This is a genomic window from Sphingobium cloacae, from assembly GCF_002355855.1.
Classification (GTDB): domain Bacteria; phylum Pseudomonadota; class Alphaproteobacteria; order Sphingomonadales; family Sphingomonadaceae; genus Sphingobium; species Sphingobium cloacae.
Window position 1 is genome coordinate 1987806 of the sequence record NZ_AP017655.1, and the last position, 55186, is coordinate 2042991.

At 64.6% G+C, this 55186-nt stretch carries 59 protein-coding genes, 1 tRNA gene and 1 pseudogene (2 of these 61 only partly in view); 27 read left to right on the top strand and 34 right to left on the bottom strand.

What is annotated here, in order from left to right:
• The 17 genes from SCLO_RS23335 to SCLO_RS09950 form a co-directional block, all read right to left on the bottom strand.
• Positions 1-15, bottom strand: partial view of a hypothetical protein gene (locus SCLO_RS23335; protein WP_157080313.1) — the beginning only. Its footprint begins 144 nt before the window's first position; 15 of the gene's 159 nt are visible here — the first part of the coding sequence; it begins with the start codon at positions 13-15; its stop codon lies off the left edge, out of view.
• Positions 12-728, bottom strand: a complete 717-nt coding sequence (locus tag SCLO_RS09880; RefSeq protein ID WP_066517669.1) for a gp16 family protein — start codon at positions 726-728, stop codon at positions 12-14. Before SCLO_RS09880 ends, SCLO_RS23335 begins: the two co-directional genes overlap by 4 nt.
• A gap of 1 nt (position 729) precedes the next feature.
• On the bottom strand, positions 730-1122 hold the full coding sequence (locus SCLO_RS09885; protein ID WP_066517666.1) for a helix-turn-helix domain-containing protein: 393 nt from the start codon (positions 1120-1122) through the stop codon (positions 730-732).
• Positions 1119-1274: a hypothetical protein gene (locus tag SCLO_RS23340; protein ID WP_169800558.1), complete on the bottom strand. Its 156-nt coding sequence runs from the start codon at positions 1272-1274 to the stop codon at positions 1119-1121. The genes SCLO_RS09885 and SCLO_RS23340 overlap by 4 nt, the downstream gene beginning before the upstream one ends.
• 8 nt (positions 1275-1282) lie before the next feature.
• Complete coding sequence (locus tag SCLO_RS09890; protein ID WP_066517664.1) at positions 1283-2245, bottom strand: AAA family ATPase; 963 nt, start codon at positions 2243-2245, stop codon at positions 1283-1285.
• Positions 2246-2260: 15 nt separating this feature from the next.
• A complete protein-coding gene (locus SCLO_RS09895; RefSeq protein ID WP_066517662.1) occupies positions 2261-4249 on the bottom strand; it encodes a transposase domain-containing protein in 1989 nt (662 codons plus the stop codon).
• Complete coding sequence (locus SCLO_RS09900; RefSeq protein WP_066517659.1) at positions 4246-4707, bottom strand: hypothetical protein; 462 nt, start codon at positions 4705-4707, stop codon at positions 4246-4248. Before SCLO_RS09900 ends, SCLO_RS09895 begins: the two co-directional genes overlap by 4 nt.
• On the bottom strand, positions 4700-4927 hold the full coding sequence (locus tag SCLO_RS09905; protein WP_066517657.1) for a hypothetical protein: 228 nt from the start codon (positions 4925-4927) through the stop codon (positions 4700-4702). The genes SCLO_RS09900 and SCLO_RS09905 overlap by 8 nt, the downstream gene beginning before the upstream one ends.
• On the bottom strand, positions 4927-5166 hold the full coding sequence (locus SCLO_RS09910; protein ID WP_066517656.1) for a hypothetical protein: 240 nt from the start codon (positions 5164-5166) through the stop codon (positions 4927-4929). Before SCLO_RS09910 ends, SCLO_RS09905 begins: the two co-directional genes overlap by 1 nt.
• Entirely contained in the window at positions 5163-5762 is a 600-nt protein-coding gene (locus SCLO_RS09915) for a hypothetical protein (RefSeq protein WP_083949087.1), read from the bottom strand. The genes SCLO_RS09910 and SCLO_RS09915 overlap by 4 nt, the downstream gene beginning before the upstream one ends.
• A complete protein-coding gene (locus SCLO_RS09920; protein ID WP_123905474.1) occupies positions 5759-6478 on the bottom strand; it encodes a TRM11 family methyltransferase in 720 nt (239 codons plus the stop codon). Before SCLO_RS09920 ends, SCLO_RS09915 begins: the two co-directional genes overlap by 4 nt.
• Positions 6479-6671: 193 nt before the next feature.
• A complete protein-coding gene (locus SCLO_RS09925; RefSeq protein WP_066517648.1) occupies positions 6672-7097 on the bottom strand; it encodes a hypothetical protein in 426 nt (141 codons plus the stop codon).
• Entirely contained in the window at positions 7094-7741 is a 648-nt protein-coding gene (locus tag SCLO_RS09930) for an HNH endonuclease signature motif containing protein (RefSeq protein WP_066517646.1), read from the bottom strand. Before SCLO_RS09930 ends, SCLO_RS09925 begins: the two co-directional genes overlap by 4 nt.
• Entirely contained in the window at positions 7738-7977 is a 240-nt protein-coding gene (locus SCLO_RS09935) for a hypothetical protein (protein ID WP_066517643.1), read from the bottom strand. Before SCLO_RS09935 ends, SCLO_RS09930 begins: the two co-directional genes overlap by 4 nt.
• Complete coding sequence (locus tag SCLO_RS09940; protein ID WP_066517633.1) at positions 7974-8306, bottom strand: hypothetical protein; 333 nt, start codon at positions 8304-8306, stop codon at positions 7974-7976. The genes SCLO_RS09935 and SCLO_RS09940 overlap by 4 nt, the downstream gene beginning before the upstream one ends.
• Positions 8303-8623, bottom strand: coding sequence for a hypothetical protein (locus tag SCLO_RS09945; protein WP_066517630.1), 321 nt, complete (start codon positions 8621-8623; stop codon positions 8303-8305). Before SCLO_RS09945 ends, SCLO_RS09940 begins: the two co-directional genes overlap by 4 nt.
• A 422-nt stretch (positions 8624-9045) precedes the next feature.
• The gene (locus SCLO_RS09950; protein WP_066517627.1) at positions 9046-10044 is read right to left on the bottom strand and encodes a ParB N-terminal domain-containing protein; all 999 of its coding nucleotides are present in this window, start codon (positions 10042-10044) and stop codon (positions 9046-9048) included.
• 89 nt (positions 10045-10133) lie between these two features.
• Here SCLO_RS09950 and SCLO_RS09955 point away from each other — a divergent pair, with 89 nt between their 5' ends.
• The gene (locus SCLO_RS09955) at positions 10134-10355 is read left to right on the top strand and encodes a hypothetical protein (RefSeq protein WP_123905475.1); all 222 of its coding nucleotides are present in this window, start codon (positions 10134-10136) and stop codon (positions 10353-10355) included.
• A gap of 23 nt (positions 10356-10378) precedes the next feature.
• Here the strand turns inward: SCLO_RS09955 and SCLO_RS09960 are convergent, their stop codons facing one another.
• A complete protein-coding gene (locus tag SCLO_RS09960; protein ID WP_066517624.1) occupies positions 10379-10831 on the bottom strand; it encodes a hypothetical protein in 453 nt (150 codons plus the stop codon).
• Positions 10831-11667: a BRO family protein gene (locus SCLO_RS09965; RefSeq protein WP_066517623.1), complete on the bottom strand. Its 837-nt coding sequence runs from the start codon at positions 11665-11667 to the stop codon at positions 10831-10833. Before SCLO_RS09965 ends, SCLO_RS09960 begins: the two co-directional genes overlap by 1 nt.
• Positions 11668-11996: 329 nt before the next feature.
• Here SCLO_RS09965 and SCLO_RS09975 point away from each other — a divergent pair, with 329 nt between their 5' ends.
• Positions 11997-12656, top strand: a complete 660-nt coding sequence (locus SCLO_RS09975; RefSeq protein WP_123905476.1) for a helix-turn-helix domain-containing protein — start codon at positions 11997-11999, stop codon at positions 12654-12656.
• 535 nt (positions 12657-13191) lie between these two features.
• On the opposite strand, the gene SCLO_RS09980 is transcribed toward SCLO_RS09975, so the two are convergent.
• The 6 genes from SCLO_RS09980 to SCLO_RS10005 form a co-directional block, all read right to left on the bottom strand.
• Entirely contained in the window at positions 13192-14928 is a 1737-nt protein-coding gene (locus tag SCLO_RS09980) for a sensor domain-containing diguanylate cyclase (RefSeq protein ID WP_066517615.1), read from the bottom strand.
• Between the two features lie 82 nt (positions 14929-15010).
• Positions 15011-16474, bottom strand: coding sequence for a glycerol kinase GlpK (gene glpK / locus SCLO_RS09985; RefSeq protein WP_066517607.1), 1464 nt, complete (start codon positions 16472-16474; stop codon positions 15011-15013).
• A complete protein-coding gene (locus SCLO_RS09990; RefSeq protein WP_066517599.1) occupies positions 16471-17979 on the bottom strand; it encodes a glycerol-3-phosphate dehydrogenase in 1509 nt (502 codons plus the stop codon). The genes glpK and SCLO_RS09990 overlap by 4 nt, the downstream gene beginning before the upstream one ends.
• A gap of 206 nt (positions 17980-18185) precedes the next feature.
• Positions 18186-18566 carry an ATP-dependent Clp protease adapter ClpS gene (gene clpS, locus SCLO_RS09995; protein WP_066517598.1) on the bottom strand — a complete coding sequence of 127 codons (381 nt, stop codon included), beginning with the start codon at positions 18564-18566 and terminating at the stop codon, positions 18186-18188.
• Between the two features lie 259 nt (positions 18567-18825).
• Positions 18826-19677: a phasin family protein gene (locus SCLO_RS10000; RefSeq protein WP_066517596.1), complete on the bottom strand. Its 852-nt coding sequence runs from the start codon at positions 19675-19677 to the stop codon at positions 18826-18828.
• Between the two features lie 121 nt (positions 19678-19798).
• Complete coding sequence (locus tag SCLO_RS10005) at positions 19799-21538, bottom strand: PHA/PHB synthase family protein (protein WP_066517594.1); 1740 nt, start codon at positions 21536-21538, stop codon at positions 19799-19801.
• 140 nt (positions 21539-21678) lie between these two features.
• Between SCLO_RS10005 and SCLO_RS10010 the strand changes: the two genes are divergently transcribed.
• From SCLO_RS10010 to SCLO_RS10035, 6 genes are all read left to right on the top strand, one after another.
• Entirely contained in the window at positions 21679-22887 is a 1209-nt protein-coding gene (locus SCLO_RS10010; protein ID WP_066517592.1) for an LL-diaminopimelate aminotransferase, read from the top strand.
• 129 nt (positions 22888-23016) lie between these two features.
• Complete coding sequence (locus SCLO_RS10015; RefSeq protein ID WP_066517590.1) at positions 23017-23292, top strand: DUF2061 domain-containing protein; 276 nt, start codon at positions 23017-23019, stop codon at positions 23290-23292.
• Positions 23289-23774 (top strand): DUF2721 domain-containing protein, encoded by a 486-nt coding sequence (locus SCLO_RS10020; protein WP_066517588.1) that lies wholly within the window; start codon positions 23289-23291, stop codon positions 23772-23774. Before SCLO_RS10015 ends, SCLO_RS10020 begins: the two co-directional genes overlap by 4 nt.
• A complete protein-coding gene (locus SCLO_RS10025; RefSeq protein WP_066517585.1) occupies positions 23771-24307 on the top strand; it encodes a (2Fe-2S)-binding protein in 537 nt (178 codons plus the stop codon). The genes SCLO_RS10020 and SCLO_RS10025 overlap by 4 nt, the downstream gene beginning before the upstream one ends.
• Before the next feature lie 324 nt (positions 24308-24631).
• Positions 24632-25450, top strand: a complete 819-nt coding sequence (locus SCLO_RS10030) for a class I SAM-dependent methyltransferase (RefSeq protein ID WP_066517582.1) — start codon at positions 24632-24634, stop codon at positions 25448-25450.
• Positions 25451-25516: 66 nt separating this feature from the next.
• The gene (locus SCLO_RS10035) at positions 25517-26449 is read left to right on the top strand and encodes a DMT family transporter (RefSeq protein ID WP_066517580.1); all 933 of its coding nucleotides are present in this window, start codon (positions 25517-25519) and stop codon (positions 26447-26449) included.
• Here the strand turns inward: SCLO_RS10035 and SCLO_RS10040 are convergent.
• Positions 26421-26852 (bottom strand): OsmC family protein, encoded by a 432-nt coding sequence (locus tag SCLO_RS10040; protein WP_066517579.1) that lies wholly within the window; start codon positions 26850-26852, stop codon positions 26421-26423. The two genes, SCLO_RS10035 and SCLO_RS10040, sit on opposite strands and share 29 nt — an antisense overlap.
• Positions 26853-26941: 89 nt before the next feature.
• Here SCLO_RS10040 and SCLO_RS10045 point away from each other — a divergent pair, with 89 nt between their 5' ends.
• The 11 genes from SCLO_RS10045 to SCLO_RS10095 all read left to right on the top strand — a co-directional run bounded on the left by SCLO_RS10045 (position 26942) and on the right by SCLO_RS10095 (position 37477).
• Positions 26942-27307 (top strand): PRC-barrel domain-containing protein, encoded by a 366-nt coding sequence (locus tag SCLO_RS10045; RefSeq protein ID WP_066517771.1) that lies wholly within the window; start codon positions 26942-26944, stop codon positions 27305-27307.
• Positions 27308-27464: 157 nt separating this feature from the next.
• Complete coding sequence (locus SCLO_RS10050; protein WP_066517578.1) at positions 27465-28133, top strand: RBBP9/YdeN family alpha/beta hydrolase; 669 nt, start codon at positions 27465-27467, stop codon at positions 28131-28133.
• 103 nt (positions 28134-28236) lie between these two features.
• Complete coding sequence (locus tag SCLO_RS10055) at positions 28237-28410, top strand: YezD family protein (RefSeq protein WP_231923211.1); 174 nt, start codon at positions 28237-28239, stop codon at positions 28408-28410.
• A 160-nt stretch (positions 28411-28570) separates the two neighbouring features.
• On the top strand, positions 28571-31045 hold the full coding sequence (locus tag SCLO_RS10060; RefSeq protein ID WP_066517574.1) for a TonB-dependent receptor: 2475 nt from the start codon (positions 28571-28573) through the stop codon (positions 31043-31045).
• 91 nt (positions 31046-31136) lie between these two features.
• Positions 31137-32009: a 3-methyl-2-oxobutanoate hydroxymethyltransferase gene (gene panB, locus SCLO_RS10065; RefSeq protein WP_066517573.1), complete on the top strand. Its 873-nt coding sequence runs from the start codon at positions 31137-31139 to the stop codon at positions 32007-32009.
• A gap of 74 nt (positions 32010-32083) precedes the next feature.
• Positions 32084-32782 (top strand): tetratricopeptide repeat protein, encoded by a 699-nt coding sequence (locus SCLO_RS10070; RefSeq protein WP_066517572.1) that lies wholly within the window; start codon positions 32084-32086, stop codon positions 32780-32782.
• A 14-nt stretch (positions 32783-32796) separates the two neighbouring features.
• Positions 32797-34146, top strand: coding sequence for an outer membrane protein assembly factor BamB family protein (locus SCLO_RS10075; protein ID WP_231923410.1), 1350 nt, complete (start codon positions 32797-32799; stop codon positions 34144-34146).
• 148 nt (positions 34147-34294) lie between these two features.
• Positions 34295-35662, top strand: coding sequence for a ribosome biogenesis GTPase Der (der, locus tag SCLO_RS10080; RefSeq protein WP_066517568.1), 1368 nt, complete (start codon positions 34295-34297; stop codon positions 35660-35662).
• Entirely contained in the window at positions 35649-35870 is a 222-nt protein-coding gene (locus SCLO_RS10085; RefSeq protein ID WP_066517567.1) for a sulfurtransferase TusA family protein, read from the top strand. Before der ends, SCLO_RS10085 begins: the two co-directional genes overlap by 14 nt.
• A gap of 72 nt (positions 35871-35942) precedes the next feature.
• Entirely contained in the window at positions 35943-36416 is a 474-nt protein-coding gene (locus SCLO_RS10090) for an Hpt domain-containing protein (RefSeq protein ID WP_407695304.1), read from the top strand.
• Between the two features lie 53 nt (positions 36417-36469).
• Positions 36470-37477 carry an LLM class flavin-dependent oxidoreductase gene (locus SCLO_RS10095; RefSeq protein WP_066517767.1) on the top strand — a complete coding sequence of 336 codons (1008 nt, stop codon included), beginning with the start codon at positions 36470-36472 and terminating at the stop codon, positions 37475-37477.
• Between the two features lie 4 nt (positions 37478-37481).
• On the opposite strand, the gene SCLO_RS10100 is transcribed toward SCLO_RS10095, so the two are convergent.
• The gene (locus SCLO_RS10100; RefSeq protein WP_066517566.1) at positions 37482-38546 is read right to left on the bottom strand and encodes an acyltransferase family protein; all 1065 of its coding nucleotides are present in this window, start codon (positions 38544-38546) and stop codon (positions 37482-37484) included.
• A gap of 243 nt (positions 38547-38789) precedes the next feature.
• Here SCLO_RS10100 and SCLO_RS10105 point away from each other — a divergent pair, with 243 nt between their 5' ends.
• Positions 38790-40448: an ATP-binding protein gene (locus SCLO_RS10105; protein ID WP_066517565.1), complete on the top strand. Its 1659-nt coding sequence runs from the start codon at positions 38790-38792 to the stop codon at positions 40446-40448.
• A gap of 6 nt (positions 40449-40454) precedes the next feature.
• Here the strand turns inward: SCLO_RS10105 and SCLO_RS10110 are convergent, their stop codons facing one another.
• From SCLO_RS10110 to SCLO_RS10120, 3 genes are all read right to left on the bottom strand, one after another.
• Complete coding sequence (locus SCLO_RS10110; protein WP_066517563.1) at positions 40455-41909, bottom strand: MATE family efflux transporter; 1455 nt, start codon at positions 41907-41909, stop codon at positions 40455-40457.
• Positions 41910-42030: 121 nt separating this feature from the next.
• Positions 42031-44730 carry a valine--tRNA ligase gene (locus tag SCLO_RS10115; protein WP_066517562.1) on the bottom strand — a complete coding sequence of 900 codons (2700 nt, stop codon included), beginning with the start codon at positions 44728-44730 and terminating at the stop codon, positions 42031-42033.
• A gap of 43 nt (positions 44731-44773) precedes the next feature.
• Entirely contained in the window at positions 44774-46801 is a 2028-nt protein-coding gene (locus SCLO_RS10120; protein WP_066517560.1) for an alpha/beta hydrolase family protein, read from the bottom strand.
• Between the two features lie 476 nt (positions 46802-47277).
• On the opposite strand from SCLO_RS10120, the gene SCLO_RS23860 reads away from it, so the two are divergent.
• The gene (locus SCLO_RS23860; RefSeq protein ID WP_123905477.1) at positions 47278-47478 is read left to right on the top strand and encodes a hypothetical protein; all 201 of its coding nucleotides are present in this window, start codon (positions 47278-47280) and stop codon (positions 47476-47478) included.
• 105 nt (positions 47479-47583) lie between these two features.
• Here the strand turns inward: SCLO_RS23860 and SCLO_RS10130 are convergent, their stop codons facing one another.
• The gene (locus tag SCLO_RS10130; RefSeq protein ID WP_066517558.1) at positions 47584-47946 is read right to left on the bottom strand and encodes a MerC domain-containing protein; all 363 of its coding nucleotides are present in this window, start codon (positions 47944-47946) and stop codon (positions 47584-47586) included.
• A gap of 187 nt (positions 47947-48133) precedes the next feature.
• On the opposite strand from SCLO_RS10130, the gene SCLO_RS23865 reads away from it, so the two are divergent.
• From SCLO_RS23865 to SCLO_RS10140, 3 genes and pseudogenes are all read left to right on the top strand, one after another.
• Positions 48134-48859 (top strand): TonB-dependent receptor plug domain-containing protein, encoded by a 726-nt coding sequence (locus SCLO_RS23865; RefSeq protein ID WP_407695331.1) that lies wholly within the window; start codon positions 48134-48136, stop codon positions 48857-48859.
• A pseudogene (locus tag SCLO_RS10135) lies at positions 48748-50000 on the top strand (TonB-dependent receptor domain-containing protein); the annotation flags it as partial. The gene SCLO_RS23865 and the pseudogene SCLO_RS10135, both read left to right, overlap by 112 nt.
• A gap of 199 nt (positions 50001-50199) precedes the next feature.
• Positions 50200-50421, top strand: a complete 222-nt coding sequence (locus tag SCLO_RS10140; RefSeq protein WP_123905478.1) for a hypothetical protein — start codon at positions 50200-50202, stop codon at positions 50419-50421.
• A gap of 103 nt (positions 50422-50524) precedes the next feature.
• Here the strand turns inward: SCLO_RS10140 and SCLO_RS10145 are convergent, their stop codons facing one another.
• Positions 50525-51391 (bottom strand): energy transducer TonB family protein, encoded by an 867-nt coding sequence (locus SCLO_RS10145; protein ID WP_231923213.1) that lies wholly within the window; start codon positions 51389-51391, stop codon positions 50525-50527.
• Between the two features lie 172 nt (positions 51392-51563).
• Here SCLO_RS10145 and SCLO_RS10150 point away from each other — a divergent pair, with 172 nt between their 5' ends.
• Positions 51564-52523, top strand: coding sequence for an IS481 family transposase (locus SCLO_RS10150; protein ID WP_096362068.1), 960 nt, complete (start codon positions 51564-51566; stop codon positions 52521-52523).
• On the opposite strand, the gene SCLO_RS10155 is transcribed toward SCLO_RS10150, so the two are convergent.
• Together SCLO_RS10155 and SCLO_RS10160 are read right to left on the bottom strand one after the other, a co-directional pair.
• Positions 52486-53451: a tyrosine-type recombinase/integrase gene (locus SCLO_RS10155; RefSeq protein ID WP_231923214.1), complete on the bottom strand. Its 966-nt coding sequence runs from the start codon at positions 53449-53451 to the stop codon at positions 52486-52488. The two genes, SCLO_RS10150 and SCLO_RS10155, sit on opposite strands and share 38 nt — an antisense overlap.
• 167 nt (positions 53452-53618) lie before the next feature.
• Positions 53619-53692 (bottom strand) — tRNA-Cys (locus tag SCLO_RS10160).
• 287 nt (positions 53693-53979) lie between these two features.
• Between SCLO_RS10160 and SCLO_RS10165 the strand changes: the two genes are divergently transcribed.
• Positions 53980-54612 carry a protein-L-isoaspartate O-methyltransferase family protein gene (locus tag SCLO_RS10165; RefSeq protein ID WP_066517235.1) on the top strand — a complete coding sequence of 211 codons (633 nt, stop codon included), beginning with the start codon at positions 53980-53982 and terminating at the stop codon, positions 54610-54612.
• 14 nt (positions 54613-54626) lie between these two features.
• Positions 54627-55186 carry the start of a TolC family outer membrane protein gene (locus tag SCLO_RS10170; RefSeq protein WP_066517237.1) on the top strand. It continues 904 nt past the right edge of the window, so 560 of the gene's 1464 nt are visible here — the first part of the coding sequence; it begins with the start codon at positions 54627-54629; the stop codon falls past the right edge of the window.

Below are 55186 nucleotides of genomic sequence, written 5' to 3' on the forward strand. Positions count from 1 at the left end.
GACGCGGGCGGTCACGACTTCACCTCTTCGAACGCGGCGTCGCCACCCTTGACGCGCAGGACGCGGCCAAGCCCATGGGCGATCCGGTCATAGTCCTCCGTCGCGAAAAGATGCTGGTCGGGATCGGACAGCTTGCAAAGCTCCCACGCCGCCTTCCCCAGGCCCCAATGCGATGGCACGATGCAGGCGCGCACGAGCTTGGCCAATATGGCTTCGCACAGACGACCCTTGAGCGCATGGACATGATGGATTTTGGCGAGGCCCGGCAATGCCTGCGTCCATCCATGCCGCTGCGCCATCGCCTTCAGCGCTTCGATCAGCCGGTCGCTTTGCGACTGGTTGACCCATTGGAACCGTTCGCATCCCGTCTGTCGGCGGGCGAAGGCTTCAAGGGCGGGCTCGCCGCCGTCGCGAATCGCGCAGAGCAGGCCCAGCGAAATCCACATCGCGCGCGCCTTGCGCGCCATGGGATGATCCGCGCGGCGCGGTGCGCCCTTGCCGTTCGGCGTGGACGCTTTCGCGGTAAAGCCGCGCCGGGCGAACTCTTCCACAAGCGCCTGCAATTGCGGGATCGTGCAATCGCGCGCGCTCATCTGTCCGGTGACGCGGTGCATGACCGCGCGATAATCATCGTCGGTCATCCCGATTTGCTTGGGCGCGATGTGCACCTTCGCGATCAGCGCGCGGCGCTGAGGATCGGTCGCTGCTTTACGGGCGGCGGTCGCCATGTCAGTTCTCCTGAAAGTCACGAAAATGATTGACCAGACGATCGGTCAGGCGGCGGAACGCGGGATCGCGGTGGCGTAATGCGCGCGCGCGGCGGACGGCATGGTGAACCGTCGTGTGATCTCGTCCGCCCAGCGCGTGGCCGATCACGGTCGTTGACCCCAGTCCCAATTCACAGGCGATCCAGCACACGGCGGCCCGAGGCCGGAAATAGACCGGTTTGCGCGTCCGGCCGACGATCTCGCCCGCGTCGACGCTTGTGAACCAGGCGACGGTATCGATCAGGTCCGCAACGCGCACCTTGCCGCCGAAGCGGCGCTGCGGAGCGGGACCGGCGATCCGCGCGACCAACATGGTCAGCGCCAGGCTGACCGCCGTGTCAGCCGCGCTCGTCACTGCCCGGCTCCCATGCCCAGCGACATCACCAGCATGGCGAGGATGACCAGCACCGCCACGCACAGGCCCATGGCGAGCGAGATGCAATCCATCGGATCGAGCGGGTCGCCTGTAACCGGGTCGGTGAGCAGCGCGCGCAGCGCCTTTTCCATGATCGGTTTCATTGGCGGACGATCCGGATGGCGCGGCGTTCGATCGCCCAGCGCACATGAGCCAGTTGCAGCCTGCCGCCGTCTTCGGAGGCGATCCGGCTGGCGTTGACGATGATCTGGCGGCACTCCCGCAGCGCGCCCGATCCCGGCCGGAGCGCGACGTCGATCAGCGTCTGGCGAATGCCCGGATCAAAGAGCTTCCACGCATCGCAAAAAGCGAGGACGTCCCCTTCCTGCGGCTGGGCTTGCACGACGCGCTGGGCAATCCGGCTGTTGAGCCGGGCGAAGGCGTCGCGTTGCCGGCCGCGCTCGATCCGGGCAATCAGTTCTTCATTGCCCAGCAGGCAGATGCCAAGTCCCGTCTGGTCATGCCATGCCCGCAGCTGCTCCAGAGCCTTGAAGGTCAGGTGATTGGCTTCATCGACGATCAGCGTGGCCTTGCGGCGGCGCAGGAACGTGATGAGCTCCGCGCTGATCGCGGCGGGCCAGCTTCTGACGCAATTGAGCCCGATCGCCTTTTCGACAAGGCGGATCATCGCGTTCGTGTCCTTGGAGACATCGTCAATGGTCGCCATGAAACAGGGAGACACACGGCCAAGGAAATCCTCGGCCGTTTTCGTCTTTCCCATGCCCGGCCCGAACGCGCCGACCGTGATTTCGCCGCTGGACGCGATGGCGAGCAGTTCGCGGATCAGCAGCGATGTCGGCGTGTCGAAATAGCCCGGTTCCACGGGGATGCCGTCCATCTGCTCGCGGCGGTTCTGGACGCCCTGGCGGAACTTGAAGATTTCGCGGGCGATGCGGTCATTGTTGCCCGCATAATTGCCCTTGCAGAAAGGCTGGATCGTCCCGCCCGGAATGCCGATGGCGTTGCCAAGGTCGTTCCAGCTCAGATTTTCCATGGCCTTGTAGCCATTGGCCCACTCGCGCATCTCCTCGATGTCGACGGGCATTTCATCAACATGGATCACGGGTCTTTTCTCCTTTTACTGCTCGATCAGTCGGAGCGCCGCCTTGCGGTGCAGCCGGTCGAAATCGGGGTTCGTCACGGGGTTCTGAGAAGGCTCTGAGACGGCTTTGAGAGCAGCGACGATGTTGCCGCGCTGGCGCACGATCCGGCTGGCTGCCGGTCGGACGCTCGGTTCAACATCTTCGTCATAGGTGGGCAGCCGTGCCGCGAGATCGGCGGCGGACAGCAGGTTGAGCGCGTCGGCCGCTTCCTTCGCTGCGCGCTGATGACGCTTCTCCAGCCGCTGGCGCTCTTTTGCGGCGGCCATGTCCAGGAAGCCGGTGGCCTGCCACAGCGGCGCGGTGACAAGGAACTTGCCCGCACGGTCATAGACATGGACAGGTCGCGTCAAATCGTCGGGGTCGAACCGGATCGTCACTTTCTGACCGGCGATCTGGGCCATTTCCGGCTTCCAGTAGCTGTTGCCCGCGAGCCTGACCGCGCCTGTGGTGCGATCGGTGCTGATCTGATCGGCGGCGAACAGGGCAAGCCGCAGTTGCTCCTCGGTTGCCTTGCCGATCGTGGCGCGGGCATAGCTATCGTCGAAGACCTGATCGAAACTGTACTGGCCCGCGCCCATTTCCGTGCGTCGGCCGAGGCGCGCGTTGTGGGCTGCCACGCCCGCGTCGAAGACCCGGCAGAATGTTTCCAGATCGACCGCCGCATTGCCGTAATTCTCCGGCTTCGCCAGCGGCGTGTTGCCGGTATAGGCGCCCTCGAAAGCGGGATGGCGCGCGATATGATCGCAAAAATCACGGAAACCGCGCTCGATCGGTTTCGACTGTCCGCGATAGGGCTTGGCCCAGTGGATCGCGATGCCCAGGTTCACGAGGACGCCGACGGGGTCCTCATCCCTGATCTTGAACCGGAACCGGGTGCGCGCGCCGCCCGTCAGCCACTTGGATGCAAAAGCCCGGCCATTATCTGCCAGCAGCCCCTTGGGAATGCCCCATTTCTTGAAGAGGTCCGCAAAGACCAGGCGCGCCGTCACGGTGTCTTCCGTTTCGGCGATGCGCCATGCGAGGAATTTGCGGCTGTAAACGTCCTGGATCGCAACGATGGTGGGGCGGCCGATCCGGCCATCGGGCCAGCGGACGAACACGTCGGCCTTGTGGCCGTCGATATTGACCAGTTCCATCGCATGAAGATCGGCGACCGAACGGATTTGCGCGGGCAGCATCCGGCGCAGCGCTTCCTTGCCCTTGCGCCGCAGGGTGATGACCTGTGGCGGAACTTCGGCTTCCAGGCGGCGTTGCAGGGTTTTGGCGTGGGGGAGCGTCATCCCCATTTCGTCTGCCAGCGCCTTCGTCCGCAGATAGCAGGACATGAAGGTCGGCTTGGAGAGGCGGAGATAATCCGACAGCAGCGTTTGCCACAGTTCCGGGTCGATCTCCGCTTCCTTTCCTCCGCCCTTCCGGCGGGGGGCAAGATGCGGCAGGCGATCCGGCGCGGGAACGCCATCGACCAGCCCCAGCCAGTTCCATACGGTGGAGGGAGAGACCTTTGCTGCCCGCGCCGCGTGGTTGACCGCAGTCGTCGCGGGCAGGCCTGCCGCCTTATAGGCGTCCACGTCGACGAGGATGAGCGCGCGCCGCTCGGCCTCCGCCTTCACTTTGTCCGACTGGCCATCGAACCACGCCCATATCTGGTTGCGGCAACCGTCATTGGCGGCCAGCGGCCGGTCCGCTTCTGCGGGGCTGTATGTTTGTGGAGAAACAAACGCGATTCCCCGGCTGACGAGTTCCGCCTGCGCCGACGTGGGCAACTGCGAGATATGGAACTCCAGCCCGCCGCCCCGGCCGCGACGGCTCCGGGCCAGCGGCACACCGTCGCGACCGGCCGCGACCTTCCAGCCTTCCCGATCAGCCCGTTCGTTCACTTTCCGCTTGGTGCGGGGCAGGCCCGGCAACCCAAGGTCGGCGATCTCGGCGGCGGTAAACCAGGACTTTCCCCCCGATGCGATCATTTGCGGCGATTCCTCTGGATGGTGGGGTTCATGCGTTGCAGGGACTTCAGCTGCTGCTGGAGCCGCGAAATCTCGCTGCTGATGTGGCCGACCTGCGCGGTGTAGATTTCGTCGCCGACCAGCACGGCCGCGCCGATCGCGCGCAACTCGCGGTCCAGAAGGTCGAAGCGGTTCGTCACCGCGATCAGGGCGCACATGCGCGCAAAGCTGATATTGTGGCCGTCCCGCGCCTGGCTGGCATAGGCATCCAGCATCAGCTTGGTGACTTCCTCGTCCAGCAACACGCTCATTTCGGCGGCGATGACCTTCCGGTCCCGATCGTCATGCTTCAGGGCTTCCGCCACCGTGCGAGCGATACGCGCATCCATCCCCGCCAGCGCGGCCGGAAGCGTCGCGGGCTGCGGCGCTTCGAACGTGAAGGCGAACTGGTTGGGATGGGAATCGCGGTTCTTAGCCAAGGCGCGGCCCCCGCTGCGCCCAGGCTGCATCGTCGCAGAGACCGCAGGGATGCGGCCACCGCACACCATGCTGACAAACATGGCCGCGCGCGATCTGGACAAGATCAGCCGCGTTCATCACGGGAACCCTGCGACGCGCATCCATCCAGTCGAGCAGCTGCTCGACCTTCACGGGCGTCAGCGCATCCGGCGCGGACTTGATGTTCGACCCACCCGCCATCAGTCCCTCATCATCCAGTGGGCGTCCCAGCGGCCGAAATCGGCGGCTTCGTCGATCACGACAAAGCCCTGCCTGCCGTTGATCGCGCTTACCGCATCCTGCGCCCGCTGGCGCAGCGCGGCCCTTTCCTCCGCCTTGCGTTTGCGCAGTTCGGGAATCGTGCAGCCGCGCTGCATCGCCTCGGCAAATTCCTGCCGGGCACGGGCGAAGCGTTCGGCTTGGGCGGACGGGGCGGTCACAGTGTCTCCCCGCCTTGTGATGACCGCTGCGGGAGAGGCATGGCTCTGATGGCTGCGGCCAAGTCTTCCATGGCACCTGCGCCTTCTGGATCGCCGTCAGCATATCGTTGCTTGCTATGCTCATCTGCTATCTTCGCCGCCGCTTCCCGCACGTCCCCCCCTGAGGGCTGGGGAGCCGCTTCGTAAGCTTCCGGTGCATTGCCGCACCATCCGCATACGCCATCCTCGGACAGAATGTTGCCATCGCCAGGACAGACCTTCTCCCCCGCCTCTGGCTGCACAGGCTGGGCCGGGAGGGTGGACAATGCTGCACTCGCCTCATCTGCAAGGGCGCGGGCGGTATCTCGATGCTGGTCAGCAATAAGCCGAAATTCGAGTACGTTTTCCCAGCCCTCTTTGGACCGCTCCAACGCCTCGCGCAGCCGCGTTTCGGTGGGATGGGGGGTGGAGAGAGCGAGTAATTCGTCAACCGCGTCCCGATTAAAACCGGGCATCGTTGGCAGCGGTAAATCAGACGGAACCGCATCTCTCCACGCCAGTACCTCTTCCAACGCCTCTCGCAGCGCCGCCATCAGCGCATCGGTGTTCTTCATCATGCGGCCAACTCCAGCTGGGGGAGCGCACCGACCCGCCGCAGATCGTGGTCGCGGTCGGCGATCTTCTGGGCGCGGGTGCGGGGCGGGATAAGGCGGCTGCGGGTATCGGGGCGCGGACGGTGCCGGTCCCAGACATACCAGGCGTAATCGGTCTTTCCGCGCTTCCACGCGATCAGCTGTCCGGTCTTTTCGTCGCGATCGTGCAGCGCGGTTCCGGGGGGCATCGACGGACGGTCGCAGAACTCAAGGATTTCGAGCGGAGGAAATTCCTCCTGAAGGAAGCCGAAACGCTTCTCGCTCGCCCGCCAACGGATCGGCAGCAGCGCGCACACCATGCCGCTCGCGACCTTCAGCGCCTGCCGGACGCACCGTTCGGCAATATCGTCCTCATAGCTGTAAGGCGGATTGAAGATGACGCTGAGCAGCGGCCAGAACTCGACCATGTGCCGCTGCGCGCCAAGGAAATCATGTTCGCCCAGGAACAGATGGGGCAGGCCCAGCGTCTGCGCCGACCAGCGGTCCGTCAGGTCCGTGCCCGCGACTGTAAAGCCAGCCGCCGCCAGCGCGCAGGGGATGGTGCCCAGCCCACAGCATGGGTCCCAGATCGTATAGTCGCGGTCGAGCGCGATCATCTGCATCAGCGCGCGGACGGTCCATGTCGGCTCGACATACCAGTCTTGCGGATGACGGTCGGGGCGCGGGGTGGCGAGTGTCACGGGCGCGCCTCCCCGGAATGGGACCGGCGACCATGCTTCGCGGTGATACAACAGAGGGAATGGGTGTTCCCCCCGGCCTCGGACCGCGTTGACGCGTGATGCGCAGCATAGCCTTGTTTGCGAGCGGCTGCCGGTATGTCCGCCCCGAAATTCCGAGGCCTGTTGACGGTGGATGATGTCGGAAGGCGGCTCATCACGCGCACCTTTCCGGGTGATGGCGGCGAATCGCGGCGAGCAGCATGGCGCTGGCATGGGCGATGGCTTTCGCGCCGGTCGCCTGATCGGACCGGCCGATCCGCATATAGCCGATGATCTTGTCCGCGCTTTCGCGGCGGATATTCAGCCGCGCCGCGATCTGGTCGCGCGTCAGGCCCGCCTCATAGAGGTCCATGATCTTCGTTTCGAGCTGGGCGGTCGGCATCCCATAGCGGCCGCGCTTGGGCGTCGTCGCCGGTGCTCGGCGGATCGTCTTCGCCCGCTGCGCGCTTGCCGCCAGGGCGGCAACGGTGCTGGCCGCAATGCCGATCTTCTCGCCGATCTCGCGGTTGGTCAGCCCCTGGGCGGCCAGCGCGATGACGGCTTCTGTGCGCGTGGGATAGCCGAGCGTTTCCTTGCTCATTGTCTGCCCCCCTTTACGGTGCGCGCACGATGCTCCAGCTTCGCGATCGCCAGAATTGTGGGTTTGATCTCGGCAGGGGCGGCGTCATAGCCTCGGCCGAACCGCCCATTGAGGCGCGGCAGCATGGCGCGCGGGATCAGTTCCCAGTTGGAAGGATCGGTATTGAGCCGGTTGCCGTCGAGACATTTGAGGGCATGGCCCTTTGGCACGGGGCCATTGGCCTTTTCCCACAGCCACTTGTGCTTCAGAACGTAGCGGCGCTCAAAGCCTGTGTGAGGATTGCGTTCGTCGATGCTGATTTCGACGTAGCCATCGTTCGACACGCGTTCGTGCCCGAGATAGTTCGTGTTGTGCGGGCTCTGACCCTTCTTGAACTGAGTGCGACGGGCGTTCGGATGCCGTCCGCCCTTGCCCGGCGCGCAGGGCACACCCTTATTGTGCGCTTCCTGCCCTTTGACGAAGCATCCCGTTCGGCCTGTCAGCCAGCCTTTGCGCTTGCAGAGTGCGTTGAAGTTCTGGAGCGAGACGTCATCGCGGCGGAACTTCTGGCAGAAAGCCGCATGAGCCTCGTCTCGCGCCCAGCGGCTGACCGACTGGATATAGGCGAGTTCATCCGCGCTATATGGTATCTGGCGCCCCTTCACGACTTGTCCTCGATCATGGTGGCGAGCGGATGCTTGAACCTGTCGCCATGAAGCGCCAGGACCTGCACGGCCTTCAGCTGGAGATTGGCGGCGGAGACTATCTGATCGGACAGCGCAACAATTGCGTCGGCTCTCTTGACCTCGGTATCGATCTGTTCGGCAGAAAGGTCCTCTTCCGCCAACCGTTCAAGTTGAGCGAAAAGATGGTTGTTCAGATCAGTGAGCTTGTTCTTCACATGCGCCTCCCTTCGACAAAGCGGACGGCATCGCCATTCGCCGCCATCGCGACGGTGGACATGGCTGCGGCATCGGTGCGCCGGGCGGTGCGGAGATGTTCCGTGCAGGCCCGGAAGGCGTCCTGATAGGCACGGTTGCGGCGGTTCTGTTCGTCCCGCGTCATGTTGACGCGATAGACTTCCATCGCCCGCCGCCACGCTGTCCAGAGATCGTCCCGCAAGGGGCGCGGAAGGGCGAAATAATGGTCCTTGCAGAACAGCTGGCCCTTGCCGATGCGCGAGGTGCAGCCTTCGGCGGCGCAATGGACGTGATAGGTGCGGGCGCTCATGCGTCGCCTTCCATTTTTTGGATGAGGCGCATGGCGATCCTCTCAAGTTCGGTCTTCTGATCGGGCGGCAGGATGCGCCGCTGAACGCCCAGCGCGTCGGCAACGCCGAACCACCGAGGATCGTTGTCGGTGACGATGGCGGCGGGCCGTTCGCCAAGGCGGCGCATCATCTCTTGGAGGGCGGGGATGACTCCCAGGCGTGTGAAACGCTTGATGGTCGAGTGCTGAACGCGCCCGCTCTGCGGTTCGATCATGACAAGCAGGAGCGGACATCCATCGTCGCGGACGATATCGAGATGCCATTCGGGCGCGCTCACAGCTGCGCCTCCCGCAGGCTTTCCATCATCCCGTCGAAGTCGATGGCTTCCAGTTCGTCCTGGGCCTCGCCTATCGCCCCGTAGCGCCCTGCAACGCCGGACATGGTCCTTTGCGGCCTGAGCGTCCTCGAAGCCGTCCCGGCCGTCACCGCCATCCGCCTCCGGAGCGTCGTGATCCAGGAGAAGGAACAGGCGAAGGCTGAAATCATCGCGCGTGGTGCCGCTGACGGCCTTTAACCAGCCTTCGATTACGACCGGCCTGACCTCCATCTGCATGGCTGCCCAACTGACCGCGACGAACCGGCTGCAACCGTTGGCCCGATGCGCTTCATAGCATCCAACCGCGCTCAGACGGCGCGCCGCCTCATGGCGCGCCTGCCACGTTCTGCTGTCGAAATGCGCCTTCTGTGCGGGCGTCATGCTCATGCCGCACCGCCCTGCGCTTTGCGCGCGGTGAGAGCGGCGATAAATTCGTCCAGCGCGCTCGGTTTCAGCTTCGCGACGAAGGATGCCGCGATGGAACGTTGCTGGTCGGGCGAAAGTCGGTCCATATTGTTGAGGACGCCATTCATATATTTGGTCGCGCCGGTCGCGGCCGGAGCCGACGGCTTGGAAAGGCCCAGCCCTTCCATCGCCTGCGCCAGCGTCATGTCGGGATTGGCGATCAGCGAGGCGATCAGGTCGCCGCGCATGTCCTCATCCTTGATCGCCGCAATATCGCGCAGGGCGCTGGCGTTCTCCCCGATGACAGGATGCGTCGCGAGATCGCGCCAAAGGCGAGGAAACGGCGCGACCAGAGCGCGGTGGAGGGCGAGGTCGCGGAACATTGCGCGGCGGGACATTCCCAGCGCCTCCGCCGTTTCATCGGCCCATCCATATACGAGTGCCAAGTTGGCACTCGTATGGTCCGCTTCCGCTTCATTGAGGCTATCGTCACGTTCGACGCCCGGCGCTTTGGCCTTCATCGCATCCCAGCGGGCACGGATCGCGATCTGTTCCGGCGTCAGGTCGCCATGCTGCTCTTTCAGCCGCGCTTCGGCAGCGTCCGCAATGGCGCGCACGAAACTGGCGCGCTCCAGCGGGCCGCGCGATCCGCGCTCGATATTCTCCGACGCTTCGATTTTCCGGAGCGTCGCTTCGTCGCCGGTGACGACGATCGCGTCGATGATCGCAAGACCTTCCAGCTTCGCGCCTTCAAGCCGATGCAGACCGGCCACGAGCGTCCATGGCGCGGGTGCGCGCGGGCCGTTCTTGCGGACCTTGATCGGCTCATTCTGGCCGTCTTCGGCCATCAGACGGCCGATCGCGGCAGCCTTGTCGGGCCAGAATGCGCCCAGCCGGTCGCCGACCAATATATCATGGGGAGAGAGGGCGAGGATGACGCTCGCCACGTCCGTGGCTTCCTTGGCTGCGGTGGCCATCAGCGGGTTTCCTCATTCTGGCGGTGCATGAAGATGGAGCGAGCGATACGGTCATTCTCACTCACATCGCGGGAGTGCGAATCACGACCATGACCCAGCCTGAAACCTCGATTGACGCCCTGAAAAGCGTGCTTCTGGCTCACATCATTGCCACGGAGCGCGTTGCTCCAGGCACGGCCAAGGAAACGATTGAACTGGCGGATGCGCTCAGCCGCGCAGCGGTTGAATTTGGTAAACAAACCGAGGCGAACCGGATCGCCGGGATTCTCGATGAACTGAGGATCGCCCTGGGATTGCCTACCAATGACTAGCCATGGGATGCGACGGGCCATGTCTATCGACTCCCCCTGCGCTTCGATTTCGTGTGAAGGTCCAGCCGCTTCCATGCGCGACCCAGGGCTGATTTGCTGGGAGTGCGCTCGGCACCGACCCGCGCTTCGATCATCGCCAGAGCGCAGTCGATGGTGACCTGCCGATGCAGTTCGATCACAAGACGGCGCACTTCCAGATCGCCCCAAAAGTCCGGATTGCGCCTTACCCTGCCCAATGGCGGCAGTGCGGCTAGCGTTTCAGCCGGGACATCGCAGCCACGCGGCGCAGAAAGCCGGACTCGCATCGCGCGAAAAGGAGCCAAGACGTCCTCAACGACGACTGCGTCTGGCACCTGATCGACGGTCGCCACCATTGCGGTCCAGATGCTGGCGATGGAGCTTTCAGCAGAACCGGCTGCGATCATCGCCGCTGTTGGGATCACGGGCACTATGGCGAACCCTTCCACGCGAACCATCAGTGCGGCCTCGTCTTGCGGGATTTAGCCCCCCGCTCGATGACGCCGCTCAGCCGTTCCAGCGCGAGGGCCGCCAGCTGGTTCTGGCGCGCGTCGAGCGAGCCGCTGTTGACATCGTCGATCAGCCGCGACCGGATGACCTGGGCGGCGGCGTGCAGCGCGTCGAATTGCTCGTCTGGTCCCATGCGCGACAGCATCTCGCGCGTGATCATCAGCTCTTCCTCAAGCCGCTGTATCTCGACGGCGTGATGGATCGCGAACCGGCTGAAGGCGCTCTTGCTCACCGGCTTCTCGCCCTTGGCGATGATGCGCCGGTTGAACTCTGCGTGGATTTCGACTTGGCTGACGCTGCGTTCGCGCAGCGCCGCCTTCGCCCAGGCGACGGCCTCGCCGCACCGCCCCGCCAGCTTGTCGATGGACGAAAGACGGCTTCGGCGTCCTCTGTGCCATGAATAGCTGGGCAGCGCAGGTTCGGACTGGGGTGCGGGAGCTTGGGGCGCTTCGTAGAAGCCGTGCCGCCGGATCGCGGGCAGCACCTCGGACGTCACCCATTTGCGGAACCGCTTGGCTTCCGGCCGTCGCGATTTGAGGATCGCATGATACAGGCCGCTCTCGGAGATGATGGTGACTTCGCGATCCTGCACGACGCCGTTCTCTGACCTGATACGCACAATATGCGTATCAGCTTCATCGTCATCGAGATTGCGAACCATGTCGGGAGCGATGCGATAGCCAAGCACCTTGGCCACATCGCTCGCCACCCACCATGGCGCGGCGTCGATTTCGATCACGCGGACCAGCGCGTCGCCATAGGCGAAGGGAACCAGCGCGCCCATGTCTACCGCGCCTCCGCATTTAGACGGTGCGCGCCATGGGAGCGGCTGCTATGTCCCACATTAATGGAACGCCTCGCCCTCTCTTCCTCGCGCATCACGCGCCGGACCGCATCTTCCGTGCGTCGGGTTTTGCGTCCGCGCAAAACCTCCGCGACCGAACCTTTTGATAGCTTTTCCGCCACTTCGAAGCGGACCACCGAGCGGTATCGCTTGCGGATCGCCGCCTTGATATCTTCGGGATGATATTCGTCTATGAGCACCACAGTATCTCCATGTGTACCACAATGTACTGCGGTTTATGTCACATTATTTTGAGGTAATCAATCATTATGCCGCAAAATGATGGTATTTTTGCTTGTGGCGCACGTTTGCGTGAGGAGCGGCAGCGATTGGGGCTGAACCAAATCGAGTTCGGCAAGCTGGCGGATGCGAGCGAAAACAGTCAAACCGCATACGAAAAGGGCAAAACTGCGCCGAATATCGCCTATTTGCTCAAACTCCAGGAACACGGCGTCGATATCGGTTATATCCTGACAGGCCAGCGTTACGGCGCGCCGGTCGTGCGTCCGGATGAAGCCGACCGTTGGTTGGACGAGGCAGAGAAAATTCTTGATGAGATCGGCGATGTCGCAGAAGCCCGGAAACGCATGGGAGACCGGCTCACTGGAATCGCGTTAGACGCCGCCCTTCCGGACAGAATACGCGGACGCGCCGATTTCATGCTTTCTTTTCTTGGAGATGAGGAGGCAAAGCAACGGCGGGCGGCTTGCGTACGCAAGGTAGAGCGGGAGCGGGAAAACGCGCGCATGGTCATGCGGGAATCGTTTGATCGCGCGGCCCGTATCAGCGGCTGGCGTCCTGACGAAGAGCTGCGGAACGCTGTTCTGAAACTGTGTGAGATGATGCAGATCGCCAATCCAGCCGGAATAGAGGCGCAACTGCTGGATATCCCTTTGGAAATGCTGCTGAGGGCAGTGAAACAACCATAGGAAATGATCGTGGACGACGAAAAGGGTGTGCGTATTGTGCATACCCTTGGGGTCCACATTGCGGACGGGTTGGGGGGGGGGCGCTAAAAATTCGGCCCACTTCCATCGACGGTGATGAGGGGGTGTCGCGTGGCATGGATCGCCGCCGCGCCCCGATTTCCGCCGATTTTCGAAACTGGGACCCTCCAATGCAAACTGGGACCCGCACGGTCCCACTTGTTTTTACCGGATCGCCGATCGAAAGCGCCGCGCCGCCGCTCTGAAGGGGTCTTTAAGAGGCATCAAAAGCCCATTTTTAAGGCGTTTTAGAGGGATTGGCCGAGCGACCTTTTGAAACCCTCTGAAAACCACCTGCTCTAAAAGCTCTGGTCCCGGTCCTGTCTAATCGGCCATCCATTATAGACACAGCGCCGAAGGCCAGATTTTTTCCGCCAACCCTCGAAAAGCGCCGTTTTTGGCGGGTTAGTGACCGTCAATCCCCGACATCAACCGGGTAATCCCGCCCTCGATCCACTCCAAACCCTCGTGTCCCCTTTCAGCGGTAAAGCGCCTTGTCCGCGGCTTCCAGCATGGCTGCGGCGTCGGAAACGCCATCCAGTTCGACCAGTCCCGCGCTGAAGGTCACGGTGACGCTCTGGCCGGTGTCGAGATGTACCGGCTCGTCCGCCACCATCCGGCGCAGCCGTTCGCAGACGGCGCTTGCCTGGCGGATGTCCAGGTCGGTCAGCAGGATCGCGAATTCCTCTCCTCCCAGACGCCCGACGCAATCCCGGCCCCGCAGGCCGGGCTTCAGCCGCTCCACGAAAGCGCCCAGCACCCTGTCGCCTGCGGCATGGCCGTGGCAGTCATTGACCGACTTGAAATGATCAAGGTCCAGAAGCAGCACACAGGACCGGATATCGCCTTTTATCCGGCCGATTTCGGTTTCCAGCCTTTCCAGAAAGGCGCTGCGGCTCGCGGCGCCCGTCAGGGAATCGTGGGACGCCGCCTGCTGCAACGCCTGTTGCCGCGCCTTGTGCCGGGTCATGTCCCGAATGGTGCAGACGATGCCGGTGGCCTCCCCCTGCTCATCGACGACGGCCCGCGCCACCATCTCATGCCATTCCAGATCGTCGACGGCGCGGAACAGCCGGAACTCCACGCGATGAATATCCTGCGGCCGTTCCAGCGCGCGGCGGCAGGCGGCGGTCATCAACGCCCTGTCCTTGCGGTGGATAAGGTCGGCGCCCAGCTGGCCTATCAACAACTCCGGTGCGCAGCCGACCTGCTCCAGCACGGAAGGCGACGCATAATGGATGCGCCCGTCGACGCCGAGGTTCAGCACCATGTCGCCGCAATGTTCCGCGATGATGCGATAGCGCGCCTCGCTGTCGCGCAACATCTGGAACAGCCTGCGCCGCCCGTTGAGCTCCGCCGCCACGGGGAGCGACAGGAAAAAGCTGAACGCCAGATAAATCTGGAAGAACTGGGTCTTTGCACCGGGCGAAACCGCGATCTTCGACAGATAGCCGTCGCTGAGCACGAACGACGCGCCACCCACCGTCGCCAGGACGACCATCGAAGCGGCCGCTCCATGATGGCCCGCCCGAAAGGAGATGAGGACCAGCGGAAGCAACGGCACGAACAACAGCGGATAATGATCCTGCTGGAATATATACCATGCGGTCGCTCCCAGCAGGAAGAGCAGGCCCAGCGTTTCCATCCGGATCCGCCGGGACGCGGCCTGGAACCATCGCACCCATTCGCCCTGCATCAGCATGATCAGCACCGGTGTGCAGACCAGCCCGCCCAATATGTGCCCCGCGCACCATTGCAGCCAGCTCTGCCCGAAGGAAACGGGTGTCAGGTTCGAGGCAACCAGCGCCGAACCCACGCCCACCAGGCCATTGACACCGCACAGGGCCGCCACGAAAACGCCCAGCGGCACAAGCGACAGCATGATGTTCCGGCCGGGCGCATAACGACGGCAGATCGCCGCCACCGCCGCCGATTCCGCGACGTTCAGCAACATCATCGGGATCGCCGCCACCGGCCCCATGCCGAACAAGGCCGTCGAAATCGCGCTGGCGAGGGCGCAGGCCATGATCGCGCGCAACCAGTGGGCGCGTTGCGACGTCAGCAATTCCGCCATCAGAAAGGCGTTCGCGCCCCATATGAAGGCAATCCCGCCTTCGAAGCGCGACATCGTGAGCGACAGGGCGGAGACCAGAAAATAGACCCCGCCCGTCAACAGCGGCGCGCAGAGGGCAAGGAGGCGAGAAGAGGATCGCATGCCGTCCCCCGTTACCGTCCCAAAGTTAATATATGCTCACGATGATGGTTCGGGCACGGACACCGGGGACTTCCGCCATCCGCTATTGCGTCGCCAGCACGGCGCGCCATCCCCGCAGGCGGGCAGCGCGTTCCTTCACATGCATGGCCGGCGCGAAGCGGGTCGCTGGCGAGGCCATGGCCGACGCCTCCTCCAGCGAAGAGAACAAACCCGACCCCAGCCCCGCCAGCATGGCCGCGCCCAGCGCCGTGGTTTCGACATCGGAAGGGCGGTCGACAGGCAGATTCAATATGTCGGCCATATCCTGCACGATCCAGTCATTCGCGCTCATGCCGCCGTCGACCCGCAACAGGCGCCATGGCGCGCCATCGGCGGCGAAGGCATCGGCCAGGTCGTGGATCTGATGCGAAAGCGATTCGAGCGCCGCCCGAACGATATGCGCGCGCCCGGTTCCTTGCGTCAGGCCCGTGATGATCCCCCGCGCCTGCGGCTTCCAATGTGGCGCGCCCAGTCCCACCAGCGCGGGCAGCATGAGTATGCCGCCATTGTCGGCGACCGAGCGGGCCAGGGCCTCGGTATCTTCCGCTTTCTCGATCAGGCCCAGCTGATCGCGAAGCCACTGGATCAGGCTGCCCGCGACGAAGATCGACCCTTCCAGCGCATAGGCGCGGCGATCCCCGATGCGATAGAGCAACGTGCCCAGCAGGCGATGGGCGGAGGCGGGCATCGTTTCCCCCATATTGGCGAGGATGAATGCGCCGGTGCCCAGCGTCGCCTTCGCGTCGCCAGGACGCAGGCAGGCCTGTCCGATGGTCGCGGCCTGCTGGTCGCCCGCCATTCCGCTGATCGGCACCGCTCCGCCCAGGATATCGGGCTGCGTCTCTCCAAAAGCGCCCGCATTGTCGACGATCTCCGGCAGGGCCGCGCGGGGGACGCCGAACAGGGCGCAGAGGTCGGGGTCCCAATCCCCGCCATCCAGCGCCATCAGCTGCGTGCGGCTGGCATTGCTCGCATCGGTGACATGCAGGCCGCCGGTCAGCTTCCACGCCAGCCAGCTTTCGACCGTGCCCAGCGCCAGCCGTTCGCCCGCATCCCGCACGACAGGCGCATGGTCGAGCAGCCAGCGCATCTTGGTCGCGGAGAAATAGGGGTCGACGACAAGGCCGGTGCGCCGCTGGAGCATCGGTTCATGCCCCGCTTCGCGCAATGCTTCGCATTCGGCGGCGGTGCGGCGGTCCTGCCAGACGATGGCGCGGTGCAGCGCTTCTCCGCTGCGGCGATCCCAGGCGACGACCGTCTCGCGCTGGTTGGTGATGCCGATGGCGGCGATCCGGTCCGGGCCGCCGGCCTGCTCCACCATGCGGCGCGCGCAGGCGAGGCTTTGTCGCCAGATTTCCTCCGCATCATGTTCGACCCAGCCCGGGCGCGGATAATATTGCGTCAGGTCAGCCTGCGCCGTGGCGATCCGTCTGCCGTCACGCCGATAGAGCATCGCCCGGGTCGAGGTGGTGCCCGCGTCCAGCACGAGAATCAGGCGATCCGTCATGACCTTTCCTCCAGCCAGCGCGACAGGCGCTCGGTTTGAGCGGCGTCGAACCGCAAGCCCAATTTGGTCCGCCGCCACAGAATGTCCTCGGCGGTCCGCGCCCATTCCCGCTCGACCAGATGATTCACTTCGGCTTCCGTCAGGCCGTGGCCGAAATGGACGCCCAGATCGTCGAGCCGCCCTGCGCCGCCCAGCCATTGACGGGCGACGGTGCCATAAGCGCGGCCGATGCGGTCGATCCACAGGGGATCGAGGAAGGGATAGCCGCGCGACAGTCCGGCCAGCAGGTCGGCCAGGCCCGTCATCGGGAAATCGCCGCCCGGCAGGGGCGCGGAGGCGGTCCAGTCCTTCCCCGTCAGGGCGGGGATCAACGGCCGCATCATGTCCACCGCTTCGGCGGCGAGATGGCGATAGGTGGTGATCTTGCCGCCAAAGACGCTGAGCATCGGCGGGTCGCCCTCCCCTCCCTCCAGTTCCAGGCGATAGCCGCGCGTGGCGGCTTCGGGCTTGCCGGACCCGTCGTCCACCAGCGGCCGCACGCCCGCATAGCTCCAGATCACGTCCGCCGGGGTGATCCTGCGCGCGAAATAGCGGTTCGCAGCCTCGCAGAGATAGGCGACCTCCTCGGCGCTGGCTGCCACATGGTCGAGCGGGCCGCGATGATCGCTGTCGGTGGTGCCGATCAGGGTGAAATCCCGCTCATAGGGAATGGCGAAGAAGATGCGGCCGTCGGGAAGCTGGAAGAAATATGCGAAACCATGAACGAAAAGGCGAGGCGTCACGATGTGCGAGCCGCGGACGAGGCGCATATGGCGGCCGGTGGGTTGATCGGCGCGGGCGAGCAGGTCGAGGACGGCCGGACCGGTCGCGTTGACCACGACCCGCGCCCTGAAGCTGCCCGACGCGCCGGACGGCAGGCGGGCGTGGAGGGTCCAATACCCCCCCTCTCTATCGAGCCGCGTGACTTCCGTGCGGGGGCGGATCGCCGCGCCCCTGTCCGCCGCGTCGCGCGCATTGAGGATGACGAGCCGGGCGTCGTCCACCCATCCGTCCGAATAGACATAGCCGCGCCCGAAGCCGGGTTGCAGCGGCGCTCCGGCCGGATGGCGGCGCAAGTCGATGGATTGCGTGGGCGGCAGCGCGCGGCGGCCGCCGATATGATCGTAGAGGAAGAGGCCGAGACGCAGCATCCAGCGGGGACGCAAGCCACGCACCCACGGCAGGACGAAGCGCATCGGATGGATGATGTGCGGCGCTATCCCCCAGAGCCGCTCGCGCTCCGACAGGGCTTCGCGGACCAGCCCGAACTCGTAATGCTCCAGATAGCGCAGCCCGCCATGGATCAGCTTGGTCGAGGCGGAGGAGGTGCCGCCCGCCAGATCGCCTTTCTCCAGCAGCAGGACGCAAGCGCCGCGCCCGGCGGCGTCGCGCGCGATGCCGCAGCCGTTGACGCCGCCGCCAATGACGGCAAGGTCATGGATGATGTCGGCCGCCTCGCTGCTCACGGCCCCAGTCTAGAGCGGACGCAAGGAAGGTAAAGCCGGGAAAGACCGGCCCGGGGAACGACGAGCCATCGCCATTCGGGCGTGACGCCACCGTGTCCGCGCGCGGCATAGCCATGGCCGGCGCGCGGGGGAGACCCGGGACGTCAGGACGAGGCGCCCGATTCGCCGAGCATGAACAGGCCGTCAGCCCGGAATGCCGCCCGGTCCTACGCCTTTTCCAGCGTGCATTGCAGCGGGTGCTGGTTCTGGCGGGCGAAGTCCATCACCTGATTGACCTTGGTTTCGGCCACTTCATAGCTGAAGATGCCGCAGACGCCGACGCCCCGCTGATGCACGTGAAGCATCACGCGAGTCGCTTCCTCCATGTCCATGCGGAAGAATTGCTGGAGGACGTGCACGACAAATTCCATCGGCGTATAATCGTCGTTCAGCATCAGCACCTTGTAGAGCGACGGCTTTTTGGTGCGGGCGCGCGTCCGGGTGGCGACGCCGATATTCGGTCCGCCGGGGCCGCCGCCATGATCGTCCCGGTCGTTGTCCGCCATACGGACGGACCGCGTCGAAGTCGAAGTGATGCTGCTGTTCATGCTGGGAGAGAATATGGCGATTCACGGCGCGGTGACAAGGGGCTGTATTGGGTAAGGACGTCGGTCCATCGCGCGACCGCACCATGCGGCGCGGGACGGCATCCTGCACAGGAGGGAGCGGCGGGGTCGGCCGGAGACGGACCTTCTTCCCGTGCCATACCGACCATTGCCGCGCAAACAGCCGCATCATGGGCCACGAAAAAGGGCGCCCCTTCCCGGCGGAAGGCGCGCCCTTTTTCCTGTTCGGTTCGAGCCGGCCTTAGCGGGCCAGCGTCTTCACCTTGTCGGTCACGATGGACACGCGCGCGGCGAGCGGCTGGGCCACGTCACCGGCAAGCTTCAGGAAGGCTTCGCTGCTCTTGGCGGCTTCCTTGGCGAAGTCGTCGAAGCTGGTCGCGAAAAGCTGGCTCTGAAGCTGGAAGAACTCGGTCGGGGTCTTCACGGTCGAGAAGCTCTTGAGAGACGCGGTCGCCTTTTCGAAGTTCTTGCGGCCATAGTCGACGGCTTCCTGGCCCAGCGTCTCGACGCCCTTGGCCGCGATCTTGCCGGATTCGACCAGCGCCTCGACATTGCCCTTGGCCAGGTCGCTGAATTCTTCCATCGCCTTGGTCGACTTTTCCACGCCGGCCTTCGCCTTTTCGTTGAAATCGGCATAGGCGGTCTCGATCTTCGCCTTGGTTTCCTCGGCGAACTTCTTTCCGTTTTCGATAATGTCGTTCATCGTCGTCGTTCCTTCTGTCACTGGCAGCGGCTTGGGCGTTGTTTTCACGCGATCGGTCGAAGAGGCGCGCTTCGGCTTGCCGAAGGTTTCGGCCCCCTCGCTATCCGGTTCGGGCGCGGCATCCACCGCCATGACGGCGGCGGCCACGACGGCCGGCGTGGCGTCGGACGCCAGATCGGCCGGCTTCGCCGCGGGCTTGCGCGGTGCGGCGGGCTTTGGCGCGACGGCCTCAGCCGCCGGCTTTACGGGAGCGGCAGCCTTTGGCGGGTCGCTCCGGGGCTTTTCGCCGATCGCGGATTCCGCCGCTTTCAGCACCTGAGCGGCGGAAAGAGTCTTTTCGCCGCTCTTGGCGCGCGGCCCCGCGCGCCTCGTCCTTGGGGTAACGGCCATAGCCTCTGCCTCCGTTTGCTGCACTGCACAATATGCATTCCGACGCCGAATTGCAAGGGATTTTTGTGCATTGCAACAAAAGTGACATGTGCAAGGGCAGGGCCGGCGAAATTGCCCTTTCCTATCGGGACTTTACATAGGTTCCCGGCGCATCCTCCAGTGCCTTGAGCCTGCCCTTCCCGGGTTTGCGCGCGCCCCGCACCGGCACATTTTTTTCGCCATGACCGCGAATCCATTCGATCCAGTCGGGCCACCAGCTTCCCCTGGTTTCCGTAGCGGCGGCGAGGAAGTCGTCGAGCGTGGGCTGCGGCTGCGCGCAGGACCAATATTGATATTTGCCTGCCGCTGGCGGGTTGATGACGCCCGCGATGTGGCCGGAACCGGCGAGCAGGAAGCGGACGGGGCCGGACAGATGCCCGACGATCTTCCACACGCTTTCCACGGGCGCGATATGATCTTCCCGCCCCGCCTGCACATAGGCGGGGGTTTCGATCCGGCGCAGGTCCAGCGGCGTGCCGTCGACGCTGATCGCGCCGGGCTGGACCAGCAGATTGTCGCGATAGAGCCGGGTCAGATATTCCTTGTGCCAGCGCGCCGGCAGGTTGGTGGTGTCGCCGTTCCAGTAGAGCAGGTCGAAGGGCGGATAATCCTGTCCCAGGAGGTAATTGTTGACCACATAGTTCCAGATGAGGTCGCGCCCGCGCAGCATGTTGAAGGTCGCGGCCATATAGCGCCCGTCGAGATAGCCGCCCGACGAAAGCTGTTCCACCAGCGCCAGCTGCTCATCGTCGATGAAGAGGCTGAGGTCGCCCGCCTCGCTGAAATCGACCTGCGCGGTGAAGAAGGTGGCGCTGGCGACCTTGTCCCCCTCCCCCCGCGCGGCGAGCAGGGCCAGGGTCGCGGCGAGGGTCGTGCCCGCGACGCAATAGCCGATGGCGTGGACATTCTTCACCCCCAGCAGGTCGCGCACCGTGTCGATGGCGTCGATCTGCCCCCTCTGGATATAATCGTCCCAGATAAGATCCTTCATCGAGGCGTCGGCGGATTTCCATGAGACGAGGAAGACGCTCAGGCCCTGGTCCACCGCCCATTGGACGAAGCTCTTTTCCGGCGACAGGTCGAGGATGTAGAAACGGTTGATCCATGGCGGGAAGATGAGAAGCGGGGTTTCCAGCACCTTGTCCGTCGTCGGCTCATAATGGATGAGCTGGTAGAGCGGGGTTTCCCGGATGACCTTGCCCGGCGTGGCGGCGATGTTGCGGCCGACTTCGAAGGCGGTGCCGTCGGTATGGGAAAGCTGGCCCTTTTCCAGATCGGCCAGCATGTGCTGAAGGCCCTTCACCAGATTTTCGCCGCCGCTTTGCAGCGTCTTTTCCATCACGGCGGGGTTGGTGAAGGCGAAGTTGCTGGGGGCCATGGCGTCGACGAAGCCGCTGGTGGCGAAACGCAGCCTGGCCTTTTGCCTGGGGTCGATGCCGTCCACCGCATCGGCCAGCCGCGTCAGATAGTCGGACGTCAGAAGATAGCTCTGGCGGATGAGGTCGTAAAAGGGGTGCTTGGTCCATGCCGGATCGGCGAAGCGCCGGTCCTTGCGCGCGGCGGGGCTGCCTTCCGGGGCAGGCGCGGGCTGGTCGCGGAACATCCCGCCCGCGTCGAGGAAACGCTGCCACAGGGCCATGCCTTCATGGGCGAAGCTGCTCTGGATCTGCGCCACGGTCTGCGGGTCGAAGGGCAGGTGGCGGCCGGTCGCGCCCGCCGCCTGCTCCAGCATCAACTGCTGGGCGCGGCCGACGACCTGCGTCCATTGCTGCATCTCTTCCAGGGTCGGGATGTGGGGTTCGATATTTTCGAGTCTATCCATAGCCACTCTCCTATCCCTGGCCTTGCCATGGCGCTGTGCTTTCGCTGGCGCAGCGCCCTATGCCGGTATATAGCCGGTGCCGCGCCGCGCCGAGGCGGACGCCCACTATTCCCCAAGGAAAGCGTTCAGGAAAGTCCCTAATGTCCGAAGAATTCTACCGCATGAAGCGCCTGCCCCCCTATGTCATCGCCGAAGTCAACGCGATGCGGGCCGCCGCGCGTGCGGCAGGGGAGGACATTATCGACCTGGGCATGGGCAATCCCGACCTGCCGCCGCCCGACCATGTGATCGCCAAGCTGTGCGAAGTGGCGCAGAAGCCGAGCGCGCACGGCTATTCGCAGTCCATGGGCATCCCCGGCCTGCGCAAGGCGCAGGCGAACTATTATGGCCGCCGCTTCGGCGTCGAACTGGACCCGGAAACCGAGGTCGTCGTGACCATGGGATCGAAGGAGGGGCTCGCCAGCCTCGCCACCGCGATCACCGCGCCGGGCGACGTCGTGCTGGCGCCCAATCCCAGCTATCCGATCCACATGTTCGGCTTCATCATCGCGGGGGCGACGATCCGCTCCGTGCCGACGACGCCGGACGAGCATTATTGGGAGGCGCTGGAACGGGCGATGGCCTTCACCGTGCCGCGCCCGTCGATCCTGGTCGTGGGCTATCCCAGCAATCCGACGGCCGAGACGGTGGACCTCGCCTTCTATGAGCGGTTGGTGGCATGGGCGCGGGAGAACCAGGTCTGGGTGCTGTCCGACCTTGCCTATTCCGAGCTTTATTATGACGGCAATCCGACGCCCTCCATTCTTCAGGTGCCAGGGGCCAAGGAGGTGGCGGTGGAGTTCACCTCGCTCAGCAAGACCTATTCCATGGCGGGCTGGCGGATCGGCTTCGCGGTCGGCAACAGGCGGTTGATCGCGGCCTTGAAGCGGGTGAAGAGCTACCTGGACTATGGCGCGTTCACGCCGATCCAGGCGGCGGCCTGCGCGGCCTTGAACGGGCCGCAGGACATCGTGCGGAAGAACCGCGAACTCTATCACAAGCGCCGCGACGTGATGGTGGAAGCCTTCGGCCGCGCGGGATGGGACATTCCCCCGCCAAAAGCGTCGATGTTCGCCTGGGTGCCGCTGCCCCCCGCGCTCAAGGAGATGGGGAGCCTGGAATTCTCCAAGCAGCTGCTCACCCACGCCAAGGTCTCGGTCGCGCCGGGCGTCGGCTATGGCGAGGACGGCGAAGGCTATGTCCGCATCGCGCTGGTCGAAAATGAGCAGCGGCTGCGCCAGGCCGCGCGCAACATCCGGCAATATCTCAAGTCCATGGGCGTCAACACGCCCGCCCAGGGCGCGGCCTGACGCGGCCGATGCGGCGGCGGCCGTCCCGCCGCCGCGGCGCACCGGCCCTTGCCCATGCGGCGCGGATGATGGATATGCGGTCGAAGCGCCGGTGGGCCAACGTGGGTTTCGAGGGGATGTGACCGGAATATGCTGTTGTTTCGCGGCAAGGAGTCCAATCCCCGGTCGCTGGTGAAGGCGATCAGCTGGCGCACGCTGGGCAGCATCGACACCTTCATCCTCGGCCTGCTGTTCACGCAGAGCGTGAAGGCGGCGGGCGCCATCGCCTCCACCGAGGTCGTCACGAAGATCCTGCTCTATTATTTCCACGAACGCGCTTGGGCGCAGATCGGCTGGGGCCTGCCCAGGGGACCATCGCCCGAACGAAGCGAAGAAACGCCCGAACAGGAAAGCATTCCGGCATGATCCCCCTGCCGCAGGTGTCGCAGGTCGCGCAGACGATCCAGCTCGCGCTCGCCCCCGTCTTCCTGCTGGCGGGCATCGGCGCGTTCCTGAGCGTATGTGCCGGACGGCTGGCGCGGATCATCGACCGGGCGCGGGTGGTGGAAAAGCTGGTGCTGTCCTCGCGCGGCAAGGAACATGACCGGATGGTGGGCGAAATCCGCGTGCTCGACCGGCGGATGACCGTCGTCAACATCGCGATCTTCCTGTCGGTCGCGTCGGCCTGCGCGGTCTGCCTGGTCGTCATCCTGCTGTTCGCGGGCAACCTGTTCGACGCGCATCTGGGAACGGCGATCGCCATCCTCTTCAGCCTGGCGATGCTGTTGCAGGCGGCGGCGTTCGGCACCTTCATCCAGGAAATCCGGCTGGCTTCGCGCACCATCCATATCCGCAACGAAGTGCTTTACCACAAGGCCGAGGACGGGGAGGCGGCGGAGGAACGATGACCCGCTTCACCGTGAACGACCGCCCGGTCCAGTATCGCATGGACCCTGCCACGCCCCTGCTCTGGGCGCTGCGCGACGCGTCGAACCTGACGGGCACCAAATATGGATGCGGCACCGGCGATTGCGGGGCCTGCACGGTTGATATCGATGGGGAGGCCGTTCGCGCCTGCCAGGTCAGCATCGCCCAGGCCGAAGGACGGTTCGTCACCACGATCGAGGCGCTTTCGCCCGACCGGGGCCATCCGGTGCAACAGGCTTTCGCGGCGGAGAATGTGTCGCAATGCGGCTATTGCATCCCCGGCATGGTGATGGCCGCATCCGTGCTGCTGCGGCGGAACGACGATCCGAGCGACGAGGAGATCGACGCGGCGATCACCAATATCTGCCGCTGCGGCATCTATCCCCGGCTGCGCGGCGCGATCCGGCGCGCGGGACGGATCATGCGCGGCGAGGAGCAGGTCGCCGCCGCCCCGCCGCCGGGCATCACCCCGGAAGAAGCGGCCCGCGCCGTGCCCGCGCTGCGCAAGCCCTGAGTGCGTCTTTTTCGGGATTGCGCAGGTTATGAAGGCGGCGTCTTTGAGGATTGGTTTCGGGTAAAGGCGGACATTCAATCTCCGTTCGGGCTGAGCGAAGTCGAAGGGCCCTCCACTGAGCGGAGCGAGGTGGTCTCCCTAAGGTCGGCCGTGCCCTTCGACTTCGCTCAGGGCGAACGGAAAGAGGAAAGCGGACTGTCGCCAATCCACCCCAAGCCCCCTTTTGTAACGAAACATGGCTGGCGCGCATGTCGGCCATGCCCCCTTGCGCGGAGGGAATGAGGCGGTCATCTTCAGGGCTATCCCGGAAGGAAAGGATGCCCGATGAACCGTCTCGCCTGCTTCGGCCTCTTGCTGACAGCCGCCCTGCCCTTCGCGCCGCTCGCCGCGCAACATGCCGGTCATGGCGACCATGCCGCGCATCGGGCGGCCGACCCGATCGGGGCCGCTGTCGCCGATCCCAACCGCACCCCGGCCCATGTGGAGCGCGACCGCTATCGCCATCCCGCCGAAACGCTCGCCTTTTTCGGCGTGACGCCGCAGCAGACGGTGGTGGAATATTCGCCCGGCGGCGGATGGTATAGCGAGATATTGGCGCCGCTGCTGCGCGATCACGGCACTTTCTACGCGCTCCAGCCCAGCGGCCGTTATCTGGAGGGCTATAAAAAGGTTCTGGCCGCAAAACCGGCTGTCTACGACCGGGTCAAGCTGATCGCTTATCCGGAAGAGGCGGCGCAGATCCCCCCTGGCTCGGTCGATACCGTGCTGACCTTCCGCAATGTGCACAATATGGTGATGGCCGGATCGGAAGCGGCGACGTTCAAGGCCTTTTTCGACATGCTGAAGCCCGGCGGCACATTGGGCGTCGTCGATCACCGCCTGCCCGAGGATCGCGACGACGCGCAGGAAAAGAGCAGCGGCTACCTCAAGGTTTCGACCGTCCGCCGCATCGCGCAAAGCGCGGGCTTCGAATATGCAGGCGCATCGGAAATCAACGCCAATCCCGAGGACACCGCCGATTGGGAAAAGGGCGTCTGGACGCTGCCGCCCACGTTGAGCCAGGGCGAAACCGACAAGGACAAATATCTGGCCATCGGTGAAAGCGACCGCATGACGCTCAAATTCCGCAAGCCGGCCCGATAGGGTCATGGACCGACGAAAAGCCATTTAGCCGATTGCGTCATCCCGTGGGGCGGGTAAGGCAGCGGCGTGCCCGCCTCTTCCCCCGCTCCGGACAATCGGCCTCACCGCCCGCTTTTCGCCATCGGCCTGCGGCTGGCGGCGGTGGCGTGCCTGTCCGTCATGTTCGTGACGGTCCGGCTGGCGAGCCAGCATGGCGTGCATCTGCTGGAAGTCCTCTTCTATCGCCAGCTCGCCGCCATGCCGCTGGTGTTCGCCTATCTCGCCATGTCGGGAGGATGGCAGCATATCCGGCCCAACCGGATGGGCATCCATGCCAGCCGGACGGTGGTGGGCCTGGTCGGCATGGCGCTGAATTTCGGCGCGTTCATCCTGCTCCCTCCTGCCGAAGCGACGACGATCGGCTTCACCATGCCGATTTTCGGCACCATCATGGCCGCCCTGTTCCTGCATGAGCCGACCGGCATCCATCGCTGGGGAGCGGTGTTGCTGGGGTTCCTGGGGGTGGTGATCATGGTGCAGCCGGACTCTGGACATTTCCCGATGCTGGGGGTCGCGGTCGCGCTCGCCGGGGCTTTCAATACCGCGCTGGTCAGCATCCTGCTGCGCCAGCTTGGCCGCACCGAGAAGGCCGGCACGATCGTCTTCTGGTTCACCGCGCTGTCGCTGCCGCCGCTGGGAATCGGCATGCTCTTCTTCGGGCAGGCCCATGACCTGGCGGCATGGGGCCTGCTGACGCTCATCGGCATCGCGGGAGCGGCGGGGCAGATCCTGCTGACGGCGGCGCTGCGCTGGGGGCCTCTGTCGATCGTGCTGCCGATGGATTACAGCACGATCCTGTGGACCACCCTGCTCGGCTGGATGCTATGGAACGTCTGGCCGATGGACACGACATGGATCGGCGCGGCGCTCATCATCGCCAGCGGGCTCTATATCGCCTGGCGCGAACATGTCCGCGCCCGGCGCGTGACGGTCACCCCAGCAGTTCAGCATCCAGGCTGATGTCCGCCCGCAGCAGTTTCGACACCGGGCAATGGGCCTTGGCCTTCGCCGCCAGTTCCTGAAAGCCGGCTTCATCCAGGCCCGCTATCTTCGCCCGCAGCGTCAGTTTGCTGGCGGTGACGGCAAAGCCGCCCTCCTGCTGTTCCAGCGTCACGACGGCGGTGGTTTCCATCTTCTCGGCGGTCCGTCCCGCCTCGCCCAGAATCAGCGACAGCGCCATGGTGAAGCAGGCGGCATGGGCAGCGCCGATCAGTTCCTCCGGATTGGAGCCGGGCACGCCTTCGAAGCGACTCGCGAAACCATAGGGATAGGCGCTGAGCGCGCCGCTCTGCGTGGAGATCGCGCCCTTCCCGTCTTTCAGGCCGCCGCTCCAGACGGCCGATCCGCTGCGATTGATCTTCATGACTTTCCTCCTGCTCCTGCGCCGATGGAACCCGATCCCCTGCGCATGGTTGCTTCAGGAGACAGACTTCATCCTACAGGAGAATGACCATGGCCGACATGGGAGTGAATAGCAGCAGCGACCTGATCGCGTCCGATCGCGTCGAGGGCACCGCCGTCTTCGATCCGGCCGGCGAGAAGCTGGGCCATATATCGAACTTCATGGTGGAGAAGCGAAGCGGCCAGGTGCGCTATGCCACCCTGTCCTTCGGCGGATTCCTGGGCATCGGCAACGATCATTATCCGCTGCCCTGGTCGATGCTGAACTATGACACGGACAAGGGCGGCTATGTCGTCGAGCTGAGCAAGGAGACGCTGGAGGACGCGCCCCGCCACGGCGCCGACGATCGCCCCGATTATGACGAGACCTACGGGCGCAACGTGTTCCAATATTATGGACTGATCTACCCCTGGTGATGGCCGGGACGGGCGCGGGCCGAGACGCGCGCCCGTCCCCCGCCCTCTTCGATACAGCCAGCCGACGCCAGCCACAGCCTGCCGCTTTCCAATTGTCTACTAAATAAATAGTATTATTATGGAGCGACCCTGAGCATGAAGAGGAAGGCCGCTCATCATGGAATATTTCGGAGATGCCCGTGACGACAGGCAACCCGTCGTCCTCACGATTCCGGGACTGAACAACAGCGGACCGGGCCATTGGCAGACATTGTGGGAAACCAGCCGGGGCGATTGCCGCCGAGTCGATCTGGGACGCTGGGCCAGCCCGAATCGCAACGCCTGGGTCACGCGACTCGACGCGGCGATCCGCGAGGCGGAAGGGCCGGTGGTGCTGGCGGCGCACAGCCTGGGCTGCCTGGCGGTGGCATGGTGGGGCGCGCTCCAGAGCCAGGCCTATGGCTGGCCGGTGGCGGGTGCGCTGCTGGTGGCGCCGCCCGATTGCGACCGGATGGAAACGCCCCAGACCATCGGTGGCTTCGGCCCGACGCCGCGCGCGCCATTGCCTTTCCCCTCCATCCTCGTGGCGAGCCGGGACGACCCCTATATCTTCTACGAACGCGCCCACAGCATCGCGAAGAATTGGGGAAGCGCGTTCATGGATGCGGGCCATAGCGGCCATATCAACGCCGAGTCCGGGCTGGGCGACTGGGCCTATGGCCAGACTCTGCTGGAAGGATTGATCGACCACGCGCGCGATCAGGCCAGCGCCATGCGGCAGATCCGCCCTTCCATCCACCCGGTGCATCAGGACGCCCACCGCGTCGGCCTCTGCGCATCGCGTTAAACCGGGGCGCTGCAAGACAAACTTGCGCGCCCCCTATATTTGCTTTTTTGTCTATCATAATAGTTGAGATATAGCGAGGCAGAAGCCTATGAATGGAAAGGTCATGACAGACATCCGCCACGCCCATGCGACGGCAACGCGCCCCGACATCACGCTCAGCATCGACAAGGTGCGCGGCGTTCTGGAAGCGCTGCGCTTCGGCTCCATCACGCTGACCGTGCATGACGGGCGCGTGGTGCAGATCGACGTGACGGAAAAGACGCGCCTCCAGGCCTGAGGGACAGAAGGGGGCATGTGCGATTTGCGCCGCCTGTAAGGCTGGCGAGCGGCTTTGGGGGGTAAGCCGCACCAAGGAGATTACCCCAGTATATCGGTTTTGACCGGACCACCGGAAAGGCCGCGATCAACATTCACCGGACAGCCGGAAGGGGAAGAATATGATTGCGCGTTTCCTGTTGCTCGCCAGCGTGGCGGGCGCCTCACTCATCACGTCCCATGCCTTTGCGGAGGAAGCGCCGTCCGCGGCGGACAGCGCCGAACAGGCATCCAGCCCGCGCGGCGACGTGATCGTCGTCACCGCCCGCCGCCGTCAGGAAACGGCGCAGGAAGTGACGCTGGCGATCTCGGTTATCAAGGGCGACAGCATCGAGGCGACCGGCAATTTCAACGTCGTGAAGCTCCAGCAGCTTGCGCCGACATTGCAGGTCTACACCACCAATCCGCGCAACACCTCGGTCAATATCCGCGGCCTTGGCGTGCCATTCGGCCTCACCAGCGACGGTTTTGAGCAGGGTGTCGGCATCTATGTCGACGATGTCTATAATTCGCGCGTCGCCGCCGCGACCTTCGACTTCCTCGATGTCTCTCAGGTCGAGGTGCTGCGCGGGCCGCAGGGCACGCTTTACGGCAAGAACACCACGGCAGGCGCGATCAACATCACGACCAACCAGCCGACCTTCGATTTCGAGGGGCGCGCCGAACTGACGGTCGGCAACCTCAACTACAAGCAGGCGAAGGCCGCCATCTCCGGCCCCCTGTCGGACACGATCGCCGCCCGCATCGCGGTCGCCGCGACCAGCCGCCGTGGCACTCTGTTCAACACCACGACCGACCGATGGATCAACGAGCAGGACAATCTGGGCATTCGCGGGCAATTGCTGTTCAAACCCAATGACGATTTCAGCCTGACCCTGTCGGGCGATTTCAGCAGGCAGAACCCGGAATGCTGCGGCACCGTGTTCGTACGCGTGGGCACGACGCAGCGTCCGATCACGCGTCAATATGACGAACTGGTCAAAGCCATCAACGCCGCCAATCCCGGACGCAATTATGCGACGCCCAGCCGCAATCCCTATGATCGCCTGACCGACCTCGACAGCAGCCTCAGCGCGGGCAACAAGATCGGCGGCGTGTCGGCCAAGGCGGTCTGGAATGTCGGCCCCGGCACGCTGACATCCGTCACCGCCTGGCGCTTCTGGGACTGGAAGCCGGAGAACGACCGCGATTTCACCGGTTTGTCGGTCGTGTCGAAATCGCAGAATCCGTCACAGCAGGACCAGTATAGCCAGGAATTCCGCTATAATTACGAAAGCCAGAAGATCGACTTCGTGGTCGGCCTGTTCGGCTTCAAGCAGCGGATCGACACGCAGGGCACCGAGCAGCAGGGCGCGGATGCCAGCCGGTGGAGCCTTTCCGGCACGCAGGCCACGAACCCCGCCATTCTGCAAGGCTTGACCGCCACCAACACCCAATGGCTCAAGAGCACCAGCGCCGCGCTGTTCGGCCAGTTGAGCTGGAAGGTGACGGACGCCCTCACCCTCCAGCCGGGCGCGCGGCTCAACTATGACAAGAAATCGGGCTTCTATCAGCGCGTCGTGACCAACGGCGCGGGTCAGGTCATCAGTTGCACCCCGACGCCGACCGCAGGCACGGACCTGGCGGCGCAATGCGGCGTCTACCAGCCGCAGGTCAGCGCGCCGTCCGACAGCGCGTGGAACTTCACCTACGACTTCAACATCAATTACAAGATCGCGCGGGATGTCCTCGCCTATGCGACCTATGCCAAGAGCTTCAAGACGCTGGGCATCAACCAGAATGGCCTGCCGCTCAATGCCGACAATACGGTGAATTACGACGCGGGCACGGTGAAGCCGGAATCGGTCAACCATTTCGAAGTAGGCCTCAAGACCCAGTTCTGGGACCGCCGGGCGACCTTCAACCTCACCGCCTTCCGCACGGAGATCAAGAATTTCCAGGCGACGGTGAACGGCGGCCAGTTCGGCACCGTGCGCGGATATCTCGCCAACGCGGACAAGGTGCGGTCGCAGGGAATCGAGGCGGATTTCAAGGTCGTGGCGAGCGACCGCTTCACCGCATACGCCAATGGCGCCTATACCGACGCCAAGTACAAGAAGTTCACCAACGCCCCCTGCCCGCCCGAACTGTCTGGCGGTACTTTCGTGACGGGCAATCAGACTCCGGATGCTCCCGGTCAGGCGGGCAACACGCCGTCCCATCCCGGCGCATCGCTCAGTCCGCGGGCCTGCGACATTTCGGGACAGGACCTGCCCGGCGTGTCGAAATGGGCTTTCTCCTACGGCGCGGAATATAACGTCCCGGTCACGCTGCTGGCGAAGGAAGGGCAGGTCTATCTGGGCGTCGACGGCAATTACCGTTCGCACTGGAATTCGAACGCCTCGCCTTCGATCTACACCGATGTGAAGGGCTATGCGCTGACCAACTTCCGCGCCGGTTTCCGGGGCGAGGGGTTCGACATCTTCGGCTGGGTGCGCAACGCTTTCGACGTGAACTATATCGAAAATCTTCAGGTCGCGCCCGGCAACACCGGCCTCATCGCCGGACAGCCCGGCGACCCGAGGACCTGGGGCGGCACGATCAAATTCTCCTTCTGACCCCCTCCCCCCCCTGGGAAGCGGCATCGCGATGCCGCTTCCGCTTTTCCGGCATTTGCGTGGGGGGAGCGGCTAGGGTAGAGCGCTCCGCATGTCCACGACCTTCACGCTCGACACATCGACCAGCCGCGCCAACCCCACACCCGCGCCGATGAAGCGCCTGACCGTGCCCGCCATCCAGCGGCGCAAGTTCGAGGGGAAGACCGAAGAGCCGCTGGTCATGCTGACCGCTTATACCGCGCGGATGGCCCAGATCCTCGACCCGCATTGCGACATGCTGCTGGTGGGCGATTCGCTGGGGCAGGTGATCTACGGCCTGCCATCCACCCTGCCCGTCACGCTCGACATGATGATCGCCCATGGCGCGGCGGTGGTGCGGGGCAGCTATCACAGCGTCGTCGTGGTCGACATGCCTTTCGGCGCCTATGAAGCCTCGCCGCAGCAGGCCTTCGCCGCCGCCAGCCGCATCCTCGCCGAAACGGGCGCCGCCGCCGTCAAGCTGGAAGGCGGGCAGGCCATGGCCGAGACCATCGCATTCCTCAGCCAGCGGGGCATTCCCGTCATGGCGCATATCGGCCTCACCCCGCAGGCGGTGAACGCGCTGGGCGGCTATGGCGCGCGCGGCAAGAGCCAGCAGGAACATGCCAGGATCATGGCCGACGCGCGCGCCATCGCGGACGCGGGCGCCTTCGCCGCGGTGCTGGAAGGGGTGATGGAGGAACTGGCCAACGCCGTCACCCACAGCATCGACATCCCCGTCATCGGCATCGGCGCTTCGGCGCAATGCGACGGGCAGGTGCTGGTGATCGACGACATGCTGGGCATGTTCGACCGGGTGCCGCGCTTCGTGAAACGCTATGAAAATCTCGCCGAAACGATCGAGTGCGCGGTGAAGAATTATGCCGCCGACGTGCGATCCCGCGACTTTCCGACCGAAGATCAGGTCTATCGGCCCAAAAAGTGATTTGCGACTTGCCGCCGCGCCGCTAATGATCGCGGCTTTCGGCATTCTTACTCTTTCATTTCCCGGAGACGAGCGTGGCCCTGACGCCGCAAAATAGCGAAGCCTTCATGCGCGAGGTGGACGAGGCCGTCCGTCAGGACCAGCTCTTGACCTTCTGGCAGCGGTTCGGGCGCTGGATCGTGGTGGCGGTGGTCGTGGGCCTCGCCGCCTTCGGGGGTTGGCTCTACTGGCAGCATCACAGCAAGACCCAATCCGAAGCCGTGTCCGAAAAGATGGACGGCGTGCTGAGCACCGCCATGGGCGGCGGCGCGCCGGACGCCAAGGAACTGGACGCGCTGGCGCAGGCGAGCCAGCCGGGCTATCGCGCCTCCGCGCAACTCATCAAGGCAGGCACGGCCGCCCGCAAAGGCGATTCCAAGGCCGCCATCGCGCTTTATCAGGCGATGGCGCAGGACCAGTCGCTCGACCAGCCCTATCGCGACCTGGCGCTGATCCGGCAGACCACGCTGGAATTTGAAAGCCTCAAGCCCCAGCAGGTCGTCGACCGGCTGAAGCCGCTGGCGGTCGAAGGCGCGCCATGGTTCGGCAGCGCCGGGGAAATGGTCGCCATCGCCTATATGAAGATGGACAAGCGCGATCTGGCCGGGCCGCTGTTCGCCGCCATGGCGAAGGACCGGAACGTGCCGCAGTCCATCCGTTCACGCGCGCGACAGATGGCCGGGCTATTGGGGGTCGACGCGGTCGAAACGCCGGCCGAAGGCACCGAAGGATAAGCGAGCACATGGGGATGCAGGACATGAGCAAATTTTCAGCCGTGGGCCGCGCGCTGACGGTCGCCGCGATGATGGCGATGGTCGCGAGTTGCGGCATCGTCGGCGGCAAGAAGGGTGGACCCAAGACGCCGGTCGTGGGCAAGCGCACGTCGATCCTGACCGCCGAACAGGGCGTGGAGGTCGATCCGGCGCTGGCGGACGTGCCGGTCGCCCTGCCCGAACCCTATGCCAACGACCAGTGGTCGCAGCCGGGCGGCGGGCCGTCCAAGACCATGGGCCATCTGGCGCTGGGCGCTTCGCCCCGGCAGATCTGGTCCGCCTCCATCGAAGGCAGCACGCCCAAGGCGCGCCTTGCCGCCGCGCCGGTGATCGTGGGCGGCAAGCTCTATGTCATCGACGCGGGCGCGCATGTCATCGCCTATGACGCCAATAGCGGCGCGAAACTGTGGCAGACGTCCCTGCCCTCCGAAAGCAAGGGCAACGCGCGCGCCCTGTTCGGCGGCGGCGTCAGCGTGGTGGACAACCGCGTCTTCGCCAGCACGGGCGTCGGCGATGTCGCGGCGCTCGACGCCAATAACGGATCGATCCTGTGGAAGAAGCGCCCCGGCGGCCCGCTGCGCGGCGCGCCGACGCTGGCGAACGGCCATGCCTATGTGATGGGGCAGGACAATCAGGTCTTCGCACTCAACCAGTCGGACGGCGAAGTGCAGTGGACCGACAGCGGCACGTTGCAGGTGACCGGCGTGTTCGGCGTCGCGGCCCCCGCCGCCGCGCAGGGCACGGTGATCGCGGGCTACAGCTCGGGCGAACTCACCGCCTATCGGTATGAGAATGGCCGTTCGCTGTGGGGCGACGCCCTGTCGCGCACCAGCATCTCGACGGCCGTCGCCTCGCTCACCGACATCGATGCCGATCCGGTGATCGACCGGGGCCGGGTGTTCGCCATCGGGCAGGCGGGGCGCATGGCCTCCTATGAACTCGTCACCGGCCAGCGCCTCTGGGAGATCAATATCGGCGGCATTTCGACGCCCTGGGTCGTGGGCGAATGGGTGTTCGTCGTCACCAGCGACGCCAAGCTGCTCTGCGTCGCGCGCGCCACCGGCAAGATCCGCTGGATCAGCCAGCTTCGCCGCTGGCAGAAGGAAAAGAAGAAGGACAAGGCGATCCGCTGGACCGGCCCGGTGCTGGCGGGCAACCGCCTGATCCTGGTATCGACCCGTGGCGACCTGGTCTATGCCGATCCGGCGACCGGCGCGGTACAGGCCGATGTCGAAATGGGCAAGCGCATGTCGCTATCGCCCGTGGTGGCCAACAACACGCTCTATATCCTTGCCGATGACGGCAAGCTGACGGCGCTTCGCTGACGGCGGGAACGATGGAAGATCAGCCTGCTCCCGCGAAGGGGCGCGCCCGGTTCGGATAGTGGGACCGGGGCCCGTCTTCGCGGGAGCATTCATGTTTTGACGCCTGATGTGCTAACAGGCAACCGAAGAAAGGAAACGGGCTCTCATCATGCTGCCCACTGTTGCCATTGTCGGGCGGCCCAATGTGGGCAAGTCCACCCTTTTCAACCGGCTGGTGGGCAAGAAGCTGGCACTGGTCGACGACCAGCCCGGCGTCACGCGCGACCGGCGCGAGGGGCAGGCGAACCTGCTGGGCGTCGACTTCACCATCATCGACACCGCCGGTTATGAGGATGAAGACCCGCAGACCCTGCCCGGCCGGATGCGGATGCAGACGCAGGCGGCGGTGGAAAGCGCCGATGTCGCGCTGTTCCTGATCGACGCGCGCGCGGGCATCACCCCGCTGGACGAGGAAATCGGGCGCTGGCTGCGCGAAGGCGACGCGCCGGTGGTGCTGGTCGCCAACAAGGCGGAGGGCAAGGCCGCCGAGCCGGGGGTGATGGAAGCCTTCAGCCTGGGCCTGGGCGACCCCATCCCCTTTTCCGCCGAACATGGGCAGGGCCTGGCCGACCTGTTCCAAGCGCTCCTCCCCCATATCGACCGCGAGGAGGAGGAAGAGGAAGGCGAACCGGACGAGGCCGATCTGGAAGCCGCGCCGCTCAAGCTCGCCATCGTGGGCCGTCCCAATGCGGGCAAATCGACGCTCATCAACCGGCTGCTGGGCCAGAACCGGCTGCTGACCGGGCCGGAAGCGGGCATCACGCGCGACAGCATCGCGGTGGACTGGACATGGACCAGCCCGGACGGGCAGGACCGTCCCGTCCGCCTGATCGACACCGCCGGGATGCGCAAGCGCGCCAAGGTGCAGGACAAGCTGGAAAAGCTGGCCGTGTCCGACGGCCTCAACGCCGTCAATTTCGCCGAGGTCGTGGTGCTGCTGCTCGACGCCACGCGGGGGCTGGAGGCGCAGGACCTGCGCATCGCCGACAAGGTGCTGGAGGAAGGGCGCGCGCTCGTCATCGCGCTCAACAAATGGGACACGGTGGACAATGGCTCGGCGCTCTATCAGGGCATCAAGCAGGCGTTGTCCGATGGCCTCGCGCAGGTGCGCGGCGTGCCGATCATGACCGTCTCCGCCGCGACGGGCAAGGGACTGGACGATCTGATCCGCGTCGCCTTCGACACGCGCACGGCCTGGTCGCAGCGCGTATCGACGGGCATACTCAACCGCTGGTTCGAGCGCGCGCTGGAGGCCAACCCGCCCCCCGCGCCGGGCGGCAAGCGGATCAAGCTGCGCTACATCACCCAGAACAAGACCCGGCCGCCGACCTTCGTGCTGTTCGGCACGCGGCTGGACGACCTGCCCGAAAGCTATCGCCGCTATCTGGTGAACGGCATCCGGAAGGAACTGGGTTTCGGCGCGGTGCCGGTGCGGCTGACGCTGCGGAGCGCCAAGAATCCCTATGCCAGCAAATAGCGCGGTCCTGGTGAATGCGCGGGGGATGAAATGCCCCTGGCCCGCGCTGCGCGCCGCCCGTGCGATGCGAAGCGCCGGGGCGATCATCGTCGAAGCCGACGATCCCGTCGCGCCGGGGGAACTGGAGGCGCTGGCCCGGCAGCAGGGATGGGCGTTCGAGGCGATGGACGGCAACCGCTTCTCGCTGCGCCAGGATCGGGCGGGTTAAGGGGCCGAAAGCCTGCCCAGTGCTCCCCATGTCCCGCCCCCCGCTTTAACAGGCTGTTTACACGCAACCTCTATGGTCATTCCGCTTGAGCAAGGAGTGATCGGGGTGTCCCACGACGATGCCGACTTGGTGAACTGGCAGGAGTTCGCGCGCGCACGGGCCGAACTGGCCGCGGCCTTCGCGCGGATTCTGGGCTATTTCCGGGAGGATGGCGACAAGGCGATCGGCCTGATCGAACAGGCCTTCCGCAGCCGGAACGCCGCGGCGCTGGTCAGTCCCGCCCACAAGCTGAAAGGGGAAGCGGCCCAGTTCGGCGCCCATCGGTTGAGCGCCATGGCGGAAGAGATCGAGATGGTCGCGCGGCGCTGCGTCGAATCGCATGAAGGGCCGGACGAACTGATCGAGATCGTGGTCTCGCTGCGCCCCTGCTTTGCCGAGACGCTGACGCTGCTCGACCGGGAAGTCAATCCGCCGGCCCCACGCAAGGCGGCTGGTTTCGGTCGGCGCGCGCCGGGCGCGGCCATCGGGTTCGGGCGGGCGGGCTGACCGCCGACGATTTGGTATTGAAACAAAACTGGCCCTGCCCCCATATGCGGGCCATGACCCGTCTCTCGATGCTCGACCTGGTTCCCGTCGCTGAAGGCAGCGATGTCGCGACCGCCCTGTCCCACGCCGCCACGCTGGCCGCCCATGCCGAAAAGCTGGGCTATCACCGCTATTGGGTGGCCGAGCATCATGGCATGGCGGGGATCGCGTCGGCGGCGACGGCGGTGGTGCTGGCGCATGTCGGCCATGCGACATCCTCCATCCGCATCGGCGCGGGCGGCATCATGCTGCCCAATCATGCGCCGCTGCTGATCGCGGAGCAGTTCGGGACGCTGGCCGCGCTCTTTCCGGGGCGCGTCGACCTGGGGCTGGGCCGCGCGCCGGGATCGGACCAGCGCGTCGCGCAGGCGATACGGCGGAACCTGTCGGGCGGGCCGGACCAGTTTCCCCGCGACGTGATGGAGCTGCAGGCCTTTTTCGCGGACGACCCGCGCCTTGGCATCCAGGCGACGCCCGGCGCGGGCGCGCAGGTGCCGCTCTGGATTCTGGGGTCCAGCCTGTTCGGGGCGCAGCTCGCCGCCGCGCTGGGCCTGCCCTATGCCTTCGCATCCCACTTCGCACCGGCGGCGCTGGACGAGGCCATCGCTCTTTATCGCCGCGATTTCCGTCCATCGGTGCAGTTGGGCACGCCCTATGTGATGGCGGGCTTCAACGTCTTTGCAGCCGACAGCATGGACGAGGCGCAGTTGATCGCCACCTCCATGCAGCAGACTTTTATCCGCCTGCGCACCGGTGGCCAGCCCGGCAAGCTGCCGCCGCCCCTGCCCCATTATCCTGAAACGCTGCCCGTTCAGGCACGCATGATGCTGGACGAGGTGATGAGCGCCTCCAGCATCGGCACGCAGGCCGATGTGGAGCGCGACCTGGCCGCCTTCATCGACCGGACGAACGCCGATGAGATCATCGTCGGCGGGCAGATCTACGACGCACAGGCGCGGCGGCGCAGCTTCGCCATCGCCATGGCGGCCCATCAGGCGATCGACGCACGCAAAGCCGCCTGACCGCCTACGCTTCGCGCAAACGGCCCCCGCTGAGGAACGCCGCCACGCCCGGCGCCATGCGGCTGAGCAACGTGCCCAGCAGGACGACGGCGGCGAGCACGAGGAAAGGCTGCGCGATCAGGTAGAAGGGATAGAAAGGCGAGCCCAGCTTGCCGAACACCATGCCCAGCAGCGGTCCGCCCAGCCAGATCAGGATCAGGTGCACGCAGAACAGCAGGAAGGCATAGGGCTCGATCCTGAGCAGCAGGCCGCGCGCGCGGCTGCCGGCCAGCGCCCATGACAGCCGCCAGAAAAACAGCGCCGCCGCGATCCGCACCGCCATGTCCAGCGCCGCGCCCGGCACGCCGGACGGATCGGGCCCCGGCGGCAGGATCAGGGAAAGCTGAAACGACATGAGCAGAAGGAAGGGCATGGCCGCCGCCCAGAAGGGCAGCGCCGCCGTCCGGTCAGCCAGAGTCCCGCGCCGGGCCAATATGCCGATCACGAAAAAAAACAGGATGGACGGGCGCATCAGCACCGGCGGTCCGAGACCGGCGACCTGGCAGGCGAGCGCCGCGCCCGCGACCGTCGCCAGCATCCAGCCCGGCAGGCGCACCAGCAGCGGCGCGGCCAGCATGCACAGGAACAGGTCGCGCAGGAAAGGCATCTGCACATTGATGTCGGGATTGCGGCTGACGATGAAGAGTTCCTGCATCACCCATTCCGCCGATCGGGGCACGGGCGCGAGCATGTGGAACAGGAAGGCCGCGCCGGACACCAGCAGGATGGCCAGCGCATTCCATGTCAGCATGGGCAGCAAGATGGTCTGCGCCTTGCGCCCGACATGGTCGCTCCAATCCAACGTCCGGGACGATCCGCCCACCAGCCAGCCGGAGATCAGGCCCAGCAGGGGGACGGCGCTGTGCCCGAAAATATCCATTAGGACCCAGCGCAGGCTTTCCTGCCAGGTGCCGCGCAACTGGGCCAGGTCGCCGCCGCTCAGGCCCGTCCAGGCATGGACATAGACCACGCCCAATATGCACAGGACCCGGGCAATGGAAATGGCATCCGATTGGCGCGCGGGATTCATCGTCAATCTGCTCTGCACGCGGACTCCGGATCGTTACCCATGTACAATGTACTGACGCCCCTCATGTTCCTCCAATCCGGTCCAAAACGGACTCGCGGCAAGCGCCGCTTAATCTTTTTCCCGCGATCATGCCCATATTTTCGCCCGATTCGACCGCGCATAAGCCAATTTTTACCAATGAGCGCTAGCGTCCTCCTGTTTGCCGGAAGATGAACCGGTGCTTTGGGGGGACAGGTAAAGTCTATGAGCTACATGCCGGAGGCAGCCCATTTCAAACCGGCCGCCGCACCCGTTCCCCTGTCGCTGGTCGGCCCGGTCGGCATCGTGTTCGAAGCATCGGGATCCAGTTCCCGGATCATCCTCGACGCGGTGCGGCTGGAACAGCTTTCCGAACATGGCGATCCCTGCATCGCAACCGCCGGGCAGGTCGGCAGCCAGGTGAAGATGCGCGTCGGCCCATGCTGGCTGATCGCCAACATCCGCGCCATGGCGCTGGATCGCGAGAATAACGACACCATCGTCGCCGACATCGATTTCCTGGGTGAGGGCGAAGAGGATGCAGCCAGCCGCGCCATCTGCAATTTCCGCCGCGGCGTCACCCGCTATCCCCGGCCCGGCGCGGAAATCCATCCGGTTTCCAGCGAGGACATGCGGCAGATCTACGCGGCGGAGGACCAGCCCCATGTGCAGATCGGCACCATCTATCCGACCGTCGACACGCGCGCGGCGCTCTATGTCGATGCGATGCTGGGCAAGCATTTCGCGCTGCTGGGATCGACCGGCACCGGCAAGTCGACCAGCGCCGCGCTGATCCTGCACCGCATCTGCGACCTGTCGCCGCAGGGGCATATCGTGATGATCGACCCCCATGGCGAATATGGCGCGGCCTTCGCCAGCAACGGCGCGGTGTTCGACGTCAACAATCTGGCGCTGCCCTATTGGCTGATGAATTTCGAGGAGCATTGCGAGGTGTTCGTGACCTCGCAAGGGGCGGAGCGCACCGTCGACAGCGACATCCTCGCCAAATGCCTGCTCGCCGCGCGGTCCAAGAACCGGCTGGCCGAAAGCATCGGTCGGCTGACGGTCGATTCGCCCATTCCCTACCTGCTGTCCGACCTCACCAACATCCTCCAGAACGAGATGGGAAAGCTGGAAAAGGGCACGGGTGCGCTACCCTATATGCGGCTCAAGACCAAGATCGACGAAATCCGGTCCGACCCGCGCTATACCTTCATGTTCTCCGGCATGCTGGTGGCCGACACCATGCAGGATTTCCTCGCGAAGATCTTCCGCCTGCCTTCCGGGGGCAAGCCGATCTCCATCATCGACGTGTCGGCCATGCCGTCCGACATCACGTCGGTCGTCGTGTCGGTGCTGTCGCGGCTGGTGTTCGACTATGCGCTCTGGGCGCGGGACGAGCCGCAGCGCCCCATCCTCCTCGTCTGCGAGGAGGCGCACCGCTACATCCCCAGCACCACGAGCGGATCGGGCCAGGCCGTGCGCCGCATCCTGGAACGGATCGCCAAGGAAGGCCGCAAATATGGCGTGTCGCTGGGCCTCATCACCCAGCGTCCGTCCGATCTGGCGGAAGGCGTGCTGTCGCAATGCGGCACGATCATCTCCATGCGCCTCAACAACGACCGCGACCAGGCGTTCGTGAAGGCCGCCATGCCCGAAGGCGCGCGCGGCTTTCTCGATTCGATCCCGGCGCTACGCAATCGGGAGGCGATCATCTGCGGCGAAGGCGTGGCCGTGCCGATCCGCGTGGCGCTCGACACGCTGGAGGAAGAGCGCCGTCCCGCTTCGGGCGATCCGAGCTTCACCGAGCTATGGCGCCAGACCGGCGGCGAGGCGGATATTCTGGACCGCACCATCACGCGCTGGCGTTCCCAGGGGCGCTAGGCGGGATCACCCGACCGGCGCGATGCGTCCGGCCGGTTCGCTTTCCGCATGGACCGATTCGCGGCATTCCTCCTCGTGCAGCGGCACGATCAGCTTTGCCTTGCGCCAGCCTCCGTGCAGGTAAAGGGCGGCCGCCAGCACCATCGAAGCGGCCGATCCGACCGAAAAGCTGTACCAGAGCGCATGGGCCCCGATATGCGGATAGGCCCAGTAATAGAAGCCCAGCCGGACCCCGAACAGGGTGAAGATCAGGATCAGCAGCGGGCGGACCACCACGCCGTTCGCGCGCATCACACCGAACAGGATCATGGCAAGCCCGAACAGCATGAAGCTCCAGCTGGCGCGGAGCTGCATCTCCCACGCGGCGGCGCTCGCGGCTTCGTTATGGCCCAGGAACAGCGCCAGCAACGGCTCGTGAAAGAGCAGGATGATGACGATCATCGCGCCGGTGATCGCCAGCAGGTAAAGCATGCCATAGCCGGTGATGCGGCTGATCCGGTCCCAGCGGTCCGCGCCGATATTCTGCGCCGCCATCGCGCTCACCGCCGCGCCCATCGCCATGGCGGGCATCTGGAGATAGGTCCATATCTGCTGCGCCGCGCCATAGGCGGCCGTGACGATAAAGCCTTCGCGGTTGACGAGGCCGATCATCACCAGCCCCGACGCGGACATGACGATCATCTGCAACCCCATGGGAAGGCCCTTGCCCAGCATCACGCGGACTTCCTGCCAGGCCGGGCGCAGATAGGCGATCTCTCCCCCGCGCAGGCGAAGCGGCAGCTCCTTCGCATAGGTGTAGCAGACAAGGCCGATCAGGCTGACGAAGCCCGCGATCGCCGTGGCCGCCGCCGATCCGGCGATGCCCAGCGCCGGGAAAGGCCCCAACCCCAGGATCAGCACCGGGTTCAGCACCAGATCGATGCCGACGCTGACGAACATGAAGATCAGCGGCGTGCGGGCGTCGCCCGTGCCGCGCAGCCCCATCATCATCATGACGCTGAGCAGGGTCGCGGGCATCGCCACGAAAATGACGCGCAGATAGACGAGCGCAAGGCCGAAGGCTTCGGGCGGCGTCCCCAACAGGTGCAGCAAAGCGGGGCTGCCGATCCATCCGCCGATGCCCACCGCCATCGCCAGCAGGAAACAGAAGCCGACCGCCGATCCGAAGGCCCGCCGCGCCGCGTCCACATTGGACGCGCCCATCGCCTGCGCGACCATCACCGTGGAGGCCATGCCAAAGCCGAACACCACGGAGAACATCAGGAACATGATGATGTTCGCGTTGGCCGTCGCCGCCAGCGCCTGCGCGCCGAGGAAGCGGCCGACCCAGATCGCGTTGATCGATCCGTTCAGCGACTGGAGGACATTGGAGGCGAGCGTTGGGATGGCGAACAGCAGCAGGGTCGATGCGATCGGACCCTGTGTCAGGTTCCTTGCGCCGGTCGTCGTTCCTGCCGCCATGCCTCCCCCTCCCCTTGCGAGCCTTCCTGCCGAGGATCGCGGCCTTCCGCTTGAAAGGGAAGGACGAAATTCGACAGGCGCGACAAAAACGGCAGACGGCGGGGGGCGGTTCCTTGAGGCCCTACCCCAATCGTTCCAGCGCCGCCTTCAGTCGTTCTGCTTCATCGGCCTTTTCGGCATGGTCCTCGCGCGCTTTCGCCACGGCTTCGGGCTTGGCCTTTTCGACGAAGCTGGCGTTGTTCAGCCGCCCGGCGAGGGAGTCCCGTTCCTTCTCGGTCGCGGCCAGCGCCTTGGCGAGCCGCGCTTTTTCCGCCGCGATGTCGATCACGCCTTCCAGCGGCAGGATGAAGGTCGCCTCGTCCACGACGATCTGCGCCGCGCCGCCTTCCTGCTGCTCGCCGAAGGACAGGCTTTCCACCCGCGCGAGCCGCGCCAGAGCCGCGCCCTGCCGGTCGAGCCTCCGCCGCGTTTCCTCCGACGCGTCGCGCACGACCGCGCGCATCTTCGCGCCGGGCGGGACGTTGAGTTCCGTCCGCGCGGCGCGGATCGCGCTCACCAGACGGATCAGCCAGTCGATCTCCGCCTGCGCATCGCTGTCCACCGCGTAGAGCGCCTGCGGCCATTGGGCGACGATGAGGTCGCTCTGCCGGTCGCCCATGGCGTGCCATAACTCTTCGGTTATGAAGGGCATGAAGGGGTGAAGCATGACGAGGATCTGGTCGAACGCCCAGCCTGCGACGGCGCGGGTTTCCTCGTCCATCTGGCCCTTGCTGAGTTCGATATACCAGTCGCAAAACTGGTCCCAGATGAAATGGTAGATGGCATTGGCGGCGGCGTCGAAGCGCAGTTCCTGCATCGCCATGTCGATGGCCTGCACGGTCGAAACCGTCTCCGCGACGATCCAGCGGTTGACCGGGGCCTCAGCGGACGGCGCTTCATGGCTGGCCGAGGCAGTGACGCCATTGGCTTGCAGGAATCGGGCCGCGTTCCACAGCTTCGTCGCGAAATTGCGATAACCCTCGACGCGCTTTTCATCCATCTTCACGTCACGGCCCTGGCTTTCCATCGCCGCCATGAAGAAGCGCAGCGCGTCCGCGCCGAACTGGTCGATCAGGCCGAGCGGATCGACGACATTGCCCTTGGACTTGGACATTTTCTGCCCGTCCGCAGCACGGACAAGGCCGTGGAGGTAGAGCTTGCGCCACGGCACGTCGCCCATGAACTCCAGCCCCTGCATCGCCATGCGCGCATCCCAGAAGAACAGGATGTCGAAGCCGGAGATCAGCAGGTCGTTGGGATAATGGCGCCGCAGCGTCTCCGTCTCCTCCGGCCAGCCCAGCGTGCCGAAGGGCCAGAGCGCGGAGGAAAACCATGTGTCGAGCACATCGGGATCGCGGGTCAGCTTCCTGTTCCCGGCGAGTGCCTGCGCCTCTTCCTCCGTCTCCGCGACATAGGGATGGCCGTCCTCGTCATACCATGCCGGAATCCGGTGCCCCCACCAGAGCTGGCGGGAGACGCACCAGGGCTGGATATTCTCCATCCAGTTGAAGAAGGTCTTTTCCCATGTCCTAGGGACGATCTCGATCCGTCCGTCGCGGACCGCCTGCATCGGCGCGACGGCGAGCTTTTCCGCATCGACATACCATTGGTCGGTCAGCCAGGGCTCGATCACCACGCCGGAGCGGTCGCCATAAGGGGTCTGGATGGTGCGCGGCTCGAAATCGGCTTCCTGCGGTTCGCCTTCCTTGTTCTTGGTGGCGTGCGGGACCAGCAGGCCCAGCGCCTTCATCTCCGCCACGACCAGCTCGCGCGCGCCATCCACGCCGTCCTTGCGGAAACGGTGCAGGCCGAGGAAGCGGTCCGGGATCAGGCCGTCGGCGGTCTGGATCACATGGGCGTCGGCGTCGAACATGTTGAGCATGTCGGCGGCCTTCATGCCCGCGCGCTTGCCCACCTCGAAATCGTTGAAGTCGTGCCCCGGCGTGATCTTGACCGCGCCCGACCCCAGTTCCGGATCGGCATGTTCGTCCGCGACCACCTTGAAGCGGCGGCCGGTGATCGGCTGAAGGATGTCCTTGCCGATGACATCCCTGTAGCGCGCGTCGTCGGGATGCACGGCGACCGCCATGTCGGCCAGCATGGTTTCCGGGCGGGTGGTGGCGACGACGATATGGTCCGATCCGTCCGCCAGCTTGACCCCATCGGCCAGCGGATAGCGGAAGCGCCAGAAGCCGCCGCTCGTCTCCTTCGTCTCGACCTCAAGGTCCGAGATGGCCGAGCGGAAATGCGGGTCCCAGTTCACCAGCCGCTTGTCGCGATAGAGCAGGCCGCGCTTGTGCAGTTCCACGAAGGTCTTGATGACGGCCCGCGAAAAGCCTGCGTCCATGGTGAAGCGTTCGTTCGCCCAGTCCATCGAACAGCCCAGCCGCCGCAACTGGCGCGTGATCGCGCCGCCGCTCTCGGCCTTCCACTCCCACACTTTCGCGACGAAATCCTCGCGGGTGAAGTCGGTGCGCTTCTGCCCGGCGGCGTTCAGTTGCCGCTCGACCACCATCTGCGTCGCGATGCCGGCATGGTCGGTGCCCACGACCCACAGGGCATCCTTGCCGCGCAGCCGCTCGTAACGGATCACGATATCCTGCAAGGTGTTGTCGAGCGCATGGCCGATATGCAGGCTGCCCGTGACATTGGGCGGCGGGTTCACGATGGTGAACGGTTCGGCACCGGGGCGTTCCGGGCGGAACAGGCCGTTGCTTTCCCAATGGGCGTACCAGCGGGACTCGATGGCGGCGGGGTCGAAGGTCTTGGGCAGTTCGGTCATGGAAAGGCGCCATAATGCGCCTTCCCTTACCATTCCAGCGCTTTTACTTGCGCGTCCATCGGGCGAGCCAGTCCAGCGCCTCGTCATACCATTGCAGCGAGTTGCGGGGTTTGAGCACCCAGTGATTCTCGTCCGGGAAGACCAGCAGCTTCGACGGGATGTTCCGCCGCTGGAGCGCGGTGAAGGCGGCCAGCCCCTGCGTATAGGGAATGCGGAAATCCTTTTCGCCGGTCACGACCAGCATCGGCGTCTTCCATGCCGCGACATGGTTGACGGGGTTCCACTTCTCGAACTCTTCCGGCTTTTCATAATAGGGGCCGCCATGTTCCCATTCGTCGAACCACAGTTCTTCGGTCTCATAGGCCATGGCGCGGGCGTCGAACACCCCGTCATGCTGGACGAGGCATTTGAACCCGTCCGGCCATTGGCCCGCGATCCAGTTCATCATATAGCCGCCATAGCTCGCGCCCAGCGCGCAGGCATTGGCCGCATCGACATTGGCGTCCTTCGCGGCCGCGGCGGCGAGGCCCAGTTTCAGGTCTTCCAGAGGCTTGCCGCCCCAATCCCTGTTGATGCTGTCGGTGAAAGCCTGTCCGTAACCCGTCGAGCCATGGAAATCGACGATGACGGCGGCATAGCCATGGGCGGCGAACGCCTTGGGATTCCAGCGATAGGACCATGAATCGTTGAAGCTGCCCTGCGGCCCGCCATGGACGAGGAAGGCGACGGGGAGCTTGCCCGCCGCGCCCTTGGGTTTCACGATCTGGCCCCATACCGTATCGCCGTTCGCGCCCTTGAAGCTGAACCGCTGGACCGACACGTCATCGACGCCCGCCAGCTTGTCGGCATTGACGCTGGTGAGGCGCACCGGCTTGCCCTTCGCGGGCATCTTCCAGAAATCGGCGGGGGACTGGATGCTGTCGAGCGCATAGACGAAGCCGCCATCGGGCAGCGGGTTGACGCTCGCCACATGCCCGCCCTGCGTCAGGCGCGTGACCTTGCCGCTCGCCGCATCCACGCGGAAGACGGGGTGATCGAGCACATCGTCGGCGGTGACGAGCAGGCCCTTGCCATCCGCTTCCCACGCGATCGAGGCCACCGAGCGGTCCCATTCTTCGGTCAGCGCCTTCGTCTCGCCGGTCGCTATGTTGCGGAGCATCAGCACCAGCCGGTCGGCTTCATAGCCCGGACGCTTCATCGCGGCATAGGCGAGCCACTGGCCGTCCGGCGACACGGCGGGCATGGTGTCGGTCGCGTCATTGGCGTCCGTCAGGTTGACCGGCGCGGCGCTGCCGTCGGCGGGCGCGGCGAAGATGTCGAGATTGGTGGAGAGCGGCTCGATCCGTCCCGCCTCGCGCAGCGCGAAGAACAGGGTCTTGCCGTCCTTGCTCCACGCGATTTCCTCGGCCCCGCCAAAGGGCCTGGACGGACTGTCGCCGACGAGGGTGCCCATGACCGACACCGCCTTTCCGCCCGACAGCGGCATGACGAAGATCTGCGAACGCTGGCCATCCGACCAAGTGTCCCAATGGCGCACGAAAAGCTGCTCATAGACGTGACCCGTGCCCGCGCCGGGCGGATTGGCAGGCTTGGCATCGTCCAGCGTCTTCGCGCCCACCGGACGGTCGGCCCAGAGCGCGACCTTCTGCCCATCGGGGCTCAGCAGATAGCCGGATATGCCGCCGGGGGCCTTGCTGACCTGCTCCGCCTGCCCGCCCGTCAGACTGACGCGCCAAAGCTGATCGTCGCCGCTGGCGTTCGACAGGAAATAGAGCGACGCGCCATCCGCCGAAAAAGCGGGCGAGGCTTCATTCCTGTCCGGCGTCGAAGCGATCATGCGCGGCGCCTGCCCCTTTCGGCCGATGTCGAGCAGGTAGAGGTCCGTACGGCCCCGATTGCCCGCCAGATCGGTGGTGCGCAGCTGATAGGCCAGCCATTGGCCGTCCGGCGACACCACCGGCGCGGATATGCGGTCGAGGCCAACCATGTCGCTCGGCGTAAAGGGCCGCGCGGCGGCGGGGGCCTGCGACAAGGCAAAGCCGGCCAGCCCGGCAAGCAATAGATGTTTCATGCAATGTCCCTTGCTATCGAGCGGCGCGGGCGTCTCAACCGCGCCGCCATGATAGTAAGGGTATTAGGACGGCAACACAGCAGCGGCAAGGGCGGAACGCGGCGTCATTTGCAGGGCCATGGCGGGCCTTTTTCCGACAGTTCACCGTCCGGTTCCGTCCCTCGCTGCTCTTTCGCCGAGGCGATCACGGTCGCAGACTTATTATCTGATCTCGACATCCCCGCTGAGATCGGCGCAGCCCCGTACACAGGATCACAGCAGCAGCTTGTCAGCATCACCCGATGGCTGGCCATGCAGCACGGGAAGGACACTTTGTGCAGCCTCAAGCAGCCGACCCCTTCTGCACTCGTTAAAGAATGCAAGAAGATGTCGGGTGTTTGGTGGAGCCACCTCACCGATTACTGGGGCGTCGCTGACGACCTCAAGAAGGTCTTTTTTATCATTTTAGTGATGCGTTGGAGCACACAACCCATAAGATGCTCACGGGCCATGATCTGCCCAAGACCAAAGACAGGTTCCAGCACAATGCCCTCAAGGGGCTTCGGCAGGCGACCGGTCATGGTGATGCTGCCCTACTGCTCTACCGCAACCGCTACTGGTGGCCGAAGGCCAGCGTGATCCAAGACGGTAAGAAGTGGATCATCATCATCGCATCGAGAACATTTGGACCCCGATAGGCCGGGACGGCTTTGGCCGACGCGACGTCCGGTCTTTCACGCCTACATCGTCGGAACCAGGTCAGCACCCATGGGATCGCAACCGCCAGTTCATGCTATGGCCGGTCACGAGAAACAGGCTTCCTGCCACCGTGAACCAAAGCTCGGTGCTTTCGCCCCACCCGGAAGGAGGGCGATCACCAGACAGCCTATGCCAGCCAGTCCCATCAAGACCGGCAGGACCGCACCATGCCGTCGATAGCCGAGCGAGAACGCCGCAAGGGCGGTCGGAAGGACCAGCGCCAGCGCGAAATAGTGAAAGGCGGGCGATTGCGCGAAGAGGCCGATGATTCCCGGCAACAGCAGCAGCAGGAATGGCAGCGCAAGGCAATGGACGAGGCATAGGAGCGACGCGGAGACCGCAGCCCCCTCGATAACATTTGTCCGCAGTTGGCGCCTGCTGGCTGACGACTCATTATTGGCACGCATAAAAACTATCAAAACACCACTTGAGTAATGTTATATCGTCTCTTAATGGGTCGAAAACTCAAGCGTAAAAAGGGGATTGTTCGTGAAAATTCGTGTCGTTCTGTTGTCCGCCGCCTCCGTGTCGGCGCTGCTGCCGCAGGCAGCGCTCGCAGCCGCGCAAGCCGGCAGCGCCGCAGACCGCGATATCATGGTGACGGCTTCGCCCCTGGAGCAGAAGGCCGACGAGACCGCGACTCCTGTGGCTACTCTGACGGGTGACGACCTCGTTCACCGCCGGCAAGCGACGCTGGGCGATACGCTGGCGGGGCAGCCCGGCATCAACTTCGATAATTTCGGCGGCGGCGCGAGCCGTCCGGTCATTCGCGGGCAGACCGCGCCGCGCGTCCAGTCGCTGTCTGATGGGGCCAATATCCAGGATGCGTCCGCGATCTCGCCTGACCATGCCATAACGACCGAGCCCCTACTGCTGCGCGGGATCGAGGTGCTCCGCGGACCCGCCACCTTGCTCTACGGCGGCAGCGCCATTGGCGGCGCGATCAACCTGCTCGACGACAAGGTTCCCACGGCGATTCCCGAAGGCGGGATTTCGGGCATGGCGGAAGGGCGGCTTGGCACGGCCAACCCCGAACGCTCACTGGTCGGCGGCATGTCGACGGCTCCTACAACGATACGTCCACGTTCAGCGTCGGCGGTTCCTGGGTCGGCCCGGACGGCTATCTCGGCGTCGCCTATACGCGCCAACGCAGCGAATATGGACTACCGGGCCACAGCCACGAATATGAATCCTGCCATCCTCACGGCAGCAGCCTGCATTGCGGTGGCCACGATCACGGCGAAGACGATCACGATCACGATCACGATCACGATCATGACCATGATCACGACCATAACCATGACGAAGTGCCCTTCGTGAAGTTGCGCAGCGAACGCTTCGACATCCGAAGCGAATATCGCGACCCGCTGCCCGGTTTCGATAAGGTGCGTTTCCGCATGTCGTTCACCGATTACGAGCATGACGAGATCGAGGAAGATACCGTTGCGACCACCTTCAAGAACAAGGCGCACGACATTCGCTTCGAGCTGACCCACAAGCCGATCGGGGCCTTGCGCGGCGTATTCGGCGTCCAGCATTCCAGCAGCGAGTTCAGCGCGGTGGGCGAGGAAGCCTTCCTGCCTGAAAGCGAGACCACCAACACGGCTCTCTTCCTGATGGAGACCCTGCAGGCGGGACCAGTGCGGTTCGAGCTCGCAGCGCGCCACGAATGGCAGACGGTCGAGACGACGCTCAATCGCAAGGTCAGCCACCGGCCGTTCTCGATCTCCGGGGCGGCGATCTGGGACATCGGCGGCGACTATTCGCTGGCCTTGTCCTTCGCCCGGTCACAGCGCGCGCCCAATGTGCAGGAACTCTATGCCCGTGGCGTGCATCTGGCGACCAATACCTACAATTGGGCACCGCGACGCTGGGCAAGGAGACGGCGAAGTCGGTCGACCTGACCTTCCGCAAGACGAGCGGAGCGACGACATTCACCATCGGGGCCTATCATCAGGATTTCGACAATTACATCTTCGCCGACACCCTTGATCGGTTCGAGGACTTCCGCCTGATCCGCTACACGGCGGCCGATGCAAGGTTTACGGGGATCGACGGCGAAGTCCGGCAGCAATTCACGCCCGATTTCGGCGTGTCGGTCTTCGGCGATTATGTTCGCGCCAAGCTGAAACGAGGCCTCGGCAATCTGCCGCGCATACCGGCCGGCAGGCTCGGCGCGCGCGCCGATGGCAGGTGGGGGCCGCTGTCCGCTGATCTCGAATATTATCACGTCTTCGAACAGGGCAAGATCGCCGCATTCGAGATGCGAACGCCGAACTATGACATGCTCAATGCGACACTGGCCTACAAATTGGAACTGGGGCCCAAAGCCCATGCTGAATTGTACGTGCGGGCGAGCAATCTGACGAACGAACTGGCCTACAACCATGCCTCGTTCATCAAGGATGCGTCACCGCTGCGCGGCCGCAACTTCGTGTTCGGGCTGCGGACCGGATTCTGACGAAGATGGCGCTCCCTTGGCGCCAGGACGCGGGGAGGCAGATCAGTCTTCTGTCTCTCCGTTCCACACAAAAGCCATGCGAGGACGACATTATGCAGGTTCGACAGAAGGCAACTGAGGACGTTACCGTCCAAGCCGCGCGGTGGGCCAGCGCCTACAAGTCCCCTCGATGGCGGTGCGCATCGCTGAGAGATTCTTCATGACGTCCACACCGTCATGGGCGGCGATGGCGCAGGGTTCGTCGCAGGAAGTCGAGACGCTGGCGCTCGGTGACGGCATGATCCTGATGCTGAGCCAGCTTGGTCCTGCCGCTCCGCGCCATTTCCATTTCGAGGAGCCGCGCGATGTGCTGGGCATCGGTTTCCACCTCAGGGGGAAGCGCCGTCGCCTGGTCTTTACGATATACGCAACAAACATATGAGCTACGATTACCCGTCAGGTCACACGACCTGAGGCTGGACTTGGGCTTTCATTCTTTCAAGCATTGCACCGAATCGGCGCTCGGCCGCAGGCGCATTTTCACCTCATCGCGACAGGAAAAATTCGACGGGTATTGAGAGCTCCATGATATCCGGTTTGCCATTCGGGATCGTCGTCAATGGCTGCGCTCGCCGCAGCGTTTCGAGTGCGGCTTGATCGAGCGTGAAATAGCCGGATTTTCGGATGATGGTGGATGTCAGCACCATGCCCGCGCGATTCATCGAGAAGCGGATATAAACGACACCCTGTTGCCGGGCGGCACGGGCACGGGCCGCGTACTGGCGGAAACGCTGAAGATGCGCGAGCACCAGACTCTGCCAATCGGGTTGCGCGTCACTGGACAGTCGATCAGCAGGAGGCGCGACGGCGTTTTGTGGCGCGTAGGTTTTCGGCATGGATGGACCGGGATCAACGATTTCAACCGGTCGCGGGGCATCCGCTTGCGCCGGGGGCCAAGTCGGAAGTTGAAAAAGCGGCGGCGGCGTGTCCCTTGGAGGAACCGGCGGCGCATTCTGCTTTTCTACCACCGTTGGACCTGGAGCCACATCGCGCACAGGGTCCGGCGGCGCCGCCAGCGGACGCAATTCGACCACCAGCGACCGTGAGGTCGATACGGTAGGACGATAGACCGTCCGCCACGTGAACAACATAGCGAGTAGCACCAGACCGAAGATCGCCGCTGTGCCGGAAAAGCCGGCAAGCCGCGCGCTCCAACTCGTGGGCTGATTGCAATAGCGGCCTTGGCCCTGTGAAGCGGCATCGGCGTGATGGTATGTTGCCGGCCGCGATGCCATCCCGCAATGGGATGACCGATAGGGCTGGTCGATCCTTTCGATGGCATGAGGCGCCAAGGCACCCGTCCGGTCGCTTGCCAGAGCAAGCTGGCGCGACAGATCGTCCGCTCTTTTCATCGTCGCGTTCCCGGTTCGGGACGCCGAACGATCCATACAGCCCAGAAAAGCATGAATGCCCCGACGCCGCCTGTGAGGAGAACGCCGGGACGGACATGGAACCAAAACAAGCTAAGTGTTTGATCCCACGGTTTGATGGTGCGATCCTTTCGTTGGAATGGAAGGAAGCCTTATGGGACAGGTACGTCACGGGAGCGCCACGACCACGCACGCCGTCCGAGCAGCAATACAGCGATCGCAAGCTTCGCTCGCGACGCTGAGCCGGGATTTGGGGATCAACCCGAAGACGGTGGCGAAGTGGCGCAAGCGGGCGACGGTCGAGGATTTGAAGACCGGGCCGAAGGCCCCTCATTCCACCACCCTGTCCGAGGCCGAGGAGGCAATGGTTGTGGCGTTCCGTCGACACACGTTGCTGCCGCTCGATGACTGTCTTTATGCCCTGCAACCATCGATCCCGCACCTGACACGATCGGCGCTGCACCGATGCCTGCAGCGACACGGCATCTCTCGCCTGCCCGACATCGAAGGTGACAAGCCAAAGCGACAACGCTTCAAACGCTATCCGATCGGCTTCTTCCACATCGATATTGCCGAAGTGCAAACTGCAGAAGGCAAGCTGTACCTGTTCGTCGGCATCGACCGCACCAGCAAGTTCGCCGTCACGCAACTCGTCGACAAGGCGGATCGCCGAACGGCGTGGGAGTTCCTCGAACACCTGCTGAAAGCGGTGCCCTACCGCATCCACACGATCCTGACGGACAATGGCATCCAGTTCGCCGAGCAGCCGCGCAACCGTAACACCGCATGGTCACGCCAGATGCGCTTCGACATGATCTGCGAGGCAAACGACATCGAGCATCGTCTCACCAAACCGAACCACCCGTGGACCAACGGCCAGGTCGAGCGGATGAACCGGACCATCAAGGAGGCGACCGTCAAACGCTTCCACTACGACAGCCATCAGCAACTCCGGACGCACCTCGCTGACTTCATGGCCGCCTACAACTTCGCCCGAAGGCTCAAAACGCTCAGCGGGCTCACACCCTACGAATACATCGCCAAGATCTGGACGTCAGAGCCAGAACGGTTCATCGTCAACCCAATCCACCAGATGCCGGGACTGAACAACTAATCGGCCTTGCCCGTGTCCTGATCGACGGGAACGCATATCGCCCGGAACCGGACAGGGAGCGCATATCGGTGAGGATCGCCAGCGACTGCCGGGACAGCGGCACCGAATGGGGCTGGCGCATCTTCATCTTTGCGTCCGGGATGATCCAGACCGCCTTATCAAAATCCACCTCCGTCCATTCCATCTGCCGGATTTCGCCCGGACGCTGGAAAACGTGGGGCGTGAGTTTCAGGGCATAGATAACGGCGGGATCGCCCTGATAATCTTCGATCGCCCGGAGTAACGCGCCGAACGCCACCGGATCGGTGATCGCGGGGAAATGCTTGACCCTCGCTGTCGTCAGCGCGCCTATCAGCAGTTGGGCCGGGTCGCGATCGGCCCGCGCCGTCGCCACCCCATAGCGAAAAACGCGGCTGGCGAACGCCCGGAGAAGATTCGTCGTATCCAACCGGCCCCGCCGCTCATGCTTACGCAGTTCGTGCAACAGTTCCTGCGGAGTGATCTCCGCGATGGGGCGCTTGCCGAAATCGCGGCCCAGCAGCTTCACAAACCAGCGCATCTTTTTCAGTGTCGGTTCCGCCAGCCCCTCCCGCGTCTTCTTCTCAATCAATTCCTCGGCCACGCTGGCGAAACTGTGGCTGGCGCGGATGCTCGCCTCGATGCAAGCTTGACGCTTGGCGGCGTTGGGATCGACCGCATGGGCAACTTGCCTACGGGCCGCATCGCGCGCTGAGCGCGCTTCGGCCAGCGTGATTTCAGTATACGACCCCAGCGCCAGCTTTCGCTCCACGCCGTTGAGCCGATATTTGACGCGCCAGAGTTTGCTGCCTCCCGGATTGACCAGCAGGTAAAGCCCCTGGCCGTCCGTGATCTTGTAGGGCTTGCCTTTGGGCTTCGCGTTGCGGACTGGGGTGTCTGTCAGCGCCATTTGGGGGCCTCGCTCTTGTGGGGGCCTTTGGCGAGGCCCCCAAAATTGCCCCGATCTGCCACATTTATAGGCAAACAGAGGCAGTCGCTGACAATCAGCGATGCCCCTAAACTAACGGAAATCTAAGGTTTTTTCAACCATCAGCACACGTTGGCTGACAGGGTAGATGGAGGCCCGAGCCGGAATCGAACCGGCGTATACGGATTTGCAGTCCGCTGCGTCACCACTCCGCCATCGGGCCTCGGCCGCAATTCCGTGCGGCAGACGGGCCAACTAGCGGGAAGGCGTTCGCAGCGCAATCCTGAAAGTTCGCGATGCGCCTTTGGGCAGCTTTCAGGGCAGGCGGTCTTGCGTTGCGCGGGATCGCCGGCATCGGCCACTTGCGGCCGTTCGCCCGTCGCGGAACGCAAGAATCTGCTTCCGGGCCGCGCAAAGCCGCTTGGCGTCGGCTCGATGCTGATTTAGAGGTCCGGTGAACGCCTTACTGTATTGCATTGTCAATACAGTTGTGCCAAGCGAGGAACCGTCGTGACCGATCAGAATTTTTCATCGATGCGGACCGCCATGGTCGAAAGCCAGCTTCGCACCAGCGATGTGGACGATCCGCGCGTGATCGCCGTGATGGCCCGCGTGCCGCGCGAGGATTTCCTGCCCGCCGAGCGCCGCGCCATGGCCTATATCGACCGGGCCGTGCCGCTGTCGGGCGGACGCGCGCTCAATCCGCCGCTGGCGACGGGGCGGCTGCTCAAGGAAGCCCAGGTCGAAGCAGGGGACAAGGTCCTGCTGATCGGCGCGGCCACCGGCTATAGCGCGGCGCTGCTGGTCGAACTGGGTGCGGTCGTCACCGCCGTCGAGGAAGAGGGCGGGCCGGAGATCGCCGTGCCGGGCGCGACCGTGAAACGCGGTGCACTCCATGCGGGAGCCACGGACGGTGCGCCTTACGACGTGCTGTTCATTGATGGCGCGGTGCAGGACGTGCCGGCGGCGCTCGTCGCGCAGATCGCGGAAGGCGGCCGGGTCGTGACCGGCCTGGTCGAGCGCGGCGTCACGCGCCTGTGCAGCGGCCGCGTCGTGGCGGGGGCTCTGGGGCTCGTCCGGCTGGCCGACATCGAAATGGTGGTGCTGCCGGGTTTCGCCGCGCCGGAGCGTTTCACCTTCTGAAGAAACGGGAACCGATGACAGCAAGGCGACCTTCCCTCCGGCTCTGCGCCGCCACGGCTTTGCTGCTGGTTTCCCCGGCAATGACGGGGCCTGCCCTGGGCGAGACGTTGCAGGTCGCGCTCATCAAGGCCTATCGCTCCAATCCGACGCTGACGGGCGCGCGGGCAGGGCAGCGGGCGACGGACGAGAATGTGCCGATCCAGAAGGCGGCGGGGCGGCCCGCGCTCGACGCGACCGGCACCTATTCCGAAAGCATATTGAAGCCGACGATCAGCTTCACTTCGCCCCAGCGGACGGTCGACGCCAACGCGCAACTGAGCGTCCCGATCTATTCCGGCGGTTCGGTGCGGAACGGCGTCAAGGCGGCGAAGGTCCGCGTCGAAGCCGGGCAGGCGAACCTGCGCGGCACGGAAGCGAGCATCTTTTCGCGAGTGGTGGCCGCCTATATGGATGTCATCCGCGACAGCGCGATCGTGTCGTTGAACCGCGCCAATGTGAAGGTGCTGGACGTCAATTTGCAGGCGACCAACGACCGGTTCGAAGTCGGCGACGTGACGCGCACCGACGTCGCCCA

Excerpts from the sequence above, each read along its gene's own strand:
- SCLO_RS10010 (WP_066517592.1), top strand. The coding sequence starts at position 21,679 with ATGTCCGAAGAATTCTACCGCATGAAGCGCCTGCCCCCCTATGTCATC.
- panB (WP_066517573.1), top strand. The coding sequence starts at position 31,137 with ATGTCCACGACCTTCACGCTCGACACATCGACCAGCCGCGCCAACCCC.
- SCLO_RS09925 (WP_066517648.1), bottom strand. The coding sequence starts at position 7,097 with ATGAGCAAGGAAACGCTCGGCTATCCCACGCGCACAGAAGCCGTCATC.
- SCLO_RS10150 (WP_096362068.1), top strand. The coding sequence starts at position 51,564 with ATGGGACAGGTACGTCACGGGAGCGCCACGACCACGCACGCCGTCCGA.
- SCLO_RS10060 (WP_066517574.1), top strand. The coding sequence starts at position 28,571 with ATGATTGCGCGTTTCCTGTTGCTCGCCAGCGTGGCGGGCGCCTCACTC.
- SCLO_RS10105 (WP_066517565.1), top strand. The coding sequence starts at position 38,790 with ATGAGCTACATGCCGGAGGCAGCCCATTTCAAACCGGCCGCCGCACCC.
- SCLO_RS10110 (WP_066517563.1), bottom strand. The coding sequence starts at position 41,909 with ATGGCGGCAGGAACGACGACCGGCGCAAGGAACCTGACACAGGGTCCG.
- der (WP_066517568.1), top strand. The coding sequence starts at position 34,295 with ATGCTGCCCACTGTTGCCATTGTCGGGCGGCCCAATGTGGGCAAGTCC.
- SCLO_RS10090 (WP_407695304.1), top strand. The coding sequence starts at position 35,943 with ATGGTCATTCCGCTTGAGCAAGGAGTGATCGGGGTGTCCCACGACGAT.
- SCLO_RS10015 (WP_066517590.1), top strand. The coding sequence starts at position 23,017 with ATGCTGTTGTTTCGCGGCAAGGAGTCCAATCCCCGGTCGCTGGTGAAG.
- SCLO_RS09980 (WP_066517615.1), bottom strand. The coding sequence starts at position 14,928 with ATGCGATCCTCTTCTCGCCTCCTTGCCCTCTGCGCGCCGCTGTTGACG.
- SCLO_RS10085 (WP_066517567.1), top strand. The coding sequence starts at position 35,649 with ATGCCAGCAAATAGCGCGGTCCTGGTGAATGCGCGGGGGATGAAATGC.
- SCLO_RS10145 (WP_231923213.1), bottom strand. The coding sequence starts at position 51,391 with ATGAAAAGAGCGGACGATCTGTCGCGCCAGCTTGCTCTGGCAAGCGAC.
- SCLO_RS09940 (WP_066517633.1), bottom strand. The coding sequence starts at position 8,306 with ATGAGCGCCCGCACCTATCACGTCCATTGCGCCGCCGAAGGCTGCACC.
- SCLO_RS09960 (WP_066517624.1), bottom strand. The coding sequence starts at position 10,831 with ATGGTTCGCGTGGAAGGGTTCGCCATAGTGCCCGTGATCCCAACAGCG.
- SCLO_RS23340 (WP_169800558.1), bottom strand. The coding sequence starts at position 1,274 with ATGGAAAAGGCGCTGCGCGCGCTGCTCACCGACCCGGTTACAGGCGAC.
- SCLO_RS10140 (WP_123905478.1), top strand. The coding sequence starts at position 50,200 with ATGACGTCCACACCGTCATGGGCGGCGATGGCGCAGGGTTCGTCGCAG.
- glpK (WP_066517607.1), bottom strand. The coding sequence starts at position 16,474 with ATGACGGATCGCCTGATTCTCGTGCTGGACGCGGGCACCACCTCGACC.
- SCLO_RS10130 (WP_066517558.1), bottom strand. The coding sequence starts at position 47,946 with ATGCGTGCCAATAATGAGTCGTCAGCCAGCAGGCGCCAACTGCGGACA.
- SCLO_RS10115 (WP_066517562.1), bottom strand. The coding sequence starts at position 44,730 with ATGACCGAACTGCCCAAGACCTTCGACCCCGCCGCCATCGAGTCCCGC.
- SCLO_RS10155 (WP_231923214.1), bottom strand. The coding sequence starts at position 53,451 with ATGGCGCTGACAGACACCCCAGTCCGCAACGCGAAGCCCAAAGGCAAG.
- SCLO_RS09895 (WP_066517662.1), bottom strand. The coding sequence starts at position 4,249 with ATGATCGCATCGGGGGGAAAGTCCTGGTTTACCGCCGCCGAGATCGCC.
- SCLO_RS10000 (WP_066517596.1), bottom strand. The coding sequence starts at position 19,677 with ATGGCCGTTACCCCAAGGACGAGGCGCGCGGGGCCGCGCGCCAAGAGC.
- SCLO_RS10075 (WP_231923410.1), top strand. The coding sequence starts at position 32,797 with ATGCAGGACATGAGCAAATTTTCAGCCGTGGGCCGCGCGCTGACGGTC.
- SCLO_RS10040 (WP_066517579.1), bottom strand. The coding sequence starts at position 26,852 with ATGAAGATCAATCGCAGCGGATCGGCCGTCTGGAGCGGCGGCCTGAAA.
- SCLO_RS09950 (WP_066517627.1), bottom strand. The coding sequence starts at position 10,044 with ATGGCCACCGCAGCCAAGGAAGCCACGGACGTGGCGAGCGTCATCCTC.
- SCLO_RS10020 (WP_066517588.1), top strand. The coding sequence starts at position 23,289 with ATGATCCCCCTGCCGCAGGTGTCGCAGGTCGCGCAGACGATCCAGCTC.
- SCLO_RS10055 (WP_231923211.1), top strand. The coding sequence starts at position 28,237 with ATGACAGACATCCGCCACGCCCATGCGACGGCAACGCGCCCCGACATC.
- SCLO_RS10100 (WP_066517566.1), bottom strand. The coding sequence starts at position 38,546 with ATGAATCCCGCGCGCCAATCGGATGCCATTTCCATTGCCCGGGTCCTG.
- SCLO_RS09905 (WP_066517657.1), bottom strand. The coding sequence starts at position 4,927 with ATGGCGGGTGGGTCGAACATCAAGTCCGCGCCGGATGCGCTGACGCCC.
- SCLO_RS10045 (WP_066517771.1), top strand. The coding sequence starts at position 26,942 with ATGGCCGACATGGGAGTGAATAGCAGCAGCGACCTGATCGCGTCCGAT.
- SCLO_RS10095 (WP_066517767.1), top strand. The coding sequence starts at position 36,470 with ATGACCCGTCTCTCGATGCTCGACCTGGTTCCCGTCGCTGAAGGCAGC.
- SCLO_RS09915 (WP_083949087.1), bottom strand. The coding sequence starts at position 5,762 with ATGATGAAGAACACCGATGCGCTGATGGCGGCGCTGCGAGAGGCGTTG.
- SCLO_RS09965 (WP_066517623.1), bottom strand. The coding sequence starts at position 11,667 with ATGGGCGCGCTGGTTCCCTTCGCCTATGGCGACGCGCTGGTCCGCGTG.
- SCLO_RS23865 (WP_407695331.1), top strand. The coding sequence starts at position 48,134 with ATGGTGACGGCTTCGCCCCTGGAGCAGAAGGCCGACGAGACCGCGACT.
- clpS (WP_066517598.1), bottom strand. The coding sequence starts at position 18,566 with ATGAACAGCAGCATCACTTCGACTTCGACGCGGTCCGTCCGTATGGCG.
- SCLO_RS09975 (WP_123905476.1), top strand. The coding sequence starts at position 11,997 with ATGCCGCAAAATGATGGTATTTTTGCTTGTGGCGCACGTTTGCGTGAG.
- SCLO_RS10120 (WP_066517560.1), bottom strand. The coding sequence starts at position 46,801 with ATGAAACATCTATTGCTTGCCGGGCTGGCCGGCTTTGCCTTGTCGCAG.
- SCLO_RS09880 (WP_066517669.1), bottom strand. The coding sequence starts at position 728 with ATGGCGACCGCCGCCCGTAAAGCAGCGACCGATCCTCAGCGCCGCGCG.
- SCLO_RS10030 (WP_066517582.1), top strand. The coding sequence starts at position 24,632 with ATGAACCGTCTCGCCTGCTTCGGCCTCTTGCTGACAGCCGCCCTGCCC.
- SCLO_RS09955 (WP_123905475.1), top strand. The coding sequence starts at position 10,134 with ATGACCCAGCCTGAAACCTCGATTGACGCCCTGAAAAGCGTGCTTCTG.
- SCLO_RS23860 (WP_123905477.1), top strand. The coding sequence starts at position 47,278 with ATGCTCACGGGCCATGATCTGCCCAAGACCAAAGACAGGTTCCAGCAC.
- SCLO_RS10050 (WP_066517578.1), top strand. The coding sequence starts at position 27,465 with ATGGAATATTTCGGAGATGCCCGTGACGACAGGCAACCCGTCGTCCTC.
- SCLO_RS10025 (WP_066517585.1), top strand. The coding sequence starts at position 23,771 with ATGACCCGCTTCACCGTGAACGACCGCCCGGTCCAGTATCGCATGGAC.
- SCLO_RS10005 (WP_066517594.1), bottom strand. The coding sequence starts at position 21,538 with ATGGATAGACTCGAAAATATCGAACCCCACATCCCGACCCTGGAAGAG.